The organism is Acinetobacter sp. SwsAc2, from assembly GCF_013391465.1.
GTDB lineage: Bacteria > Pseudomonadota > Gammaproteobacteria > Pseudomonadales > Moraxellaceae > Acinetobacter > Acinetobacter johnsonii.
In genome coordinates this window covers 1-57,671 of record NZ_JACBEZ010000017.1, presented here as the reverse complement: position 1 = coordinate 57,671, position 57,671 = coordinate 1, and the positions used below count along the sequence as shown (strand labels likewise).

Genomic DNA, 57,671 nt, shown 5'->3' with positions numbered 1-57,671 from the left:
AAGCCAGCAAATCATTGCGTAAAGATTCGATATCAATTTCACTTGGTACACCTTCGAGCAAAATATTGATACTTTGTTTCAGTAGCACCCAAGTTCTAGGTAAGACCCAAAAGCCAATCAACACCGCAATAACGGTATCTACCCACATCCAACCTGTGAAATAAATCACCAGTGCGCCAATGATCACACCCACAGAGCCCAAGGCATCACTGAGCACTTCAAGATAAGCCCCTTTCACATTTAAGCTGTCTTGACTGCTCGACACCAAAATCTTCATTGAAATCAGGTTAATGATTAAACCCAGAACCGCAACAACCAACATACCCAAGCTTTGAATTTCAGGTGGCTGACTAAAACGCTGATAGGCTTCATATAAAATGTAAATGGCTACCACAAACAACATCATGGCATTAAACAAAGCTGCCAAGATTTCAAACCGTTGATAGCCAAAAGTACGTTTATCATCGGCAGGTTTTTGCCCAATTTTGATGGCTGCTAAAGCAATCGCTAAAGCAGCGGCATCGGTAAACATATGCGCTGCATCGGACAGTAAGGCCAAGCTTTGCGTGATAAATCCTGCGACCACTTCTACAATTAAGAAGGTAAACGTCAGGGCAAGTGCGATGGTTAATTTCTTGGCATTTTTTGCAGTCACTTCAACATGACTGTGATCATGGTTATGAGAACCACTCATGTAGGACTCCTTATCATTTTATTTAACGGAATGCTTTAGCATTGAAATCGAAGCTTTTTTTAATTTAAAAATTACTCGATTTAGTATACTCGGTTAAAACAATAAAATCATCTTTCATGTGAATACGTCTTTATTTACGGCGTTTTTTCCCTGTCAAAAAGCTCATGGCCTGCGTATAGCCTGTTGGTGTAATACGCTGTACCAGATCGATAATTTTGGCATCTGTTCCAATTAAGACACGGCGCTCATCTTTTTTTACAGCCTTTAAAATGGCCTGTGCTGCCACATCTGGCGGGGTTTTAAGCATTTTATTGAAAGAACGGCTAGCACGCTCTGGGTTCATACCCAGCGCACGAATACTGTCACTCATTCGAGCACTATTGGCAATATTGGTACGTATCCCACCCGGGTGAACACAAGTTGCACTGACACCACAGTTTTCTAGGTCTAGTTCTTGGCGTAGTGCCTCGGTAAAACCACGGACAGCAAACTTTGTCGCATTATAGGCACTCTGAGTAGGTTGAGCAGTGAGCCCAAATAGACTTGAAATATTCACAATATGCCCAGAGCCACTTTGTTTTAAGTAGGGTAAAAAAGCTTTGGTTCCATACACCACACCCCAAAAGTTGATGTTGAAAATCCACTCGGCATCTTCATAGCTCAGACCTTCAACAGTACTCGCTAACGCGACCCCTGCATTATTAAAAACTAAATTGACCTGCCCGAAATCCTGCTCACACTGCTTTGCCCAATCCTCTACTGCTTTACGGTCTGAAACGTTCAGTTTTGTGAGCGTGACTGAAACAGGATAATCTTTGACGTGGTTTAAGGTTTCCGCCAAACCTTGTTCATTGAGATCACTGAGTGCCAAATGTGTACCTTGTTTAGCCAGTTGAATCGCCAACTGCTGCCCAATGCCTGAACCTGCGCCTGTGATCGCTGCCACTTTATTTTCAAAATTTTTCATAATGCTCTCTAAATATCGTTTTAAACTTAAACGCCATGCTGAAGGTTCAAGTACTTTAGTTCTACGCAGACAAGGTCTATTTTAGTTAATGTACAAAAATTACAGTCATGAATGAAATGATCATTTCTAATGATTCAGTATGTATAAAATTCATGAGTGGTATTTTAAATATAAGATCATTTTTAATTTTCTTGTATTTTCAAGTGATAGGACTCTGAAAACAAGTTACTGATATCTACATAGTGTGTCACATAGGCTTTAGACTATAACAGTCCTGAGCAATTCTGCTTCATCTGTTATATTTTTTTAATCTTGTTTTTGTACCTGTTTCATCAGTCGTTTGCTTTACATAATGTGCTCATCACCTCAGTTGAGTGCAGTAACCATGAAAGATCTAGACTCAAAAAAACCAGCAAAATATGCAGATAGTTCAATTTCAGATAAAGCATTTAAAAACATGATTATCTGGTTCGCGATTTACTGTGGGCTTTTTTGTATAGGTGTGATTTTCTTTGTCGGTGCAGATCAAAACTACCTTCTTCAATAAGAATCTGAAGTTTGCTGCACTAATATCAACATCTAAATTCGGGCCTCAAAATTAAACTCCACGAGAAAATACACTTTGGAGATTAAACCTAGACATGGGTTTAATCTCTATTTTTTTGAGTTGAAGACTAGTAAAACGGCAGTTACATTACATTTTGAATGGTTAATGTCATTACAAATGAATGACAGGGGCTGTGTAAAGATCAGACTTCAAGCCCAAATCACTAAAAATGCAGCAACCACCACCAATACAATACCGAGATGTTCAGCACGTGCCAGCTTTTCTTTAAAGAAGTAGGCTGAAATCAACATACTAAAAATAATCTCAACCTGCCCCAAAGTTTTTACAATGGGCACTGACTGCATACTCATGGCACTAAACCAACCCAGTGACGCCAAAAAACTACATAAGCTGACACGAAATGTAAGTCCAATACGCTGCCACATGGCCCATAATGTTGCACGGCGAAATATACCCAAATACATTAAAAGTAAACAGCACTGTGTCCCAATCACCATTAAGAGCACCCAAGCTGCACGGTGAATAAACGGTAAATTATCTAGTTCTAAACTGGCCTCACGTACCAAGAGCGAGGTAATGGCAAAACATAAACCACTACCGATACCTATACACAAGGTTTGCACCGAAAAATCAGAAAAGTCCCGCCCTTTGGACATTAAAAAAACTGCGAAGCCTCCGACAGCAACCCCAAACCAGCCTAAAAGGCTTAAATGATCGGATAAAAAGAGCACGGCAATAATCGCGGCAAGTACTGCTTCACTTTTAGCAAGACCCACTCCAATTGCATAATTTTTTTGCTTAAAAAGCTGAACCATCAATGCTGTTGCTGCAATTTGGCTCAACGCCGCAATAAGCACATAGATAGCAAAACGGAGATTGAAATGGACGGACTCTGTCACAGGTTGGAAATGGTAAAGGCAACTGATGTAAATCAGTGCTAAAGGTAAAGCAAAGATGAACCGCGCTAGAGTCACTCCATAAACATCTACAGTAGTACTGAGTTGCTTTTGAAAAGCGTTGCGCCAAGCCTGCATGAAAGCGGCCATAAGCGTAAAAAGAATCCATGTTATTGTCATCAAGTACTCTATATACAGTTACTTACCTCACATAATGTAACCCGTTGATGGCAGCACATGTGCTTTATTTTCATGACTTATTCTTATGTGACAAATAACTTAAGTTCTGACGAAACTTCGACTATTGCATGACTTTCGCAACATTTCCTCAAAACTGAGTATCGAGCAAAACATAAAAAGCCGAAGGGGTTATCCTTCGGCTTCTATGTGAAATTTCACTTCGATCTATACATATCAAAGTGAAAACGGGTTATCACTTAAAGTATTAGAAGTTATAAATCGCAACCAAGTTCACACGGTTGTCTTCACCTTTTTTACTACCATTTGCCGCAGGTGCAAACGCTTCACGCTCACCGTAGACATACTCTACGCCAAGGCTAACAGGCTGAACTGGGCTATAGAATAAATTACCCCATGCCTGCCATAAGTTTTTATTGATTTTGGTATCATCAGCTACAGCATCAAGGTAGTCCTGATTTTTATCAAAAGTCATATAACCATAAGCCAAAGTACCACGTAATTTGTCATTAAACTTCTGTGTTAAACCGACAGTAATTGAGTAAAACTCACTTTGTTCAATACTTGTGCCTGTTGCAACTACGCCAGGGTTAGTAAAGGATACAAAGCTGCTATCGCCTTTAACATGGTAGTAGTCGGCTTTCACAGAAGTCACAGGGGTGATGTCAAATTTGGCACCAACACCTACGCCATACGCCCACTCTTCTTGATTTTGAATGCGTTTTTCATGCGCCATTGCACGCCCACTGACTGAAAGTGCATCATTAAACTTATGATTCAGTCGTCCTGTAAATGCTGGCATACGTTGGCTCATGCTGGCATCTTTCGGGTCTTCCACTGCCGCGACTAAGTTAGTATTTGGCGTAAATTTATGGGTATAACGCACTTGAGGTGTACGTTTAATTGAAGCACCCACATAAGCCAAAGCATCAATCGTTTCAGGGATGTAGTCTGGAGTCGCAAAGTTTGACCACGTTTGACCAATTAACCAGTTACCATAGTTTAAATACGCATGACGAATACGTAAATTATCAAGGTTTGCGCCGCCTAAAAAGTCGACCTCAATTTTGGCATTTAAGTTCTGATCGGCGACTGGCGCTTTAAAGTCCAAACCTAATCGCGTTGCTGAAAGGGTTGATCTTAAGCGATCGCTATTTTCAGCATTTCCTTCTAAAGGCACGCTATTGATTTGGTTATAGGGCATATCACGAGAGCCACCTTCGGCCTGATACGATGCGTCCGCGCGAACATTACCGTATAAGTTGAACTCTGCCCCACCTTTGGTCAAACCTAAACCCGTTTTTTCAACCGTTTTTGGCGTCGTCAACACTTGACGTTCAACAGCGCTCAATTGAACAGCTTGCTGCTGTTGTTGCTGAGTATTCTGTTGAAGCATTTGTTTTAACGCATTAATTTCATTTCTAAGTTGCTCAATCTCTGTCGTCGTATTGCTTTGTGCATGTAATGCTGCACTGCTTAACATCGATAAAGTGACAACTAAAACGTTCTTCTTAAATTGTTTCATTTAACACGGGTCCTGTGTATTTAAGTCTGTCCTGACTTTTACTCTTTAATATTTAGCTCTATTTTTCATCGCTGTTTTCTAACGCAATGCATTTCTTTTAATACTTTAAAATGAAACTTTTTATTGCATTAAAAATCGCGTTAAAAAACAACTTATAAAAAGCAAATTGATTTTAACAGTTCATACAGTTTTTGAAATGAGCCTACTACTAATGCACTAGACTCATGGGTTCGGTATTCTTTAATTGGCTGTGGATTTAACTGCATCAAACACTTGTTTTGATTTGGTTTTTTCACCATCTACAGATACTTTTAAGTTGACCATAAACACGGCCAAAGCCGCAATCACCCCAGGTATCGCAATCACGAGAAAATTCATTTGATGTGGCAACTCAAAAGTTAACAATGCACCTGTCAGTACAGGTCCAACAATTGCGCCAATGCGTCCTATGCCTGAAGCCCAGCCCATACCTGTAGAGCGCACAGCAGTTGGATAGAACTGTGCGACAAAGGTATACAGTAGAATTTGTGAACCAATGGTTGCTGCGCCTGCAATCGCAATTAAACCGTACAGCACCATTTGTGGACTGTTGAAACCGAGTAGAATCAGCGCAATAGCACCCAAGGTGAACATGGTTGTCAAAACTGGTTTTAAGTGGAAACGGTCTGCGAGCGCACCACCGCCAATCGCTCCAACCATACCGCCAATATTTAAAGCAAATAAGAAAATCATACTTGCACCAAGCGAATAGCCTGCTTGAATCATTAGTTTTGGTAACCAGCTTCCAAGCGCATAGACCATGAGTAAGCACATAAAGAATGCCACCCAAAACATCATGGTGCTAAAGGTACGGCCTTGTTGGAACAATGCCTTTAATGGAGCGTCATCACCAGCAACAGGTTCGTTGAGCTTAAATGTCGTTTCTGGCTGAATCGCTTGCTCCGGTGCAATTTTTTGCACAATTTCACGGACTTTTTCAGTTTCACCCTTTTTAGTCAGGAACATTAAAGACTCAGGTAGAAACTTCCAAAGAATCGGCAAAGCCAGAAATGGAATGATGGCGATATAGAACATGATTTTCCAACCATAGTCTGTTACCAACCATGCACCCAGTAAAGCTGACGTCATGCCGCCAATAGCATAGCCACTGAACATAACCGCAACGAGTGTGCTACGAATACGCTTCGGAGCATATTCAGTCATGAGTGCGACCACGTTTGGCATCACCCCACCAATACCAAGTCCCGCAAGAAAACGTAAAATACCAAACTCAATAGGATTACTTGCAAATGCGCCTAGAAAGGTGAAGCCACTAAAAATAGCCACACAAATCATAATGGTCTTTTTACGGCCCAATTTGTCAGACAACGTACCAAAACTCATCGCACCGAACATCATGCCAAACAAGGCTGTACTCGCAAGTAAACCTGCTTGTACTGCACTGAGTCCCCACTCTTGCATCAGAAGTGGCAATGCCACGCCATAGATGACTAAATCATAACCGTCAAAAATAATAATCAGTAGACACCAAATGAGTACACTCCAATGAAAGGGCGTAAATTTGGCTTCATCGACCACCGTGTTGATGTTAACTGGATTTGTATTCACTTTAAGCCTCCTGCTTGCGAATGTTTGTTGCTGTGCACATTGCAGCAAAAGTAGCTTTCTTGTCCAAAACCGAATAACTCTATATTTATACCTTTAAGGTCGGTTAAGGTTTTTATTGTTTTAAATAAATAGGTTATATAACTAATGTTTTAAGTGGGAGACAGAAAATAAGCAAAACCAAGTGAAAATGACTATAAAAAAAGCCATCCCCTAAGGATGGCTGAAAGGGTTCGTTTTAAAATGTAGACTTTAAAAGTATTGTGAAATTTAAATTCCCAAGTTTAGATAAATGCGCGGTCATATTTGATCGCTTCAAGGTCATAGACCTGATAAATACAATCAAATAACGAACGAATGTCCTCGCTTTCATCCATGGAACGAATGGCGAGAAAAATGGGGCTAGTCGCTGCATCATCTAAGATTGGAATATAGTTCAAATGCGGCAGTTGAATGGTTCGTGCACTTTCTGGAACCACACAAATTCCTTCTCCGGCTGCAACTAACCCTAGTGCCAACTGTATTTCACGGACTTCTTTTAAATGTTTGGGTTCCAGTCCATATTCTGAAAACAGCCCTTGGACTTGGGTAGAAAAGTTTGGCTTGGGATGACTTGGATAAAGAAATAAGTTTTGATCGACCAAGTCCGACAGATACACACCTTGTTTTTGCGCCGTCAAAGGATGACTAGAATGTGCCGCCAACATCAGCGGTTCTTCACGCAGTAAAACCCGACGCACAGCAGGATCTGAAATACGTAAGCGTCCAAAACCAACATCAATCCGCCCTTCTTTTAAGGCCTGAATTTGATCCTTGGTACTCATTTCGATCAATTCGATTTTTAAATGCGGTTGTTGCTGCCGAAATAAATACACAATTTTAGGCAATAAACCATATAACAATGAACCCACAAAGCCCATAGTCACCGTTTTTTCAACCAAGCCTACACGTTGTGTCATGGCTTTGACTTCTTCGGCATTAGACAAAAGTTTAACAGCGTGTTGATAGAAGAATTGTCCTGCTTCCGTGGTTTTGAGTGGACGGCTGCCACGTTCAAATAATTGCACCCCCAATTCAGCCTCCAGGTTTTGTATCTGGCGGCTTAAAGGAGGCTGTGCAATGAATAATTTTTCAGCAGCTTTGGTAAAACTCTGCTCTTCTACAACAGCTACATAGTAGCGGAGGTGTCTCAATTCCATGACTATTTATACCTTTAAGATATATTAAAATGCTAATTTGATCTTCGACAGTTCATATTTATTCTTTTAAGGTATATCAAATCAGGTACACAACGCAAGGCTGCGCAGAGTTAAGATGTATAAATCTATAGAAACCTTACTCGTCGAAATCCCCACTATTCGCCCACACAAAATGGCGGTAGCGACTATGCAAACGCAAACGCTTGTCTTGGTGAAAATCAGCACTGAAGATGGCTTTGTCGGTTGGGGTGAAGCGACAACAATTGGCGGACTGGGCTACGGTGAAGAAAGCCCAGAAAGTATTAAGACCAATATTGAAACTTATTTTGCACCTTTATTGAAGTCCCTTAAAGCTCAAAATATTGCACAAACCATGCGTGCTTTGAAAAAAAATATTAATGGTAACCGTTTTGCCAAATGTGCAATTCAAACGGCTCTACTCGACATCCAAGCGCAACGTTTAGATTTACCCCTTTCTGAAGTATTGGGTGGCCGCTTACGTGACAGCTTACCTGTACTTTGGGTATTGGCATCTGGTGACACTGAAAAAGATATTGCTGAAGGCCGAAAAATGATTGAGGCAAAACGCCACAATATTTTCAAACTTAAAATTGGTTCACGCCGTGTAGAAGAAGATGTCGAACATGTTCTTGCGATTAAACAAGCACTGGGTTCAGACATTTCCATCCGTGTCGATGTGAACCGTGCATGGTCTGAGCTAGATGCGATTAAGGGTATTCAACTCCTACAAAATGGTGGTGTTGACCTGATTGAGCAGCCGTGTGCGATCGACAACATTGATGCGATGCAGCGTTTAACACGACGTTTTGATCTTGCCATCATGGCGGATGAATCGCTCATGGGACCAAGCTCAGCCTACCGTTTAGCCAAAACCAATGCGGCCTCTGTTTTTGCAGTGAAAGTGGCTCAGTCTGGTGGACTAATCGAAGGTCATGAAGTGGCGAAGATTGCCAACTTAGCCGGTATAGATTTGTATGGCGGAACCATGCTTGAAGGTGCAGTCGGCACGATTGCTTCGGCACATTTGTTCTCGACTTTTGAAAATTTAGCTTATGGCACCGAGCTATTCGGCCCACTGCTCTTAACCCAAGATATTTTAAAAACCCCACTTCAATACACTGACTTCGCTTTGCACTTACCTCAAGGCAAAGGACTCGGTATTGAGTTGGATGAAAACAAGATTGATCAGCTGCGCCGCGCTTAAGCGACGTCTTAACCGTTTAGGAGTTACACATGCTTTTTCACGTACGTATGGATGTAAACATTCCACTGGATATGGCTGCTGAAACTGCCAGTAAAATTAAAGCAGTCGAAAAAGCATATTCGCAAGAGCTACAAGCTCAAGGCAAATGGCGACATATTTGGCGCATTACAGGTCAGTACTCAAACATCAGCATTTTTGATGTAGACAGCAATGAAGAGCTACACAACATTTTGCAAGGTTTACCCCTGTACCCGTATATGAACATTGAAGTGATGCCTTTGAACCGACATCCATCGTCTATTCGCGAAGATGATCGTTAATTGAAAAAAGATTTTATGCAATTTAATCACTGGAACCTAATGAATGATCTAGTGAAAGAAATTAACAAGGAACGTGGCAGCTAAGCTTTTCAACCTATTCATAAAGCTAGCCACCACACAGCAAACATACTTAAGGAGCAATAGTATGAATCGTCAACAGATTGATGCATTAGTCAAAACAATGAATGTGGATACAGCAACCGGTTCTGTAGACGCACGTACTCAACAAATTGTGGTTCGCCTATTGGGTGACTTATTCCAAGCGATTGAAGACTTAGATTTGAGCCAAACTGAAGTTTGGAAAGGTCTTGAATACTTTACGGATGCAGGTCAAGCCAATGAACTTGGTTTACTTGCGGCTGGTCTTGGTCTTGAGCATTACCTCGACTTACGTGCAGATGAAGCCGATGCCAAAGCAGGCATTACAGGCGGAACGCCACGTACCATCGAGGGTCCTTTATACGTAGCTGGTGCACCTGAATCGGTTGGTTTTGCACGTATGGATGATGGTTCTGAAGAAGGCAAAATTCCGACTTTAATTATTGAAGGGACAGTGACTGACACTGATGGTCAGATTATTGAAGGTGCAAAAGTTGAAGTTTGGCATGCCAATAGCTTAGGCAACTATTCTTTCTTCGATAAGTCACAATCAGACTTCAATCTACGTCGTTCAATCATGAGTGACCAAGATGGTAAATACGTTGCTCTCACCACGATGCCTGTTGGTTATGGTTGCCCACCAGAAGGGACAACTCAATTTGTATTGAACAAGTTAGGCCGTCACGGTAACCGCCCTTCGCACGTACATTACTTCGTATCTGCGCCAGGCTACCGTAAGTTAACCACCCAATTCAACATTGAGGGTGACCAATACCTGTGGGATGACTTTGCATTTGCAACACGTGAAGGCTTAGTGGCTACCGCTGTTGATATCACCGATGAAGCCGAAATTGCGCGCCGTGGTTTAACTGGTCCATTCAAACACATTCAATTCAATGTTGAACTTGTGAAAGACCAAGCGGCTGCACCATCAACTGAAGTTGAGCGTCGTCGCGCCAGCGCTTAATTACCCTTGGAACCGAAATAGCCACTGCAAAGTCGCATTTCGGGGACTTCCTCACTTTTGGAAAGTCGGAGAACGGACATGCCACGTATCCCAGTTATTAATACTAGCCATCTCGATCGTATCGACGAATTACTTGTCGACAACTTTGAAACAGGCGAATTCAAACTTCATCGTTCAGTGTTTACTGATCAAGCCCTTTTTGACCTAGAAATGAAGTATATCTTCGAGGGTAACTGGGTTTACTTAGCACATGAAAGCCAAATTCCAAATAACAATGACTATTACACGACGTATATTGGCCGTCAGCCTATTCTGATTGCACGTAACCGTAATGGTGAACTCAATGCCATGATCAATGCCTGTTCACACCGTGGTGCACAGCTTTGTCGTAATAAACGTGGCAATAAAGCAACCTATACATGCCCTTTCCACGGTTGGACATTTAACAACTCTGGCAAACTTTTAAAAGTTAAAGATCCAGCAGATGCAGGTTATTCAGACTGTTTTAACCATGAAGGTTCACATGATCTGAAAAAAGTTGCACGTTTTGGCAACTATAAAGGTTTCTTGTTCGGTAGCTTAAATCCGGATGTTCCCTCTTTAGAAGAGTATTTAGGCGAAACCAGTAAAATCATTGACATGATTGTAGATCAGTCTGAGCAAGGTCTTGAAGTTTTACGTGGTGCATCTACCTACACTTATGAAGGCAACTGGAAACTAACTGCTGAAAATGGTGCAGATGGTTATCACGTTTCTGCGGTGCACTGGAACTATGCAGCGACCACCCAACAACGTAAAGAAAAACAAGCGGGTGACAACATCCGTGCCATGAGCGCAGGCGCTTGGGGTAAACAAGGCGGTGGTTCATACGGTTTTGACAATGGTCACATGCTACTTTGGACACAATGGGCGAACCCAGAAGACCGTCCAAACTTCCCGAAAGCCAACGAATACTCTGAAAAATTTGGCGAAGCAATGTCGAAGTGGATGATTGAGCGCTCACGCAACCTTTGTCTTTATCCAAATGTCTATTTGATGGATCAATTCGGTTCTCAAATTCGTGTACTGCGCCCAATTTCAGTCAATAAAACTGAAGTCACGATTTACTGTATTGCCCCTGTAGGCGAAAACGCGGAAGCACGTACACGCCGTATTCGCCAATATGAAGACTTCTTCAATGCCTCAGGTATGGCTACACCAGATGATTTAGAAGAATTCCGTGCATGCCAAGCAGGTTACGCAGGCATTGAACTGGAATGGAATGATATGTGCCGCGGTTCAAAACATTGGATTCATGGCCCAGATGATGCTGCCAATGAAATTGATCTAAAACCAAAACTTTCAGGTGTGAAAACTGAAGATGAAGGCCTCTACCTTGCACAGCACCAACACTGGTTAGACATGATGAAAATTGCAATTGCCAATGAAAAGGCATTGGCTGTTGAAACTGCAAATGAACAAGGAGAAGTGGCATGAATGCTCCTACAACACTCAACACCGTTAGTATCGAACAAGTCAGTCAGTTTCTATATCAAGAAGCGCGTTTTTTAGATGATGAGCAATGGGATGATTGGCTTGCATGTTATGCCCCTTCTGCATCATTTTGGATGCCTGCATGGGATGACGACGATACCCTGACTACAGATCCGCAGTCTGAAATTTCACTGATTTACTACCCAGACCGCCAAGGTTTAGAAGACCGTGTGTTCCGGATTAAAACTGAACGCTCTTCTGCGACCATGCCAGACACACGTACTTGTCACAATGTGAACAATATCGAAGTGATTGAGCGTGATGGCGACAAAGTTACCGTCCGTTTTAACTGGAATACGCTGAGCTTCCGCTACAAAACCAGTTATAGCTACTTTGGTATGTCGCGTTATGAAATCGACTTTTCAGGTGAAAAACCACAAATTTTAAGTAAATACGTGGTACTGAAAAACGATTACATCAACCAAGTGATTGATGTTTATCACCTCTAAGTTTTAGCCACACATCCTTAGTATGCTTTCAGCCAAATGGAGTTTTGGCTGAAAGTTCCAAGTTTCAACGTTTTTAAAGGATATTCAGCCATGTCAAACCACAATGTTGCACTTCAATTTGAAGATGGCGTAACGCGTTTTATTACCGTGACTCAAGGTGAGTCTTTATCAGATGCCGCTTACCGCCAAAAAATTAACATTCCGCTAGACTGCCGTGATGGTGCATGTGGGACTTGCCGTGCATTTTGCGAATCTGGTAGTTATGACATGCCTGAAGAGACGTATATTGAAGATGCGTTAACACCAGAAGAAGCGGAACAAGGCTATATTTTGGCTTGCCAATGCCGTCCAAGCTCGGATGCCGTATTCCAAATTCAAGCTTCATCTGAAGTCTGCAAAACCGAAATTCATCAGTATCAAGGCACTTTAGTCGCTGTTGAAAACTTATCAGAATCGACCATTACTTTTGATATTCAGCTTGATGAAGGTCAACCTGACATTCACTTCCTTGCTGGTCAATATGTCAACGTCGGAATTCCAGAGACAGCAGAAACTCGTTCCTATTCATTTAGCTCGAAACCGGGCAACCGTTTAACTGGCTTTGTGGTACGTAATGTGCCGAATGGCAAAATGAGTAGCTTTTTAAGTAGTGCTGCCAAAACTGGCGACAAAATGACCTTTACAGGTCCATTTGGTAGCTTCTACCTGCGTAATGTGGTTCGTCCTGTTGTCATGCTTGCGGGAGGTACAGGTATTGCCCCTTTTATGTCTATGCTACAGATTTTAGAAGAAAAAGGCGCTGAACACCCTGTTCGTTTGGTGTTTGGTGTCACCAATGACTTCGACTTAGTTGCTTTAGAACAACTGGATGCACTTCAAGCTAAACTCCCATGGTTTGAATACCGTACTGTGGTTGCAAGTCCAGACTCTGCGCATGAGCGTAAAGGTTATGTGACTGGGCACATTGACAATGAATGGCTCAATGGCGGTGATGTTGATGTCTACCTTTGTGGTCCTGTCCCTATGGTTGATGCCGTTCGTGGTTGGTTAGATAGCGAAGGTGTAAAACCTGCAAACTTCCTGTTTGAAAAATTCTCTGCAAACTGATTGGGGCCACTTATCATGTCTGATCGTCAAAGATTTTTAAACAAAGTCGTGATTGTGACTGGTGCCGCTCAAGGCATTGGTCGCGGTGTTGCACTCCAAGTGGCGGATGAAGGTGCGCAAGTTGTCTTAGCCGACTTATCTGACTATGTCGATGAAACATTAGCAGAAATTGAAGCACATCAAGGCGATGCAATAACAGTCAAAACCAACCTTGAAACCTTCGCAGGTGCTCAAAGTGTTGTAGACAAAGCACTTGAAGTCTATGGCCGTGTCGATGTGCTCATCAATAACGTCGGCGGTGCAATTTGGATGAAACCTTTTGAAGAGTTTTCTGAAGAAGAAATCATCAAAGAAGTAAATCGTTCATTATTTCCAACGCTGTGGTGTTGTCGTGCTGTTTTACCTGAAATGATTAAAAATCAGAAAGGTACGATTGTAAATGTGTCTTCTATAGCGACTCGTGGCATTAACCGTGTGCCTTATTCGGCATCCAAAGGTGGGGTTAATGCCCTTACTGCATCACTTGCTTTTGAGCATGCCAAAGATGGGATCCGAGTGAATGCAGTTGCGACAGGTGGAACCGAAGCGCCGCCGCGTAAAGTGCCACGTAATGCAAATCCACTGTCTGAAAATGAAAAGTCGTGGATGCAACAAGTGGTCGATCAAACTATTGATCGTAGTTTTATGAACCGTTATGGCACGATTCAGGAACAAGTGAATGCGATTGTATTCCTTGCTTCAGATGATTCGTCATATATGACAGGTACAGTTGTTCCTGTCGGCGGTGGCGATCAAGGTTAATTGATTGTTACATTATTTTATATACAGGATCATGTCTGCATGGAGGCAAATGAATGGCTACCCTGTTTAAAACTTTGAAAGAAGATTGGTCTATTTCAGCCACTGTCGCAGGATTTTTGGCCGTGCTGATTTCCTATTCAGGACCACTCATTATCTTCTTTCAGGCTGCGCAACAAGCTCAGGTTTCCCCGGCCATGATGATTTCATGGATTTGGGGTATTTCTATTGGAGCAGCCGTGGCAGGAATCTTTCTTTCCATTAAGTTCAAAGTCCCTGTGATTACCGCATGGTCTGCGCCAGGTACGGCTTTATTGGTCACCCTGTTCCCGAATATTAGTCTGAATGAAGCTGTAGCCGCTTATATTACCTCAGCCGTGGTGATTTTTCTGATCGGGATCAGTGGTTACTTCGATAAATTATTGAAATGGATTCCGCAGTCAGTAGCCGCTGGAATGATGGCAGGTATTCTATTTCAGTTTGGTTTAGGTCTATTTAGTGCCACTAACAGCATGCCGATTATTGTGTTTAGCATGCTGTTTGTCTTTTTAGTCGCAAAACGAATTTCACCGCGTTATAGCATGCTTTGGGTACTGCTTTCAGGTGTGGCCTTGAGCTTTGGGCTTGGTGAAATGAATGCGGTGAGTTTAGATTTCCAACTTGCTATTCCTCAGTTCATTAGCCCTGAATGGACTTGGCACTCAACCTTAAACCTTGCCCTGCCTTTGATTTTAGTCAGCCTGACAGGACAGTTTTTACCGGGCATGGCCATCATGAAACTGAGCGGTTATGACATGCCTGCCAAGCCGATTATCACCACCACCAGTATTGCGTCTTTAGCTGTTGCATGTGTCGGCGGTATCACCATTGTTTTAGCGTCAATTACGGCTGCACTGTGTATGGGCAAAGATGCGCATGAGTTAAAAGAAAAGCGTTATATCGCAGGCGTTGCTAACGGCATTTTCTATATTTTAGGTGGTTTGTTTGCAGGCAGTATCGTTCTGCTCTTCAGCTTGCTACCGAAAGAGCTTGTTGCTGCTTTGGCTGGCTTGGCTTTATTAGGTGCAATTTCAACCAATATCGCTGTAGCCATGAAAGATGAATCTCAACGAGATTCCGCACTCATTACCTTTTTAGCTACAGCTTCAGGTATGCACTTTTTAGGTCTAAGTTCCGTTTTTTGGGGCATCGTTATTGGTTTAACTGCGCATCTAATTTTAAGTAAACGTAGTCCTGATATTTCAGCTTTAGCTTCAACTCCAAGCTCAAATCCAAGTTCCAAAAGTTAATAGGTACGCTGTGCCTAGGACAATATTATGATTGATAAAAGTTCAGCTTCTTTAACAGAAGCACTTTCGCAAATAAAGGATGGTTCCACCATCATGATTGGTGGTTTTGGTACCGCAGGACAACCTGCTGAACTGATCGATGGCTTAATTCAACTCGGCATTAAAGACCTCACCATCGTTAGCAACAATGCTGGTAATGGCGACTATGGTTTAGCCAAGCTACTCAAAGCGGGTGCTGTGAAAAAAGTCATCTGTTCGTTTCCGCGTCAGTCCGACTCTTGGGTCTTCGATGAACTCTATCGTGCAGGCAAAATCGAATTGGAACTGGTGCCTCAAGGCAACTTGGCTTGTCGTATTCAAGCCGCAGGTATGGGACTTGGTGCAGTGTTTACCCCCACTGGCTACGGTACCTTATTGGCTGAAGGCAAAGAAACCCGTCACATCGACGGGAAAGATTATGTGTTGGAATATCCAATCAAAGCCGACTTCGCTTTGATTAAAGCACAACAAGGCGACCGTTGGGGTAACTTGGTCTACCGCAAATCGGCACGTAACTTCGGCCCGATTATGGCCATGGCCGCAGGTGTAACCATTGCACAAGTGTCTGAAGTGGTGGACTTGGGTGAATTAGACCCTGAACACATCATCACCGCAGGTATTTTTGTTCAACACGTGGTACAGGTTCAACCTGAACCTGTTGCTGTGTAATCGGGAGAATATCATGAGCTATCAAAAACTCAGCCGTAACCAAATTGCAGAACGTGTCGCACAAGATATTCCAGATGGTGCTTATGTCAATTTAGGCATCGGTTTACCGACCAAGATTGCCAGTTACCTGCCAAGTGACAAAGACGTGTTCTTACATTCTGAAAATGGCTTATTGGCTTTTGGTCCACCACCTGAAAAAGGTCAAGAAGACCCTGAACTGATCAATGCAGGTAAAGAATATGTGACCATGCTGCAAGGTGGTGCCTTTTTCCATCATGGGGATTCTTTTGCCATGATGCGTGGTGGTCACTTAGATATCGCAGTATTAGGTGCCTTCCAAGTGGCAGCCAATGGTGACTTGGCCAATTGGCATACAGGTGCGCCTGATGCGATTCCCGCTGTCGGTGGTGCGATGGACTTAGCCGTTGGTGCCAAGAAAGTGTTTATCACCACCGACCATGTGACCAAACAAGGTGAACCAAAGATTGTGGCTGAACTGAGCTACCCAGCAACAGGTTTGAAATGTGTTGATCGCATCTACACCGACTTGTGTGTGATTGATGTCACCGCAGACGGTTTAAAAGTGATTGAGAAAGTCCACGGCTTAAGCTTTGCAGAATTGCAGGCAATGACCGGTGCAACTTTAGTGGATGCGACACTGTAAATTTCAGAAAAATTTGCTAGAGCTTATAGTCATCAACAACCTGTCGAGCGCTTTAAAAGTATTGTTTTTGCAACAGCAGTGGAAAATTGCTGTGAGTGAACAGGTTTTGTTGATGACAACGTTTTTGGTCACTTTTTTAAAAAAGTGACGAGAACGAGCTACTTCTATTTGACTGAACACGGTAAGACTCCGTCGTGACTAGATACAGTTGATCTGTCAGCAGAGTCCCGTTTTAAAGGACAAGATTAAAAATGAAAAATGCTTATATCATCGATGCCATCCGTACCCCATTCGGCCGTTATGCAGGTGGACTCGCTCCAGTGCGTGCCGATGACTTGGGCGCAGTGCCGATTCAAGCCTTAATACAACGTAATCCAAGCGTAGATTGGAGCCAAGTCGATGACGTGATTTACGGCTGTGCCAACCAAGCGGGTGAAGACAACCGTAATGTCGGACGTATGTCAGCATTGTTGGCAGGTTTACCAGTTGAAGTCCCAGCCACGACCGTAAACCGTTTATGTGGTTCATCCCTAGATGCCATTGCGATGGCAGCCCGTGCAATTAAAGCCGGCGAAGCAGATTTAATCATCGCAGGTGGCGTCGAAAGTATGTCTCGTGCACCTTTTGTCATGGGTAAATCAGAAACCGCTTATGGCCGTAGCCAGAAGATTGAAGACACCACTATGGGCTGGCGTTTTATTAATCCTAAGCTCAAAGCGATGTATGGTGTAGAGACCATGCCGCAAACCGCGGAGAACGTGGCACAACAATTTAATATTGATCGAGCCGATCAAGACCAGTTTGCCTTGGCGAGTCAACAGCGCACCGCAACCGCGCAAGCTCAAGGCTTTTTTACGCATGAGATCATCCCTGTGAATATTCCACAGCGTAAGGGTGATCCGATTGTGGTCGACACGGATGAACATCCACGTGCATCAACCACCTTGGAAGCTTTGGCAAAACTGAAGCCAGTCGTGACAGCAGAAGGCACCGTCACTGCAGGAAACGCATCAGGCATCAATGACGGTGCGGCTGCTGTACTGATTGCTTCAGAACAAGCGATTCAAGTGTACCAGCTTAAACCGCGTGCCAAAATCATTGCTTCAACAGCAGTGGGTGTAGAACCGCGCATCATGGGCTTTGCACCAGCACCTGCCATCAAAAAGTTACTCAAACAAGCCAATCTCACAATCGAGGAGATGGATGTGATTGAACTGAATGAAGCTTTTGCGGCACAAGCACTGGCCGTTACACGTGACCTAGGTCTAGCGGATGACACCACACAAGTGAATCCGAATGGTGGTGCGATTGCGATTGGTCATCCACTCGGTGCTTCAGGGGCACGTTTGGTGACAACTGCATTGAATCAATTGGAACAAACCGGTGGCACTTATGCCCTGTGTTCAATGTGTATTGGTGTTGGTCAAGGCATTGCCATGATTATTCAGCGGGTTTAACCCTTCTTCTGATCTGACGTGGTGTTTTTGCTCATAACACTTTTTGCTGATAACAACAGTGGAAACACTCAAAATTTTTAATGAATTAAGGAAAAGCATATGCCAAGTTTTACTTCAAATAATGCCGAAATTCACTATCAAACTTTTGGTGACCCAAAAAATCCCGCGATCGTTTTTTCAAACTCGCTAGGCACGAACTTCAACATGTGGAAACCACAAATTACTTTTTTCCAGAAAAATTATTTTGTGATTTGCTATGACACTCGCGGGCATGGCCGGTCTTCTGCGCCTCAAGGGCCTTATGATATTGAACAACTTGGTCTAGACCTGATCCATTTACTGGATCATTTAAACATTGAGAAAGCCATTTTTTGCGGTATCTCAATGGGCGGACTTACAGGTCAGTGGTTAGTCATTCATAAACCTGAACGTTTTCACCGTGCCATTGTATGTAATACCTCTGCCAAAATTGGCAATGAACAGGCATGGAATGATCGCGCATCATTAGTACGCACCCAAGGTTTAGAACCCATTGCATCAACGGCTGCGAGCCGTTGGTTTACCGAACCCTTTATCCAAAGCAACGCAGCAACTGTAGCAGCGCTTTCAAACGACTTAGGTGCTGGCAGCCCAGAAGGTTATGCGAGTTGTTGTGAAGCTTTGGCTAAAGCGGATTTACGTGAAAAACTCGAAAGTATTTACGTGCCTTTACTTGTTATTGCAGGGCGTAAAGACCCCGTAACAACAGTCTCAGATGCACAGTACATGGTGAATCACATCCGAAGTAGTGCCCTATTTGAAATCGATGCCTCTCATATTTCAAATATCGAACAGCCCAAAGCCTTCAATCAGGCCATCTTAGACTTTATTGCTTAATGATCTAGGTCTGAACTCAAAACAGCCCTACATGGGCTGTTTTTTTCGTACCTATCTAAAGAAAGCGATAGGAATGCTTAAAACTCATTATTAAAAATATGCTGGCTTTGGTTCATTCTATTTTTCCTCTTAAAATCATCAAAACTCAAAAATTGTATATAAAACAAACTGAAATTATTATGATTTCAAAATCATATCTTCAGAATTTCACTTATTGCCAATCCTAAACTCACTAGATCCCATCATGTATAGCCACATCTACCCAGTTAAAATGAGCAAAATAGCCAATCGTTTTGTTTTATAAATTTTCTCGCACAGCAAAAGCCAATACTCAACAAGAGGATATTTTTTCAGTACATTCCACTACTCAGCAATTTTTCTACAGTTTTTTGCTTATTTAACGGCAAAATTTTTCAGTGAAGAGGATGCTGAAAAACACCGTTAGAAACCTGAATTTTCCTTTTACTGTTTCAAGTTTTTCAGTTTTTTTCTAAAAGATCATGGCATCAGCTAAATAGACCTTAACAACAGACAAAAATGTCTATATACATTTCAACGTAACAAGTTGATGTTTTAATTGATGAAAGTGATATTTTTCAAGTTCAATATTGATCCAATAAAGCTGAGAAGCTGTATTGATCATGGTCGTCCAGCCAGCCAAAAGAGCTGGAATAAATTGATCAGATAATGCACATATACAAACCATATCAGACTTTAGTTTTATTTTGATATACAGTTTAGTCATATAAGAATTGATCTAGATCTGATGTAGCGTGAGCTACCGACTAAGAAGTCTGAGTTGCCCTCTTTTCAAGACTTGAGTTGTACCTGTGGCATAAAACGAAAACAAATCTGCTGCTTTTAGTCAATTTGGCTTACAATGTAAAAAAGAGTAATAATCCGAAAATTTGTAATCTTTTAACATTGCCAATTCCTTGCAAAATTTACATTATATTGCCGAAGTTTGGCACTAAGCATCTACGTCAATTCAAACAAACTATAAAAAAAATGTAGAACTTTATGCCATAATACGCAAACTTTGCAGCCATCTTGCAAAGATATATTGCAACTTATAAATGGAGCAAGCTAAATGAGTTCGACCATTTTGGTTATTCATGGACCGAATCTAAATTTGCTAGGAAAGCGCGAACCAGAAGTATATGGTTCTCTAACGCTGAACGACATCAATCAGCAACTCATTGCACAAGCTGAAAATGCTTCAATTTCTCTCGACACTTTCCAAAGTAATTGGGAAGGTGCCATTGTTGACCGTATTCATCAAGCCCAAGCGGATGGCGTCCAATTTATTATTATTAACCCTGCTGCACTCACGCATACCTCTGTTGCTCTACGTGATGCCCTGCTTGGTGTAGCCATCCCATTTATTGAAGTTCATTTATCAAATGTTCATGCGCGCGAAGCGTTTAGACATCATTCATATTTATCAGATAAAGCCGTTGGCGTTATTTGTGGCTTAGGTGCTCAAGGTTATAGCGCTGCGCTCAATTACGCTCTCACTAAAATTCAACCCTCTACGCAATCATAATTAGGAATACTGTCACATGGATATTCGTAAAATCAAGAAACTCATCGACCTGATGATTGAATCTGACTTACAAGCGATTGAAGTTAAAGAAGGCGATCAATCGATTGCACTGACTCGTCGTAGTCCAGTTGTTGCAGCTGGTGCTCCTGTTGCTATGGCAGCTCCTGTTGCTCAAGCTCCAGCGGCTAAAGCACCACGTGGTGCTGTAGAAACTTCTCCAATGGTTGGTGTGTTCTACGCGGCTCCAAGCCCAGGTGAAGCGCCATTTGTTAAAGTCGGTCAAACCATCACTGCTGGTGAAACACTTGGTATTATCGAAGCAATGAAAATCATGAACCCGATTGAAGCAACGCAAAGCGGCGTGGTTGAAGAAATTTTAGTGAAAAACGGCGAAGTGATCCAATTCGGTCAACCATTATTCCGCTACCGCGCGTAATAGACGGGGACTTATAATGTTGCAAAAAGTTTTAATTGCAAACCGTGGTGAAATTGCCCTGCGCATCACCCGTGCCTGCAAAACTTTAGGGATTAAGACTGTAGGAATCTATTCAGATGCCGACAAAGACTTAATGCACCTACGTTTTGTAGACGAAGCAGTATGTATTGGACCGGGTGCGAGCAGTGAAAGCTACTTGAACATTCCTGCCATTATTACAGCGGCTGAAATTTCAGGTGCAGATGCCATTCACCCAGGTTATGGCTTCTTATCAGAAAATGCTGAATTTGCTGAAATTGTAGAAAACTCAGGTTTTATTTTTATTGGACCACGCCCTGAACACATCCGTTTGATGGGTAACAAAGTTTCTGCGATTACTGCAATGCGTAAAGCAGGTGTTCCAACTGTACCGGGTTCTGCAAATGCGGTTACACCGCAAAATGCACTGGCTGAAGCTAAAGAAATTGGTTTCCCATTGATCGTGAAAGCTGCCTCTGGTGGTGGTGGTCGTGGTATGCGTATTGTAGAACGTGTCGACACCCTGCTTGAATCCGTTCAAGCCGCACAGCGTGATGCTGAAATGTGGTTTGGCGATGACACGGTGTATATGGAACGTTTTCTACAAACACCTCGTCACGTTGAAGTTCAAGTTCTTGCTGACGGTAATGGCCATGCGATTCATCTCTATGACCGCGACTGCTCTTTACAGCGTCGCCATCAAAAAGTGTTAGAAGAAGCGCCTGCGCCAAACTTACCTGAACAAGCACGTGCTGACATTTTAGAAGCTTGCGTAAATGCTTGTAAATTAATGCAGTACCGTGGTGCAGGTACATTCGAGTTTTTGTTTGAAGATGGTGAATTCTTCTTTATTGAGATGAATACACGTGTTCAAGTTGAACACCCTGTAACTGAAATGGTGACAGGTATTGACATTATTGAACAACAGCTCCGCATTGCTGGTGGCTTAGGTCTTGAAATTGAACAAGATCAAGTTGAAGTCAAAGGTCATGCGATTGAATGCCGTATCAATGCTGAAGATCCAACGACCTTCTTACCATCACCAGGTAAAATTGAGAATTTTTATGTGCCAGGTGGTGCAGGTATTCGTCTTGATTCACATATCTATCAAGGCTATAGCATTCCGCCATACTATGACTCGATGATTGCGAAGCTGATCGCACACGGTAAGGATCGTAAAACATCACTTGCTCGCATGCGTCAAGCGCTTGATGAAATGATTCTGACCGGTATTAAAACCAATATTCCATTGCATAAAGATTTGATTCTTCAAGATGAAAAATTCTGTGAACAAGCAATGGATATTCACTACCTTGAAAAGCATTTGTTAAAGCAAATTGAAGGAAATCAAGATAAATAATTGTCTTGATTCTTAAATAAAAAACCGCGATAAATCGCGGTTTTTTATTTATAAAAGAATTAATTAAGGCAGCACACGACGTAGTGTTGCAAAACATTGTTGTGCTTTATCATTGGCACAAAAATTAATGGTCGATGGACTTTGCCATTTCACAAAATACTGAGACATTTCACCAGTCTGATCTTCTTGAGACCCAGAACAATCCACTTGGTTATTGTCAAATTTGACCTGTAAAATCAAAGCAGGCAGTTGTACATTTTTATCGGTAGATGGCTGGTAATCATAAATTCCCGTGGACCATTCTTCCCCACTTTTAATCACAACATCACTATTACTTTTAAAATTATAGTATTCAACGCATTTACGATTATTTGGAATTTCCATTCCCCATAAGCCCACAATTTCAGGGCGAGTCGTTACACGAATATTATTTTGATTTGATGCTTGAGTATCCTCAGCCTGACTTGGTGTATTTGCCATAAGCACTGATGAAGTTAACATGAATAACATGCCGAGTAATGTTTTTTTCATACAAGCCATAATGTTTTTAAGCGTCTCACTAAATTAGCATATTTTGATTCAAAACATCATTTTATAACCATTTCATAACAATCTATTTTTTGTTATGGGTTGCAATCTTAATTTAACAAAACGATTTATTGTCAGTACTAGATAAATTCTCCTTTCAGAATCGAAAAAAGACCGCTTAAGCAGTCTTTTTTGTATTTCTTGATATTTGAGTTTAGGCTACAGGTGCCAGTGTAAACAGCACCTGACCTGTTTTTACCGTTTGCCCTTTTGCAATGGTAATGGCTTCAACCTTCATCCGCTCAGGTGCAATAATGGGAATTTCAATTTTCATGGCTTCAATCACGGCCAAAGTTGCCCCTTCTTCCACAATGTCTCCAGAGGTACATTCAATTTTCCAAATAGAACCCGGCATATGCGACTCTACTGCACAACCACCTTCAGGAATTTGAATTTCACTGTCATCTAAAACAGCATCTAGGCTTTCAGAAACATGTTCAGCCAAACCAGCCTCATGCCAGCGACGGCGTTCCTCTTCAAAGTTCGCTTGCTGTACCGCTTTAAAACTCGAAATGGATGCCGCATTTTCAATGAGGAAGTCATTATATTCTTTTAGGTTTAAAACCCCATCTTCTACGTGAAGCTTTAAGCGCCCCGCTTTAAAGTCTTCCCGCATTTGCATCAGTTCTGTTTCAGACACTTCATAAAATTTAATTTGATCAAAGAAGCGCAGTAGCCATGGTTTTCCTTGTTCAAAGTCTGGATTTTTGCGGTAACGACTCCACATTTGGGTTGTACGCCCAACAAACTGATAACCGCCCGGGCCTTCCATACCATAAACACACATATATGCGCCACCAATACCGACTGCATTTTCAGGCGTCCATGTACGTGCAGGATTATATTTAGTAGTCACTAAACGATGACGTGGGTCCAGCGGCGTTGCCACAGGTGCCCCCAAGTACACATCTCCCAAGCCCATCACCAAATAATTGGTGCTGAATACGATATCCTTCACTGCTTGCTTTGAGTCTAGCCCATTGATACGACGAATAAACTCAACATTGTCAGGACACCACGGCGCATCTGGACGTACTGTTTGCATATAACGTTCAGTCGCCAACTGAGTTTGCGAATCTTCCCAAGCCAAAGGCAAATAGACTGTGCGCGACGGGACTTCCATTGCGGTCACATCAGGCAATTCACTTTCTGCATGCTGTAAAAGGTCCAATAAATGTTTTTGATCTAGCACCAATGAATCAAAATGAATTTGCAGCGAACGAATACCCGGTGTTAAGTCTATAATCCCTTCTATACTTTGATCTTTGACCCATTGCATTAAAGCATGAATACGGAAACGTAAATTGAGGTCTAGAACCAACTCTCCATATTCAACCAGTAAATAACTGTTCCCTGCGGGACGATAAATCACATCAGGTCTAACGTTCTCACCTTTTTGGGCCGCTAAAACTGCATCTGAGAGGGTTTCCATTTCAGCATGAAAGCTTGGAGAAAATTCTACATTTTCAGTCGTATCTGCGGTTAACGCTGCGCTATATTTTTGATTCAATACTTGTGCTTGATCATAAGAAATTGGGATAAATTTAACTTTATCACCCGCTTTGAGCTGACCAATTTTCCATAGTTCTGAGCTGACCACCACCGCAGGACAAACAAAACCGCCTAAGCTTGGACCATCAGGCCCTAAAATAATTGGCATATCTCCAGTGAAATCAATCGCGCCAATGGCATAAGCATTATCATGAATATTCGAAGGATGTAGTCCTGCCTCACCACCATCGGTACGTGCCCATTCAGGTTTTTCACCGACTAAACGAATGCCTGTACGACTTGAGTTAAAGTGAATTTCAAATTCTTGCTCAAAGAAGCGCTCAATATCGCGTTTGGTGAAAAAGTCGGGCGCTCCATGTGGTCCATACATCACTGCAATTTGCCAAGTCTGGCTAAAGCTCGGCACCTGCGCTGCACCAAGTGCAACGGTTTCTACTGAAGTATAAGCCGTAATGGGCAACATATCTCCAATGAGTAAATTCCGTCCTGCATGACCACCAAACTGACCTAAAGTAAAAGTCGCTTGCGAGCCTAAATAGGCAGGTACATTGAATCCGCCTTTAATACCAATATAACTGCGACAACCTGTGGTGATTTTACCTGTTTTAAGAATTTGCCCTTTTTTAACATTAAGGGTCTGCCACATGGCAACGTCGACACCATCCAATGTCGCAAGCATGTCGCCACCCGTAATCACGATTTGGCTGTCACAATGGAATTTTAAAGTTGGGCCTTGTAATGTACATTCGAGCCCTGCGGTATTAAATGGATTTCCCAATAGTTGATTAGCAACATTTAACGATAGTGGATCAATCGCACCTGATGGTGGCACTCCAACATCCCAGTACCCCAAACGACCATTGACGTCTTGTATTGACGTTTGAATACCAGACTGTAATACCTCAACTTTTTGGGTTTTCCACTCAAAAGTATTTAAGAAACGTGTAGTCTGTGTCCCTGCTTTAAACACTTCACAGTCAATAATATTTTGTAAATACTCAAGATTGGTTTCAATTCCTGCCACTGAGGTTTTTGCCAAAGTATCGCTCATGGCCTGAATTGCACTTTCACGGTTTTCGTGAGTCACAATGATTTTGGCAATCATTGGATCATAAAAGGAAGACACGTTTGAACCTGTTTCTACCCATGTTTCATTACGCGCTTGCGGATCAAACTCGACATAAGTCAATAACCCAGCACTGGGTTGAAAATTCTTAATTGGATCTTCAGCATATAAACGGACTTGGATCGAATGGCCTTTAGGTGCAAGTGTATCTGTTGGCGCAGTCCAGTCACCGCTACCTAAAGTAACCATCCATTCCACAAGGTCTACACCAAACACTTGTTCAGTCACGCCATGTTCAACTTGTAGACGTGTATTCACCTCTAAGAAATAGAATTGCTGGGTGTCAGTATCCATCACAAATTCAACCGTACCTGCCGAACGGTAATTTACTGACTGCATCAGTTGAACCGCAATACCCTGAATATAAGTACGTTGTTCAGCATTTAAATGTGGTGCTGGAGTCTCCTCGATTACTTTCTGGTTACGGCGCTGTACTGAACAGTCCCGCTCTCCCAAAGCCAGAACCAAACCTTGGCCATCACCAAAAATTTGGACTTCAATATGACGCGCATTTTCCACAAACTTTTCTAAATACAAACCTGCATCTTTAAAGTTCGCTTGTGCCAAATAAGATACCGTTGCATAAGCATCTTTAAGCTCTGCTTCATTCCACACCAATCGCATACCAATACCGCCACCACCTGCGGTACTTTTCAGCATCAAGGGATAACCGATACGATTCGCCTCTACCAGTGCTTCCGCTTCATCTGCTAAAAGTTGGCTCCCCGGTAACAATGGCACGTTCGCCTGAATGGCTAGTTCACGCGCAGTATGCTTTAAGCCAAAACTCCGCATTTGCGCTGAATTCGGCCCTAGAAACACAATGCCCTGTGACTCACACAAATCACAAAACTTCACATTTTCAGACAAGAAACCATAGCCTGGATGAATGGCTTCAGCACCCGTTTCTTTCGCGACCTGTAAAATTTTTTCAATATTTAGATAACTTTGGCTGGCTGGACTATCACCAATAAATACCGCTTCATCGGCTAACGTTACATGTAAGGAATCACGGTCTGCTTCTGAATACACCGCAACAGACTGAATGCCTAAATTCTTTAATGTACGAATTACTCGGCAGGCAATTGCCCCACGGTTGGCGATGAGAACTTTTTTAAACATGCTGCTTACTCCTTGCCTTCACGTACAATCAGTTGAATTTGGGTCGGGTTATAGGCATTACAGGGGTTGTTCAGCTGTGGGCAGTTAGAAATCAGCACGATGAGATCCATCTCTGCTTGAATTTCAACATATTTACCCGGCGCCGATATTCCATCGTCAAACTTGAGATGCCCATCACTGCTCACGGGAACATTCATAAAGAAGTTAATATTCGGCCCAATATGACGAACATTTAGTCCATGCTTTTTCGCGATTGGGTGCAAAGCTAAAGCTGTCATAAAGTTATTACGGCAACTGTGCATCGGAAATGTGTCGTGTGCATAACGTACGGTGTTACTTTCACATGAACAAGCACCGCCTAAGGTGTCATGGCGACCACAGTTATCATCATGGATCGTGGCGATTTTGTTGCCATAGTTGGTATATAGAGCTGTGCCTTTTTCTAGATAAATCTGCTGATTAATGGCTAGAGTATCGGTTGCGCTGTAACGTTCTTCAGGATTGCTCGCAGAAATCAATAAAGTATCGACTGCTTGGTTGCCTTCGAGGTCAATAATGCGGAAATACTGCCCTTTCTGGACTTCACACATCCATGCCTCACCCGCTGGACAGACTTCATTTAAAACGGTTTGATCAAATGCTTGTAAACTGGTCATATGTATTCTCCTCGGGCTTAAGCAGCATCAAATGCGTAATAACGTGCGTTGTTTTGAAAACCGCGTTGGTTTTGTGGGCATGAATCACGACAAATATCGTGTGTTGCTAAAGCGGAGGCTTTGAATAAGCGCATTTTAATATCGGCAGGCTGATACTTTGCTGCTTGGCTCAAACCATGTGGCGCAGCAGATAAGAACACCAGACAGTCCATCTCAAAACGCAGTTCAATAGTTTGATGGGTATTATCGACATCGATATAAGATAAGTTGCCTGCATCATCAGGGCGAACTTTAGAGAATAGGTTGACCGTAGCTGACAGGTCGGCTTGACCTAATGAGAACTTGGTCATTTCAAGTAACAGGCTGTCGCGTCCACTTCGAAACATCTCATTTCGCGTATCTTGAAAAGTTTGAGTGCCGAATTGTTTTTGGATCTGTTCTGTGCGACTCGGACCACATAAGGCATCATTCCAACCATGATCATCGTGAACAATTGAAGCCATAACCCGACCTAAGTCCGAATACAACACATGCCCTGTACTTAGAAATGCCGTATGTTGTGCCTTTAGGCTATCTGGCATATTAAAACGTTCGAGCTTATTTTCGCTGTTGACACAGAAAAGAGAAACGTTGGCTTGTGCCCCCAAGGCTTTAAACTGTAAGACTGTGCCGCGTTGAATACGTCCAGACCAGTGATGCCCACCCGGTAAAAGTTCAGTCCATAGTGCGTTATCGTCGTGATAAGTTATTGTGCTCATGCGCTTCTGCCTAAATCGTAACTGTTTACCTCCCGGGCTTTTATCCCTCCGTGTAGCTCTTTCGAACCGTGAACTCTCGGTCGCAGACATACATAAAATAGATATGTATCGGAACCCTAGATCACTCTTTCAGATTAGATGATGCAAAGGCTGTGCCAATTTAGTATTACGATTTTTAAACTTCGTAATACTATTTATGAGCAATAAATGGGCACTTTAGATTTCAAGCACGCATATTTTTGCTATGCGCACTAAAAAGCATCAAACTTTAAGAATTACTTCATTAAAATTTCATGGAACATGTGACGCAGCCACTGATGACTGGTTTTGTGATGACAAGACATATGCCAATACTGCTTCACCCCATAACTTGGGAAGGCAATTGGTGCATTAAAGATTTTTAAATTGCCACGTGAAAGCAGCACTTCACTTAAATAATACGGGACTGTCGCAATCGCGTCGGTTTCTTGTACCACCAAGCCTACCCCTAAATAGCTCGGTAAACGCATTAAAATGTCACGTTTTAGTTCTAAATTGAGCAGTTCGTTTTCAATATGGTAATGTCCCATGCCTGCATCAATATCGATATGTGACTCAGCCAAGTACTGCGCTGTGCTGATACAGTCACCTGTCAAACGCGGATGATCTTTGGCGGCAATCACCACATAATACTGCTCAAACAGTTGCTGTTGATAAAAGCCATTTTCCAATTGTGGTAAAAAACCCAGCGCCAAATCAATCTCACCATTTGCCATTTGATAACTGGTTTCAGAGGTGATCGGACGGATATTCAAACGAATATGCGGCGCATGTTTCTTTAAGTATTGCGAAATTTTCGGCAACAACACCAAATGCGAAACATCGGTCATGGCCAAACTAAACTGTTGCTGCGAAGTGGCTTGGTCAAAATCAATCGTAAAGTTATTGATGATTTCAACCTTGTTTAAAGCCTCACTGACCAATGGAAATAATTGTTTCGACAGCTCAGTCGGCACCATTTCATTGCCAATCCGTAAAAATAGCGGATCATTATAATGTTGGCGAATTTTATTCAGAATGTTACTCACCGTCGGTTGACTCATTTCTAAATGATCAGCCGCCAGTGACACACTTTTAAACTTATAAACGTAAAAAAAGATACTGAGTAATTTACAGTCCAGTTCAAACACGAAAAAAATGTTCCTTATATGTATGTGATGGTAGACGATCCATCATCTACCCATTATAGCGATGATCCAATGCTCAAAACTTACTTTTACAGGCATCTAGGTCTAATATCAGACATTTCAGCAATAAAAGCACATTAATTATACCTTTAGCTGTACTGAACAATCGATGCTTTCCCTGAAAAGTTATGACGCATGATCTGCATGTATTTTACAAAATAAAAAAGGCCCGAATCAATCGAACCTTTGATGAAATCAACCATGCCGAATTATAGCTATTTAAATCATTTTCTTCACAGGCATAGCTAAGGATATTACAGCTTTAGTCTAGCAGCTCGACAGCAATAGCAGTCGCCTCACCACCACCGATACATAAAGCAGCTACACCCTTTTTCCCACCAGTACGTTTCAAAGCATGCAGTAAAGTCACGATAATACGTGAACCAGATGAACCCAATGGATGACCAAGTGCACAAGCGCCACCATTCACATTGACTTTAGCAGGGTCTAAATGAAAACTATCAATGGCAAGCATTGTGACCATCGCAAATGCTTCATTGACTTCCCACAGATCTACATCACCCGCAGACCAGCCTGCTTTGGCTAAAACTTTCTCAATGGCACCTACAGGGGCAATGGTGAACTCAGATGGATGCTGGGAATTACTTGCATAAGCCACAACTTTTGCCAATGGCTTAAGACCACGTGCGTCAGCAACTTCGGATGAAGTTACAACCAATGCCGAAGCACCATCCGAAATAGAACTCGAATTTGCCGCGGTAATCGTGCCGTCTTTTTTAAATGCCGGACGTAAAGTTGGAATTTTATCCACTTTGGCATTGAGCGGCTGTTCATCCTGATCAACCACAACATCGCCTTTACGGCTACTTACCGTCACAGGCACGATTTCATCTTTAAAGAAACCACCTTGAATCGCAGCAACCGCTTTATTTAAAGAACCAATGGCATACTGATCTTGCTGCTCACGGGTATAGCCTTTTTTATCTGCCATTTCTTGAGCAAGTACACCCATCGACAAACCTGTTTCAGCATCTTCTAAACCTTCTTGGAACATGTGATCGGTGGTTTTACCATGTCCCATACGGTAACCCGCGCGTGCTTTTTCAAGTAAGTACGGCGCATTTGACATTGACTCCATACCACCGGCCACCACAATTTCAGCTGAACCTGCTTTAATCGCATCAGCCGCTTGCATGACGGCTTTCATCCCAGAACCACAAATTTTATTGATGGTTGTTGCACCCGTTGAGTCAGGTAGACCTGCGATACGCATTGCTTGACGTGCAGGGCCTTGTCTTAAACCTGCTGGAAGTACACAACCAAAGATCACTTCATCCACATCGGTCGGCTGTAAGCCAGAACGGTTTAACACTTCTTTAATTGTCACCGCACCAAGTTCAGGTGCGGTACAGCTCGCCAGTGAACCTTGAAAACCACCCATTGCTGTACGTACACCGTCTACAATAACAATCATTTTCTATTTCATCCTTTTTCGCTGTTTACTTACTTTAAGCCCAATTAAAAGGCTTAAAGACATTCCCTATCTATTTTTTCATATTGCAAAGGGGTTAATCGTTTCAGATCTTATTTTAATGTTTTTCATAGTGCTACCGTCTCAAAGCGAGTCATCTATAAAGACATTAAAATAAACACACGTGAATAAGACATCTTTCCATACGACAGATGATCCATTTATCAACCCGCACTGCATTCGAGGCTTGAGCACTAAAGGTTCTCGTCTCTAAGAACACAGTGGCTATACTGACAATAGTGTAAAAATCACGAAAAAGGAATGCAATGGCCCAAATTTGATCTCTAGAGATCAAATTTATTGACAACGAAATGCGAAAATGTTCCTGAATTTATTTCTATTGTTGAACAAGTGGATATTTTTAAAACGATTGTAGTAATATCCAAGACCTTAGTTGCATTTTCATTTTCAACCAAGTTCAATAGCCTCTCTATAGTTCTCATGGAATACACTGGAATAAGCCAATGACTTCAGTACGCCAACAAAATTTTCTATTACGCAAAGAGAAAATTTTAGCCATGGCTGAGACTTTATTATTAGACAATAATCAAGACATCACCTTAAGCGAATTAGCAACGGAACTCGATATTGCGAAGGGTACGATCTACAAGCATTTCAAAAGTAAAAATCAACTTTATTTAGAGCTGATTATCTTGAATGAAACTCGCCTGCTAGAAATTTCTCAAAAGCATAACAATGATATTAAAACGTATGTTTCCGAATACATGCTTTATAATATGTTGAACTCGAACCGTACGATTTTACTGCACGTTATTGAAGAACGTTTAACCAATAATGAACGTAAACTCAAAGAACTTTTTGAGAAGCTCTACCAAATACGTGAACAACGTATTATCGAAATTAAAGACATGACCTCTGACTATTTAAAGTCTTTAGACAGCGCAATGTCCATTCGTGACTATTTATCTTATGTATGGACAGTGACCTACGGTGCGTCATTGTTACTCAATTCAACGCATTATCAAAAATCAATCGGTTCTCGTGAGCGTCTGATTAAACTGTATGTCAACCAAGCCCTCATGACACCTGATAAAATTTCACACGCAGCCCTTTAAGCTTCTAAACGGTATAAAAAAGCTAAACATTTTATGTTTAGCTTTTTTTTCATATATTTAATTAGTCTGCGGAAATATCTTCAAACAAAACTGAAGATAAATAACGTTCACCACCGTCAGGTAAGATTACTACAATGGTTTTACCTGCATTTTCAGGGCGTGCAGCAAGTTCAGCTGCTGCTGCCATCGCTGCACCACTTGAAATACCCACCAAAATACCTTCTTGACTTGCTGTTTTACGCGCCCAATCAATTGCTGTAGCAGCATCAATGGGCATCACTTCATCAACCAAGTCGAGGTCTAAGTTTTTAGGAATAAAGTTAGCGCCAATGCCCTGAATCTTATGTGGTCCAGGCGTCAAAGTTTCACCACGTTTGGTTTGATCAATAATCGGCGATTCAGCAGGTTCTACCGCAACTGAATACAAGGCTTGTTTTTTTACTTTTTCAAAATAGCTTGAAATCCCTGAAATCGTACCGCCCGTCCCGACACCAGCAACTAAAATATCAACTTTACCACCTGTTGCATCCCAAATTTCTGGGCCAGTGGTTGCTTCATGAATAGCTGGGTTTGCTGGGTTTTCAAACTGTTGTGGCAAAAAATAAGTTTCAGGATTTTCATCCAACAAACGCTGTGCTTCTTCTACCGCACCGCGCATCCCTTTTGCAGGATCGGTGAGAACCAAATTTGCGCCCAAAGCTTTCATCACTTTACGACGTTCGATACTCATGCTTGATGGCATAGTCAGGGTTAACGCATAACCTTTTGCAGCAGCAACAAATGCCAAAGCAATGCCTGTATTGCCACTGGTTGGTTCGACAATGTGCATTCCTGCTTTCAGCACACCGCGTGCTTCCGCATCCGCAATCAGCGCAGCCCCAATACGACATTTTACTGAAAATGCAGGATTACGGCTTTCAACTTTGGCTAAAACGGTGGCTGGACTTTGTATAATTCGGTTAATACGAACCAATGGTGTGTTACCAATCGCTTCTGCATTATTACTATAAACCGCTATCCCTAAATTATTAGGCGTTGGAAAAGCTGAGTCAGTACTCATACCAATGTTTCCTATGTTGTTTTTAATGATCCACTCATTATCATACCCTGATTTTTAAATGCAAACTGACATTTGGTTGGGCTTATGTTTTTATTTGATAAATAAATCACTTAAACAGAAAAAGCATGAGTTTTCCCATGCTTTTCTCCCGCGCGACCAGCTTAAACGAGCCTTACACTATTCCACTTTTCTAACTGTGTAACGGCCGCGCTAAAATCTACTTGTGCAGCCTGTTCTCGATCTGTTTTTAAGAACAGTTCTTGTGTCACTTGAAAAACAGGTGTTTTCATCTGTCCTTCTTCGGCCAGATCCATCGCAATACCAATGTCTTTTTGCAACAGGTTTAAAGCAAAAGTTTTTTGAAAAGTTCGGCTCAAAACTTTTTGCGCCATCACCGTTTCAGACATGATACTTTTACCACTGGAGTGATTAATACAACTCAATGCTCCAGCCAAGTCAACGCCTCGATTCTTCAAAATAGACAAACCTTCAGACAGTGCCCATAAATGCGTTGCCATGAGCGTATTGTTCACCGCCTTAACCGCAAAGCCTGCACCACTTTCCCCAACGTATTCAATCAGCCCTGCAAATGCCTGAATAATAGGTTTTGCCCTTTCAAATCCAGCGATATTACCACCCAACATAACCGTCAAAGTACCGCGTTCAGCACCAATGGTTTGACCCGAAACAGGTGCATCTAAGTAAATTACTCCACGTGCTGCCAAATCAGTGGAAATTCGCTGCGCAGACTCAGGCACGCCACTGGTACAATCCACCCATAAACTGCCAGATTTGGGTGGATATAACGCCATTAAAGCTTCAACATCTGCACTGGTCGGTAAGCATGAAAATATCACATCGGCTTGCATCGCTTGTTGGAGTTCAACCTGCAAAGTACCAAAAGTTTGCGCATGTGAAGCAGCTTTTTCCGCTGTGCGATTCCACACCCAAACAGGATGACCCAGTTTTGGCAAATGGGAGGCCATATGCCAGCCCATTGCCCCAAGTCCTATAAATGCAATATTCAGACTCAAAATGTACTCCTAACTGTGTGCAATAGTGCTATTGATTTGATCTGCTGATTTTTCTACGACTGGCTCTTTTTCACTGCCTCGGTTCAAGAAAAGATTAAGCAGAATGGCTGCTAGTGTTGCGGTGCCAATACCACCTAGGTCAAAACTCCCTATTTGTAAGCTGTAATTGCCTGTTCCCATAATCAAACACACGGCCCCAATTATTAAAGTACTGTTCTTGGTGAAATCAATTTTGTTATCGACCCAAATTTTTGCGCCAGCAACGGTAATCAAACCAAAAACCACAATGGATGCACCACCCAAGAGTGCAACGGGAATTGTACTAATCACTGCGCCAAACTTAGGAGAAAGCCCCAGTAAGATCGCAAATACACCTGCAAAAACAAAGATTGTGGTTGAATAAACTTTAGTGACTGCCATCACCCCAATGTTTTCAGCATAGGTGGTCATCCCTGTGCCCCCAACTGAGGCAGACAGTGTGGTACATACCCCATCTGCAAAGAAACCGCGTCCCATATAAGGAGACAAATTTTTCCCCGTCATCGCCGACACAGCTTTGAAATGTCCTAAGTTTTCAGCCACCAAAATAATCGCAACGGGTGCAATCAACATCATGGCGTTTATATCAAAGGTTGGGCTGTGGAAAGTTGGCAAACCAAACCATGCTGCTTGACCGACTTTTGCAAAGTCAATTGCAGTGCCAAAACCCATGACATTGGCGAGTAAGAAGTAAATAAAATAAGATGCAACTAAACCTAAAAGTAGCAGTAAACGGCGCACCATACCTTTGGTAAATACAGCAATGACACTAATACAAATAATCGTGATTAACGCCATCCAAGAGTCAAACTGATTGGCTGACACACTTTTGATCGCAACTGGTGCGAGGTGTAGGCCAATAATCATTACGATGGCACCTGTCACAATAGGTGGCATCAACTTTTCAATCCATGCCGTACCAGTGCGTATCACAACTAAACCGATTAACGCGTACAGCACTCCACACGCAATGGTTCCACCCAGTGCTAAAGAAAGATTTGGGTTTGCTCCAACACCTGTATAACCCGTAACTGCAACCACTGCTCCAATGAAGGCAAAGCTGGACCCCAAATAGCTTGGCATACGTCCACCGGTCATGAGGAAGAAGAGTATCGTACCAATGCCTGTAATGAAGATCGTTAGATTCGGATCAAAGCCCATCAGCAATGGGGCAAGTACGGTTGCACCGAACATGGCAAAAGCATGTTGCAACCCCAAAATAATGCTTTTTCCTGCGGGTAAATATTCATCTGTTTGCACAGGCATTGTATCTAAATCGCCTTGATAAGGCTTAAATTTTGGGAACCACGATTCTTTTGTTTGCATGGGTTTCCCCTCCTTGTAAAAGTAGGAATTTTTGAATTAGCACATTGGTAATGGCTCACAGTAACCACGGTTAAAATACATCAGCGCATTTAGTCCATAACTTTGCTTCATGGCTTTGACTTGGCAAAACAGCACGTCATGGCTACCTACAGACATAGTCTGTACCACTTCACAATCAAAGCTCACCAAGGCATCCTCCAATACAGGTGCATTGGTCAACAGTGTGGACCATGTGCCTTGAGCAAAACGTTCGGGCATTGGCGTTTTCCCCCCAAACAGATTAGATAAGTGTTGTTGCTGACTCGACAACGTGTTTACACATAACACTTGATTGGTTTTAAAAGTATCAAACACAGATGCTGAGCGGTTTAAACACACTAACAACGTTGGCGGTGTATCGGTCACACTACATACTGCCGATGCCGTAAAGCCTGCCTGACCTGCCCCCCCATCTGTTGTAATCACATTGACCGCAGCCCCCAGATTCGCCATACCTTGACGAAATGTGTGTTGATCCAACATTGCCTCTGGTGCTTTATGATTCAGCATGGTTTCAACTTGATCTTGATTCATCAGTTTTGCATTCATCGTATTCTCCATGCCCTAAAAAATCGTATATCAGGGCATTAAAATTTGATTATTCCACTTAAGCCACATGTGCAACCGAAGCGATTTCAACCAAAGCCTCTGGCTTGACCAGTCCAGTCTGTACGCAATAGCGTGCAGGTTTATCGTTTGGAAAATACTCGGCATATACAGCATTAATCGCGCCATAATCGGCCCAATCTTTCACAAAAATATGATTAAAAGTGACGTCATCCATTGTGCCTCCTGCAGTTGCAAGGACTCGTTTAATGGTTTCTAAAATATGTCGAGTCTGTGCTGCGGCATCACCAACATGAACGACGTTGTTATGTTCATCAAAGGCCAAGGTGCCTGATACATAAACGATATTGTCAGCCTTAGTTGCAGGTACAAATGGTGCAAGTGGTTTCGCTGTGCCTTCAGGCACAATAATTTCTTTAGGCATGAGGTTTCCTCTATCTTTCGTATGTATGACTTATGCTGTTTTTGCCAGTGTTTGACTGCTTGGGGTTTCAAAGGTGTTCACAAAACTTTGTGTATCAGACACCCAACCAAAAAAGGTTTTGATGTTATAGAGACTTGCTTCTTGCGCCTCGATAGGCCCAGCTTGATAGCACGCATCCTTAAGAGCGACCCCAAAATACTCCAAGAAAAAACCATCCCTTAAAGTCGACTCGACACAGACATTGGTCGCAATACCGACAAAAACTAAATTTCGGATTCCTCGCACCCGCAACATACTGTCCAACGCAGTATTAAAGAATCCACTATAGCGAGGCTTTTCTATGACTAAATCTTGTGGTTCAGGCTTGAGTGCATCAATCAACTCAAAATCCCAACCACCTTTTGCCAGTAGTTTTCCCTGCAGCTCTGGATTTTTGCGCATGGTTTTTAAAGCATTCGACTTATGGAAGTTTGGTGAATCACTCCCTCCTGCTTCACGATACTGATCATCCCAACCATTTTTAAAGTAAATCACCTGAATGCCAGCTGCATGTGCAGCAGTAATGGTTTTTTGAATGTTTTCAACCACAGGTTTGGTTTTAGATACATCAAACCCGGCCAAGTCCAAATAGCCACCTACTGAGGTATAGGCATTTTGCATATCAATCACAATCAATGCCGTGTGTTCAGGTGCTAAAGCAATATGTTCAGGTTCTGCTTTTAATGTTTTTGCTTGCAGACTTTGTTTTGTAAATTCTGCACAGACTATAGATTCATTCATGCGCTTTTCTCCAAAACAACGCGTGGTGCATCCGCTTCAACCACGATATGTTCACGGCATTTCATCAAAGGTTGTATACGCTGACCAAAGTCTTCGACCCCTTGAACAAAATCATCAAAGGTAAGCAAAATACCTTCAGTCCCCTGAATTTCACCAATTTCATCCAACATGTGAGCAACATGTTCAAACGAACCGACTAACGTTCCCATATTGATATTCACAGGCGAAACCGAGGATGCCATTTGGCGAATATTGGTATCTGTTCCAGATTTGGTATCTTTACCACCTTGGTTCATCAGCCAATTAATCGCCTCCATATCCGCACCAGCATTATATGTTTGCCATTTCGCATGCGCCTCTTCATCAGTTTCTGCAGCAATCACCATAAACAACACATAGGTTTGTACATCACGACCTGTTTTATCGGTTTGCTGTTTTAAACGCTCATTGATTTCTGCATAGGCTGTCGGTGTATTCAGCCCTTTACCGAAAACAAAGTTGTAATCGGCATATTTAGCAGAAAACTCAAGCCCTGTATCAGACTGACCCGCACAAATAATTTTCATGTCTGCTTGCGGACGTGGACTCACACGGCAGTCCTGCATAGTAAAATGCTCACCTTTAAAATCTGAACGACCTGTCGCCCAGAGTTCACGCAAAATTTCTACATATTCAGAAAGATATTCATAGCGCTGTACAAAGTATTCATCTCCTGGCCACATCCCCATTTGCGTATATTCGGGTGCTTGCCAGCCTGTCACGACATTTAAACCAAAACGACCATTTGAAATGGAATCAATGGTTGACGCCATTCGTGCCACAATTGCAGGCGGCATCACCAACGTCGCAGCTGTTGCATAGATTTGGATTTTACTTGTCACCGCAGCGAGCCCAGCCATCAAGGTAAATGTTTCTAGGTTATGATCCCAAAACTCTGTTTTCCCGCCAAAGCCACGCAGTTTGATCATCGACAAAGCAAAGTCAAAACCATAATGCTCAGCACGTTGAACAATTTTTTTGTTTAGTTCAAATGAAGGCATGTACTGTGGCGCGGTTTCCGAAAGCAGCCAGCCATTATTTCCAATCGGGCAAAATACACCTATTTTCATCTCGTTTATCCTCTACACTTATTTCATTATTCGCAGAACATCAAAGGCTAAATACAGCAAGACTTTTAACCTTTAGTTTGATAAAAATATATTTGCATAAGCTATGCCAACTATTATTTATTATTATTTTTCAATATATTAAATATTTTTAATTAATTTTATTTTTTACCAAAAAGTAAAATTAGTTTTTATTTTATGCACTATCTCTGTGAGGAGTGATCAATGATTGTGCGGTAAGTGATCCAAACTAGAGTTTTTATATTTTTAGCCTAAATAAAAAAGGTGTATAGATTTCAAAACCTATACACCTTCAATTTATAAAGCCAAATTAAACAATCGATAATCTAAACTAAACTTTCCAGCACTGTTAAAAAAGCCAACATTTCCTTATTCATCACGACTGTTTCGGTTACAGTCGCTGCATGAGCGCCCTGCTTTAAAAGAGTCAACTGTGCATGCGGAAACAACCGTTTTAGGTTTTGTGAGCGTTGGTAAGGCACAAGGAAATCATCTTGGTTTGCAATCAAATGCATCGGTATATTCTGCAAAGCGGCTCGTACCTCCTCGCTCAGTTCAAAGTCCATTAAAGCACTTAGCCGTCGCAATACATTTTCATGCGGTGGAAAGTTTTGAATTTGAAACTGTTCTTGTTTTTGAATACTTTCTATATTTGCTGAAATCCAAGCTGGTGGATATAAAAACAAGGCCTGTGCTTTGACATAAGCCTCTGTGCCTGCACATGTTAAAAGATTAATTCGGGTTTCAAAGCATTTATAGGTATGCGCATCTAACGTGTCCCACCCATTTAAAATCGTGATTGACAGCATCTGATACTCGGTCGATTGGCATAAGGATGCCAACTCCGCACCAATAAAACCACCCAGTGCATGGCCGATAAAATGAAACCGTTGAATATGTTGTTGCTTTAAAATCAGCAAAAGCTGCTGGCCCAAATCGCGTATACAATAATCTGGTTTTAATAATGTACTGTTTTCATGGCAACCTTCTTGATCGTAAGTTAGGACATGAAATTTGGTTTGTAGGTCTTGAATTTGTGGCTGCCAAAACTGCGCATGTCCACCTAAACCCGATGATAAGACCACATAATCAGCATCATCTATATGGGATGGAAAAATTTGTACATTCATCTCAAAGTTTACTTTTTGGTCAAAAATATTATCTAGCAATAATTATGCCTTTTAATAAATGTTTGTATTTTTTAAATTTATAATGAATTTTTTAAAAAGCTCTGTAATTATGATTTTAATGCTCTATATGATAAAATATTCAAAGCTTATTATAAATAATCATAAAGAATGAGTTTTTAATTTAAAAAATCGGCTTAAATTATATAAATATCGAGAACTTAAGTAATATTTCGAATAACTAATTTTGATGTAAATATTAAGTATATATAACTTTAGCTAATATTTTATTTCACTAAAAGCCATGCATATTGGACTTGAAAAGACAGCATTATGAACGGCTTGGTTTTATACTAAGCACACAGTTGTTTTGTTTTATGAGTAGGTTTTAAATGAACACAGGACTTGAAATAACGTCTATGCGCGACTCTGCTGAAGTTGTTGTGAGTATTTTAAAATCTCTAGCCAATACTGATCGTTTATTAATTTTGTGTCATTTGTCGCAACAAGAACTGAATGTTTCTCAAATTGAAGAAATTACCGACATCAAACAGCCGACTCTTTCTCAACAATTAATGATGTTACGTAAAAGTGATGTGGTAAATACGCGCCGTGATGGTAAGCAAATTTATTACTCCATTAAAGATGAACGCATGATTGAAGTTTTAAATACTTTGTATAGCTTGTACTGCCCAAAACCACGTCTCTAAACCAAATCACTCTATATTTTCTGTGCTATGAAAACGAATGCTAAGACTTCTTAGCATTTTTTATGCATAATATATCTATATTTATGATTTAGATTGTTTTATGTCTGATTGGAATCGTCGTCTAATCCATTATCTCCCCGCATGGCAATGGCTCAAACACTATGACACGCCTACGTTTAAGTCAGATTTACTTGCATCTTTTATCGTTATTGCCATGTTGGTTCCTCAAGGCATGGCCTATGCCATGTTGGCAGGCTTACCGCCAATCACTGGGTTATATGCCAGCATTATCCCAATGATTATTTATGCCATCATTGGTGGCAGTCCCACACTTTCTATTGGCCCTGTTGCCATCATTTCGATGATGACCTTTGCGACTTTGAACTCGATGTTTGAAGTTGGTTCACCAGTTTATATACAAGCGGCATGTTTATTAGCCCTGATGGTCGGTGTCATTTCCCTGCTGTTGGGTTTATTTCGCTTTGGTTTCCTCATCCAACTGATTAGCCACCCCGTCATCCAAAGTTTCATTATTGCGTCTGCTTTGCTGATTGCGTTGGGTCAGTTGAAGTTTATTGTCGATCTACCTTTAAAAGCCAATAATATCCCCGAGTTTGTGGTAAGTGTTTGGCAATACATCAGTTTAACTCACATAGGTACGCTGTTGTTTGGACTGTGTGCAATCGCATTTTTAATTTATGCACCAAAGTTGCTGAATACTAATGCCTTAAAAGGTTTGTTCGGATCGACCGTATTACTTTCGCGTACTATTCCTTTATTTTTAGTGGTTGCCTCGATTGCCTTGGTCTATTTTTTCCAACTGCAAACGCTTGGAATCAAAACGGTCGGAATCATTCCATCTGGTATGCCTCCACTCGATATGCCGTATTGGAACTGGACTTTAGTTCTGCAACTTTTGCCAGGTGCAACTATGATCGCGATGATCAGTTTTGTTGAATCACTTTCCATTGCTCAAGCCACTGCTTTACAAAACCGAAGCCAACTCAACAGCAACCAAGAACTTATCGCTTTGGGGTTAGCCAATATCAGTGCAGGTTTCAGTTCGGCCTTTCCTGTAGCAGGCAGCCTTTCTCGTACTGTCGTTAATGCAGATGCAGGCGCTCAGACCCCTATGGCTGGTGTGCTCTCTTCGCTGTTGATTATTGTAGTGAGCTTATACTTTACAGGTTTCTTTCAGGACCTTCCTTTAGCTATTTTGGCTGCAACGATTATCGTCTCGATATGGAAACTTGTGGACTTTAAACCCTTCATCGAAGCATGGAAGTATTCCAAAGCAGATGGTATCGCGATGTGGATTACCTTTTTTGGTGTTGTCAGTATCGATATTTCAACCGGCCTGATCATTGGCATGATCTCAACCTTTATTTTGTTGCTTTGGCGGATTAGTCGGCCACATATTGCTGTGATTGGCTTGGTCGAGGGAACGCAACATTTTCGCAATGTTGAACGCCATCAAGTTCAAACCACGGCACAAGTACTGTCAATGCGTATAGATGAAAGCCTAACCTTCTTAAATGCCAATATATTGAAAGGCGAGCTGATCAATGCCGTGAGCCAACAACCTAAGTTAGCCCATGTGGTGATTAATTGCTCCAGTGTGAGTAGTATCGACTTGAGTGCTTTAGAAATGCTGGAAGATATTAATCTAGAATTGGCCAAGCAAAACATTCAGCTGCATTTGTCCGAAGTTAAAGGCCCTGTGATGGATCGACTGCAAAGCTCAAAACTATTGAAACATTTGAGTGGGAATGTCTTTTTAACTCACTATCAAGCCATTCAGACCCTTTCACCTCAGCTGCTTAAAACTTCATAAGAGACCGAATGTCTGCTTGCACTTTTTCAATATAGTGAGAAATATCAAGCAGGCATTTATGATAAAAATCCATTAAATATGTCATTTTTATGAATTAAAATGAATAATAAAAACTGGAATTACAACAACTTAATTTTTATATCTAAATATTTTTCAGTCAGTTAGCAAATTAGGTATAAAATGGCGCACTTAAAATCCGTATTTTGTCCTCGTAATTTCAACAAGGCGCCTCTATGTTTTCTGTTTTAGCGCGAATGAGTCTAGTTACTCGAATTATTATTGCCATTATTTTGGGTATTGGTGTAGCCCTTGTTTTCCCAGGCGTTGCACCTTATTTGAGCCTGCTAGGCGACTTATTTATTAAAGCGTTAAAATCTGTCGCGCCTGTACTTGTATTTGTCTTGGTTCTTGCTTCTATTGCAAATTTTAAAGTAGGTCATAGTGCGAATCTACGTCCTATCATCATCATGTATGCCGTGGGTATGCTACTGGCTGCTTTTTCAGCAGTTGCTGTCAGCATCGCTTTCCCAAGTACTTTGTTCTTAAATTTACCTGCAAATACTGACTTACAACCACCAAGTAGCTTGATTGAAATCTTTAAGAACCTGCTGCTGAGCTTTATTGCTAACCCTGTAACTGCCATTAGTGAAGCAAACTTCATTGGTATTTTAGCGTGGGCTGTGGCCTTGGGTGCTGCATTCCGTCATGCCAAAGACTCAACCAAAGACTTACTCAATGATACTGCACACGCAGTAAATAGCGTGATTCGTTTGGTGATTAACTTTGCGCCTATCGGTATTTTCGGTCTAGTGGCGGTAACCTTTGCAGAAACAGGTTTAAGCACATTAGCAAGCTATGCACACTTATTGGCGGTCTTACTCGGCACAATGGCTTTCGTTGCCTTAGTCATCAACCCGCTTATGGTTGCTGTGGTAACACGTAGCAATCCATATCCTTTGGTATTTCAGTGTTTACGTGAAAGTGGTATCACTGCTTTCTTCACGCGAAGTTCTGCTGCGAACATTCCTGTGAACTTAGATCTTGCAAAACGTTTGGGTGTTGCTGAATCTACAGCGAGTGTAGCCATTCCACTCGGTGCGACCATTAACATGGCCGGCGCCTCAGTGACTATTACCGTGCTTACACTGGCAGCAGTCAATACACTAGGTCTTAATGTTGACTTTACCACCATGATGATTTTATCTGTGCTTGCAACAGTTTCAGCTTGTGGTGCTTCTGGTGTCGCAGGTGGTTCTTTGCTGTTGATCCCTGTTGCGTGTGGACTGTTTGGTATTTCATCTGATATTTCAATGCAAGTGGTTGCAATTGGTATGGTGATTAGCGTACTACAAGACTCTACTGAAACCGCATTGAACTCATCAACTGACGTATTATTTACTGCAGCAGTTGACCGCGCTTCAAAATAATATATTGTAGAATCAGTATATTATTTCTTTTTTGAAGTTATGCCATTTCAACACTTACCACTTTGGATTCAACTGGGGGCATTCTTTCTTGCAGTCAATGCAGGAATGATTAATGTCTTAGGACTGGTGACTGTTTTACACCAGTCTGTTTCCCATATGACTGGTAATGTAAGTGTTTTGGCGATGTCGCTTGTACATTGGCAATCCGAAAGCATTTTATATTTGCTATTAGTAACTGTCTGCTATGTCATCGGTTCATTTTATAGCGGTGTAATTCTGGGAAATAGTCACTTTCGATTGGGACGCCGCTATGGCGTACCACTCACGTTAGTGGCTTTTTTTATTTTTCTGTGTTGGTTCTTTCTGCCTTATTTTCCACGCTATGCTTTACTCTGGGCCTGCGTCGCAATGGGTGTGCAAAATGCCATGGTGAGCCATTATAAAGGCACTATCATTCGCACTACACATTTATCGGGTGTCCTTACCGACCTCGGTTTAGCGCTTGGCTATCGAGTGCGCGGACTCGTGGTTGAGCGTCGGCGCGTAGTTTTACATCTTTTGATTTTAAGTGGCTTTTTGATCGGTGGACTCTGTGCAAGTTGGATGTATCCCTATTTAAAACTCAATTCTTTTTTAGTTCCAACAGCATTAAGCTTGATCCTTAGTGTTGTATATTGGATCATTTACTTTCGTTATCGTCGTTTTTAAACGCAGTTGTGGAATTCGCTATGGTAAAAAATGCATTACAGGCTCAGTTACTCAAAGCCGGTTTAGTTGACAACAAAAAGGCCAAAAAACTTTCTAAACAAGCAGTGCATGAGCAAAGAACAGGTCAAAGCAGTGAAGCTGAGATCAAGGCAAAAATTGCACAAGACAAACAGCAAAAACAGGCCAAAGATCAAGCTATTGAACTTGAAAAGAAAGCGATATTGCAAGAAAAAGAGCTCAAAGCGACGATCATTCAAATGATCACGCAGCATAAAATCCGGGATACCGACGGTGACGTGGCCTATCAGTTTATTGACGATGGCAAAATCAAAAAACAATATATCAATCAACAAATTTATAATGCCTTGGTTGCTGGTAGCCTCGTGATTGCACGTGATCATGAAAGCTATGCCTTCTTACCTAAAGCTTTAGCTGATCGTATTAATGCCAAACTTGAAGGCTTTATTATCGTAAATACCTCAGAGAAAAATGAAGCAGTCACCGATGAGGAAGATCCATACGCTGCATACGTGATCCCTGATGATCTCATGTGGTAATTATTGAGCCATCAGAAGCTTCCATATTGGAAGCTTCTTTTTTCCTAGTTCATTATAAAACTAATTCACCATTCCACTGACCTGACATATCCCAACCATCAACGAGCTATACTTCACGACATCCAAATAATGACTGAAAATCGAATCGAAGAGAGTAAATAAACAAGTCGTTGAAAACATGTATAAACTTAGTGACACAATTTGCTTAATTCGTATAGCTGATTACACTATTTGCAGTGTTTTAATCAAAAGAAGATCGCATTTTGGATAATTTTCATTTTATACAGAGTTTAAAAGACTGGTCGGATCAGTATCCTTGGATCGAAATGCTGACAGGATTCTGCATACTCATTTTAGTGGCTATACTGGCATATATTATTGCCAAGCATGTTGTGGTTCGTGGTATTCGGCATCTCATCACTAAGCTAAAATTTGCCAATCACGACATCATGTCGCAGCATAGCGTGATTCGTCGAATTGCGAACATTGTCCCAGCAATCGTCATTATGAATGGTATCGTCACCGTTCCTCACCTGTCTGCGAAAATGGTCAGCTTTGTCCAAATGGCGGCACAGGCCTTTATTTTCTTAACCATTGCGCTCGCGATTGGTGAATTACTGAATATCTTCAATTTAGTTTATCAACGCAATCCGAAGTCTAGAAATAAACCCATCAAAGGCTATTTACAGCTAATCAAACTGATTATTTTCATCGTTTGTGGCTTGATGATCTTAGGGACTTTCCTGAAAAAAGATGTATTCACCTTGCTGGCGGGTTTCGGTGCTATGGCGGCAGTGCTGATGTTGGTCTTCCAAAACACCATTTTGTCTTTGGTGGCTTCTGTTCAGATTTCATCCTATGACATGGTCCGCATTGGAGATTGGATTGAAATGCCATCCCTGAATGCAGACGGTGATGTCATTGATATGTCATTACATACCATCACCGTACAGAACTTTGATAAAACCTTTACCACAATTCCAACCAACAAATTGGTCACTGATACTTTTAAAAACTGGCGGGGTATGTCACAGGCAGGCGTACGTCGTATCAAACGCTCACTTTATATTGACCAAAGTAGCGTTCACTTTATGTCTGAAGCAGAACAAAGCAAACTTAAAGAGTTTTTATTATTAGACCAATATCTAGATCACAAGAGTACAGAGCTGATTGAGTTTAATCAGAAATTGAGCAATACATCTCCTTGTAATCAGCGACGTTTAACCAATATTGGGACCTTCCGTGCGTATGTTGAGCTGTACCTTAATCAGCATCCGAACATTTCAAAACACCAATCTTTAATCGTACGTCAGTTACAACCGACTGAAAAAGGCTTGCCACTGGAAATTTATGCATTTAGCAATCAAATTGCATGGAAAGATTATGAAGCGATTCAGTCGGATATTTTCGATCATTTAATTGCCATTCTTCCCGAATTTGGTCTCAAAATTTACCAAGCACCATCGGGATATGACATGCAAATCGCAATGTCAAACCCGTAATTTTTTCACTTTGGTATGCTAAAACCACTCTAGTTTTAGCATACTAAGGTCTTAAAAACGAAGAATAGGCATTTTAATATACGTTCTAAATCACCAACTCTAGAATAAAAATTATGAAAATACATAACATTAGTTTTTCAACAACTGTGTTATTTACCTTGTGTATTATGTAAGTTAATTATGTGATTATTTACATGAAATATACCTCAATATCACAATATCAACCTTTTCTCTTCATTAAATTAGCCACTCCTTTTCACTTTGTAAGACTTTCTAAAATGAATACTTTAAATAAATCTTTATGTGCCGCCCTTTTAGCTGTAGCAGCGACATCTTCTTTTGCAGCAGAAACTCAAGTTGTAGAAACCACTCAAGCTGCTGTTGCAACTGAAAATGCAGCACCTGCTTCAGAAGCTGCTGCATCTGATGCGGTTGCGACATCAGAAGCTCAAGCAAACTAATGCTTTAAGCATCTTGGGGGATTCATTTGATTGGATTCCCTTTCATCAACCATCTCTCTCAGACTTTTTATATCTATTCATCTACATTTCTTGCTATCCATACTGCTACAACATCGTTTAGCCTCTCTTAATTTACACAGACCACTGAGGTCTTTTCATGCTAAAATTTTCAAACTCTGCTTATTTATAAAACAAGTCATTACCTTATAAATGACTTATTTTTAGAAGGTTTTATTCATGTTCAAATGGTTTGAAAAACGTGTTGATCCCTATCCAGAAGAAGGTTTAAACCAACCTTTACCGACCACGTTCTTTCCGTTTGTATGGCAGGCCGCTAAAGGTGTACGTGGCTATTTGCTGATTTTGGTTTTATTCACGGCTGGTGCTGCCAGTTTTGAAGCCTTGTTTTATGCCAAAATTGGTGACTTAGTAAACTGGCTCAGTAAAAGCCAGCCAGAAACATTTTTAGCAGAACATGGTTCAAATTTAGTCCTTTTATTCTGTATTTTATTGGCCAATATTTTATTTGCCAGTTTACAGTCGATTATTAAACACCAAATATTATTTAGCACTTTTCCGATGCGTCTGCGCTGGCGCTTTCATAATTTACTGCTGAAGCAAAGCCTCGACTTTTTTCACAATGATTTTGCAGGAAGACTCTCCGCAAAAGTCATGCAAACTGCACTGGCAATACGTGAGTTCTGGGTTATTTTGGGTGACATGTTAGCTTATGTGCTCATTTATTTTGTCACAGTCAATTTGGTACTTGCCGCTATTTCCCCACTCCTAATATTGCCTTTACTGGTCTGGTTGGCGTTGTTTATCTGTGCTGCGTATTACTTCATCCCACGTTTGAGTAAAGTTTCAAATGAACAGGCTGATGCCCGAGCTGTGATGACTGGCCGTGTTACCGATGCTTATACTAATATTCAAACAGTGAAGCTTTTTGCCCATGCAGGACGTGAAAGCTTATATGCCAAATCCTCGATGCAGGAGTTCATGGTCACCGTTTATAAACAAATGCGTTTAGGTGCTAAGTATGAAATCAGTATCCTGTTTTTAAATATAGTACTGTACGCGGGCGTATTGGGCACTGCAGTTTGGTTATGGATGAATGGGCGAGTTGAACTTGGTGTTATTGCTGCTGCAACGGCTATGATTTTAAAACTGAGCAGTATTGCTGAATTTATCATGTGGCAAACCTCAGCACTTTTTGAAAGTGTCGGCACCATTCAAGATGGCATGAAAACCCTCGGTCGTTCGATCACGATTCAAGACAAACCTGATGCCAAAGACCTTGAAGTTAAACAAGGCATGATCGAATTTAAAGACGTAACTTTTGCGTATAACAGTAAAAATGTCATCGACAATTTAAACCTACGCATCCGAGCTGGTGAAAAAATTGGGATCGTGGGTCGCTCTGGTGCAGGAAAATCAACACTGATTCAACTATTGCTACATTTTTATCAATTGAAACAAGGTGAAATTTTAATTGATGGACAGAATATTGAAGATGTCACCCAAGACAGCTTACGTCGTAATATTGCCTTAGTGACTCAAGACACCTCCCTGCTACACCGCAGTGTTGCAGAAAATATTAAATATGGCCGTCCCAATGCCAGTGATGAAGAAATGTATGCTGCTGTACGTAAAGCCAAAGCCGAAGAGTTTATTCCTCAGCTGACTGACTTACGTGGTAAATCAGGTTATGAAGCCTATGTTGGTGAGCGTGGAGTGAAACTTTCAGGTGGCCAACGCCAGCGTATCGCCATTGCTCGTGTGTTCTTGAAAGATGCACCAATCTTAATTTTAGATGAAGCCACCAGTGCCCTAGACTCAGAAGTTGAAGCTGCAATTCAATCTAGCCTTGATGACCTAATGCAAGATAAAACGGTGATTGCGATTGCTCACCGTCTTTCAACCATTGCTCAAATGGATCGTTTGATCGTGCTTGATGAAGGTCGTATTGCAGAACAAGGGACACATGAAGAGCTGATTCAAAAAAATGGTATCTATGCGCACCTTTGGCAGCGTCAAACAGGTGGATTTTTAACGGAACAACATCCAATTAAAAAGAAAGAAGCCTAGTTTTACTTTCCGTCCTCAGCACGCTTAGATCATTATCATCAATGATTTTAGCGTGCTGATTTTGAAAAGATTTTACTTAACTTTTAGCATCATTTGCTGAGCCTTTATTTTTATCGAGAGTCTTATATTTTTGCTCAGAAATTTATGATATTTATAATATCGTTCCACTAAATAAGAAATGAAAAGGATACTGAATTGATATAGGCTTGGAGCATATTGTCCAACAATATGCTCCATGAATTTGAAATATTCATGCCAATATAACTTCAGTCAGAAAAGAAAGAAAAATGCAATGGATCGCGCATGAAAACAGTTTCACTTCGCCAAGATCAAGGAATTCCTGGTGTTTATGGCTTATTGTTGTTAGATGTTGTGTCTCGTTGGGGCTATAATGCAGAGACGCTATTTTCCCCTTTTCAACTCACGAGTGAACAACTCGCAGAGCCTGAGTTCCGCATACCCGTTCATACTGCCAATGAACTTGTGAAGTTGGCCAGCCGTCTCACTGGTGAGCCCACGCTTGGCTACCATCTAGGCACGCAAATGCGTATTTCAATTCATGGCTTCATTGGCTATGCCATTATGACAACTCATGATATTGGCGAAGCCTTGGTACTTGCTAACCGTTTTATTCAACTGCGCATGCCTTTTTTGCAGCTTTTCTTTTCCACCTTTGGCGAAAAAGCGACTTTACAATTACGCTGTGATGTCGATATAGAACCGTTGCGTACCGATATTGCGATCAGTATTATTTTTGGCATTGTTTCTATGAGCAAGGCGCTCACTGGCATTGAAAATCTGGCTGGGGAAATTGATTTCGATTTTCCAGAACCCGAAGGCTTTGATCGCTATCGTGCAAAGCTACCTAACCATAGTGTTCGCTTTGATCAACCACATTTACTTTTGAGTTTTGATAAGCATTATCTAGGCTTTAAAATGGTCAATGCTGACCCACTTGCAAGCCAAATAGCCATTAATCAATGTGAAGCTGAACTCTCAGCCATGGGCGAACGCCGAAGATTATCGATGCGTGTTCGTGACATTTTAACGCGCTCAGAACAACACTATTTAAGCATCGAGCACGTAGCTGACCTCTTACACATGTCTGATCGCACACTGAAACGCCAATTGGCTGCTGAAAGCACGTCTTTTTCTACTATTGTGGATGAAGTTCGTTACCGTCATGCCACGTCACTTTTGTCACGTACAGACTATAGCTTAGAGCAAATTGCGGACGAACTGGGATATAGTGATGTGGCAAATTTCAGCCGAGCCTTTAAGCGTTGGAGTGGACGCAGCCCAAGTAATTGGCGTAAAGATCCGTATTTATAGATCTTTTGTTTTGATAGAAAAGCATGTATAAATCATGCGAAAAATGATTTTTGTATTTTAAGGAGTTATTCATGAATCATCCTTCAGAATTGAAGTATGCGAGTACACATGAATGGGTGCGTATTGAAGGTGATCTTGTTGTAACTGGTATTTCAGACCATGCACAGGATGCCTTAGGCGATTTAGTCTACGTTGAAACACCAGAAGTTGGTCAACAAATCACTGCGGGCGAACAAGCGGGTGTGGTGGAATCTGTAAAAACAGCTTCTGATATTCATGCACCAGTTTCTGGCACCGTGGTAGAAATCAATGCCAATCTGGAAGATGATCCTGACTTCGTCAATGATGACCCCTACGGCAAAGGTTGGATTTATAAAATCAAACCAGACAATATCGCAGATGTAGAACAACTCCTTTCAAGCACAGCCTATGAAGCGGGTCTAAAAGCCTAGTATTCATATTTACGGCTCAAAAAATCAGTCTGCGGACTGATTTTTTAAAAAAATTATCTTATTCTGATAAATCAACTCGATATTTATATATTCACATCAATTAAATACCTAATTTATCACTATAATTATACTTTTCACGTGCATTATCTTATAATCTGGTTGTTTCAATTTCACAGCCGTACCCTAGCTTCTGTATAAAATAATAACAACAGTTTACGTCCTGTAGCCTCATCTTCGAGCCAAGGGTTCTGCATGTCTGCTCTCAATACATCATCACTATGGAATAAGTCTTTTATTCTTTGCTTAGCGAACAATCTGTTTTTGTTCATCTTTTACTTTGCACAGACCTCAATCCTTCCAATCTATATTTTGAATGATTTGGGTGGAAGCCTTGCTCAAGCAGGCTTAGCCATGACTTTGTTCATGGCATCGTCTATCGCAGTTCGCCCTTTTAGCGGACTCATTATTGAAAAATTTGGCAATAAGAAAACGCTTTTTATCGCGAAAGCCCTATTTTGTTTGTTTTCCTTGGCCTATTTGTTTGCTGATAATTTACAACTTTTACTACTGATTCGTTTTCTACATGGCATTTGGTTCAGCATCGTCACCACAGTTGCCGTACCTATCGACAATGAGTTTATTCCAGAAAAACGTAAAGGCGAAGGCATGGGCTATTTTGTCATGTCCATTAATCTGGGGATTGTACTTGGGCCATTCCTCGGTTAAACTCTGATCCAGTCTGTATCCTATCCAATGGTCGCAGGGATTTTAGCGTTTAGTGTCTGTCTCGGTTTCTTGTTTTGCTTCTTTATCCCAATTCAGCAGACCACTCAAAAATTGACACCACCCGTGAAGCGCAAGCTCAATATCCATGACTTTGTTGAAACTAAAGCCTTGAATATTTCAATTATGGGCATGATCGTTTCTTTTTCCTATGCCAGTATCATGTCGTTCATTTCAACTTATGCAGAGTCTAAACATCTGCTGAACTATGCGAGCCTATTTTTTATCGTCTTTGCAATTTCCATGATGAGCCTACGCCCAATTACAGGCAAAATTTATGACCGTCGTGGGGCAAGTTATGTGATTTATCCAGCGATTATATTATTTAGCTTGGGGCTTATGATTCTCAGTCAGATTCAATCTCTGACGGGTTTATTGGTTGCGGCTGTATGCGTTGGCATGGGCTTTGGTTCTGCACAGCCTTGTCTACAAACTTTAGCTATTCAAGGTGCGGAAAAGCATCGGATTGGCCATGCGACCTCCACGTTCTTTACCATGTATGACTTAGGTATTGCTCTTGGCTCTGTATTGTTGGGTCTACTCATTTCTAAGCAAGGTTATAGCTTCACCTATTTATTCTGTGCACTGACAACCGTTTTAAGTTTATTGTTCTATGCCTTTATCGCGAATAGAAAGAAAACCGCTTAAAATATCAGTCCGTATGCGCATAGCAATGAACTTACGGACTCAGAAAATTAGGCGTCGGCCTTCTCTTCTTCAGCGTCTTTGGCTTTTTCAGCAACCGCTTGATCAAAAGACAAAGCACTATTTGAGTTTAACTGCGGGTTGGCACGACTACTCTTTAATTTAATCTGTAGACGTAATTCATTGACCGAGTCTGCATTTCGTAGTGCTTCTTCATAAGCGATTGCACCTTGATTGTATAAATCAAACAAAGCCTGATCAAAAGTCTGCATGCCTAACTCTCGTGATTTCGACATCACTTCTTTGAGTTCGTGGAAATTCCCTTTAAGTATCAAGTCTGACATCAACGGTGTATTGAGCATGATTTCCACTGCTGCTCGGCGGCCACGCCCATCTTCAGTTCGCACCAGACGCTGTGAAATAATCGCCTTCATATTGGAAGATAAGTCCATCAAAAGTTGATTGCGACGTTCGTCTGGGAAAAAGTTAATAATTCGATCTAAAGCCTGATTTGCATTATTGGCATGCAGTGTCCCCAGGCATAAGTGGCCTGTTTCCGCAAAAGCTATGGCATGTTCCATCGTCTCCGTGTCACGAATCTCACCAATTAAAATGACATCGGGCGCTTGGCGCAGAGTATTTTTCAAAGCATTGTGCCAAGAATGACAGTCCACACCCACTTCCCGATGAGTAATCATCGATTTCTTATGCTTGTGTACATACTCCACAGGGTCTTCAACTGTAATAATGTGCCCTGCCGAGTTTTCATTTCGATGATCAATCATGGCTGCTAAAGACGTCGATTTACCCGACCCTGTACCACCGACAACGAGGACCAAACCACGTTTTTCCATAATTACGTCTTTTAAAGACGTTGGAAGTTGTAACTTAGTGAAGTTAGGAATTTCCGCAGTAATCGTACGAATCACCATCCCCACATGCAGTTGCTGCTAAAAAACATTGACACGAAAACGCGAAACATTGGGAACGTTAATTGCAAAATTACACTCAAGCTCGGTTTCGAACTCCAATCGTTGCTTTTCGTTCATTAAACTATAAGCAAAGAGTTTGGTCTGATCAGATGGCAAATTTTGTTGACCCAATGGCTTCATGAGGCCCTGATGCTTAATACTTGGCGGAAAGTCTGCAGATATAAATAAGTCTGAACCACCATACTCAACCACTTTGCTGAGCATGTGAAACATCATCCGACGGGCTTCTTCTAAAAGTTCTGCAGAATACATAGTGTTCTCTAAAAATTAGTGCAAATAGCTGACTTTAAAAAGCATTTCTTTTCTTCAAAATACAATTTTTTATCGTGTTCTTTCAGGCTTCTGATTTTGCATAAGTTTCTGCTCTAGCTCAACCTAATTTATCGTTTGATAAATAATTTTTAGCTTATTTTTCAATTTATTATCTTCATTTATTGAACTACATCACAAAAAAAAGACCTTTCAATGAAAGGTCTTTTTGGCTGCGTTGATTAAGCACTACGTTGAACAGCGTGGCTGCGTAATGTGTCGGCAACCTCTAAAAGTACTTGCTCGGTTTTTTCCCAGCCTAAACAGCCATCCGTAACAGACTGACCATAGACCATGTCATCTGAAATTTTCTGATTACCATCAACCAAATGACTTTCAAGCATGACACCACACACATTGCTTTGCGTACGTTCTGCAACAATGCTACGCAATACATTAGGTTGATTGAGTGGATTTTTACTACTGTTACCATGACTACAGTCAATCACCAAAGCAGGTAATTCATCTTTGACTTTATCTTGCATATGACGAATATCGGCTAAAGCATAGTTAGGCCCCGAGTTTGCACCACGTAAAATCAAGTGTGGCTTCGGATTTCCTTGGGACTGAAGCATACATGCCATGCCTTGCTGCCCAATTCCCATGAACTGGTGAGGGTTTGATGCAGACTGAATCGCATCCAGAGCAATTTGAATTGAACCATCTGTGCCATTTTTGAAACCAATACTAAACGGCATATGACTCGAAATTTCACGATGAATCTGCGACTCGCTGGTACGCGCACCAATAGCTCCCCATGCCAACAGATCGTCGAAATAAGCAGTCGCCATCGGGCTTAAAATTTCTGTAGCAATCGGCAAACCCATTTCAATAATCGCTAAATACAATGCTCGAGACTGCTCTAATCCCAACTGCATATTGGAAGATCCATCAAGTAAAGGATCGTATAAAAAACCTTTCCAGCCCACCGTAGTCCGTGGTTTTTCAATATAGGCACGCATTACGAAGAAAATCTGATCTGAAACTTTGGTTTGTAATTGTTTTAACTTTTCAGCGTATTCTAAAACCGCAATAGGGTCGTGAATGGAACACGGGCCTGTAATGACCATTAAACGATGGTCTTTGCCTTCTAATATATTTTGAATGGTTTGACGCTGTTCAGCAATTTGTAGTTTTAATGGCGTTGAAAGTGGCAACTGCGCTTTGAGTTGCTGCGGCAAACTTAAAAGTGTTTCTTGAACTGTCGTTTGAGTACTTTGTAGTGCAGTATTTAGAGCATTCATTGGTTTGTATCCTTTGGACTGTGGTGTTCAGTCCGATCTTTTATTTGAGCGTTATGGGTCTAATGGATTGCTGGGCTAAAGTCATAAATTGACTAAAGTAAAACCAATAAAAGTTGCTAAAGTATGAATAGTTAGTTGTTTTCATGAAGTACTCCAAAATTTATTAAAACAGCAGATATAAAAAAACCTGACCAGGGTTGCCGATCAGGTATTAACTAGGTGGGCAACCTCTTGATGCCCGAACGCGTTCAGGCAATTATCTAAATTGCCAGAAGTAATAATTTGCGTTAGAGATTACAGGTTGCTTTAACATTTTTATATCTTCAAAAAATATGTTATCTGAAATTTAAAATACGCTGATTTTTTTGCTTTTACAACACTTTTTTATACAAAAAATTCTGTTCTATTCCGTTTAAGCCTTTGCCTTTAACTTAATGGCCTATCATGTTTGAGTTCATGAGAACAGTCGCTATGAAGCCTAGTGTAGTTTTAGCAACTGCATTTCTGCCTGCTGAGCACAAACAGGTGGACTAAACAGATAACCTTGCCCAATATGACAGCCCATATCTCTTAACAGCTGCAATTGTGTTTCGGTTTCAATGCCTTCGGCAACGATATCCATTGATAAAATCGGGCCGAGTTTGGCTAACCCTTCGACAATGGCATAAATCGATTTATCATCACTTAAGCGTTGTACAAAAGAGCAGTCAACTTTAATAATATCAACAGGATAATCGCGCAAATGAGTAAGAGAAGAATGCCCCGTACCAAAATCATCCAGCGCTATTCGGACACCATTTGCTTTAAGTTTTTTAAGGGCGCGAACCACATATTCATAGCCGCGTTCAGCCAAATGATATTCAGTAACCTCAATTTCAACAAATTTCGAGGGTATACGGTAGGCTTTGAGACGTTTTAAAAAGATCTCAGCAAAATTATCACGCATAAATTCAACAGGTGCTGCATTTATCGAAATAGGTACAATCTGTAAGCCTTTTGCCCGCCATTCAGTAATCTGCTTGAAAACCTGATGCTGCATAATCTCACCAATACGGCTGGATAACTCATAATCATTAAAAGCTGCTGCAATTCGTGCAGGGCTTTGAATGTTATTTTGATCATCACGCCAACGTAAGAGCGCTTCATAACCGATAATTCTTTCTGAATCTAAACAGACTTTCGGTTGAAAGAAAGCCTCGATGGCAACATTACGAATAATTTGGTGCGCACAATTAAGTTGTTCAGATTGCTCCCGTACCGCATTAAACATATCCTGATCAAACATGCGCATACCGCCACGGCCTTGTGCTTTAACATCATTAAGTGCTGTGTCGGCACATTTGAGTAACTCACTGAGGTCATTGGCATCATCTGGATAGAGGCCACATCCAATGCTCATACCACCATTGATGTAGTTCCCCGAAAATGTGATGGGAATCTCGAGTTGTTGCAAAATCTGCTGGGCAATTTGATTGAGCTCACCGATATCCTGCACATTCGGAATAATCACACCAAACTCATCCCCACCAAGACGTGCCAAGAAAGCACGTCCTTCTAAAATTTGTTTTAAACGTTTCGATAAAATTCTTAAAAGGTGGTCACCTGCCGTATAACCCAGTGTGTCATTGATGGTTTTAAAGTGATCTAAATCCATCAACATGACGGCTAACTTTTGTTTTTTATCACGTGCACTGCTATACAGTTTTCTGATTTTTTCTTTAAACGCACGTCGGTTATTTAAACCGGTTAACTCATCACGTTCACTGCCTTGTTTTAATTTTTGTTCGGTGAGATATTGCAGCGTGATATCACGTGAAACACATAAAATACTCTGGGTCTTTCCGTCAACATCAAGTACAGGTGTCAGAACATTATCCCAATAATAAACTTTACCATCCGATAAACTCATGCCATTAAAACGGGAAATTTGGCCTTGGCCTGCATCATACAATGCTTTTTTGGCTTTTTTACGCGCCGCAGGAGGCAAAAGTTCGACCCAAGACATACCAAAGTCCTTAACATCTGCACTTCCCAATAACATGACACATGCCGACTTATTCATATGTGTGACCATACCATCTGGCTCAACTACAATAATGCAGTCTACGCTGGCATTTAACATATCCGAATGGGCACGTAACAGCGCCAAAGACTCAATATAAATTTTCATGCCCTGATGAATATCAGTGCAACTCAGTTGAAATCCAGCGGTAGAGCGATCCATTTCACCTTGGACTAAGAACCAATGATACTGGCCCTGACGATTACGAATCCTACAGGTTTTTTCAAATGTGAGCTCGGCAATTATCGGTTGATGCAAAAATTCATCTAATGCTAGTACATCTTCTGGATGAATATATTCGACCAAATTGAAGCTATCTGCGGATAAATCCATTCCTCCGACATACTGACGTAAGGATAAATTTATATATTTGCAGACGTCATTATGAATCCAAAAAAGCTGAGGAATAATATCAATCAGATTGTGGTCTTTTTTTGAAGCAGAACTCTTTCCTGCCCGTTGATCATAAGCAATATTTTTAGATTTATTCTTAGGCTGTGAATGGATTCGAGACATAATAATTATCTGCAACTTAAACTTGCTGGTTTAGTCCATAACCAGACATATTGTTTAAAAAAGAAATCAAGCAAAGTCATGAAAAACAATGAAAAAACAAAAAAGTAAATATAAGTATAATGACACTGCGTGATTACCATCACAATATGCATCATATACAACTTATATAAGCGTATACCAATGAAAAATTGCAACTATTACACAAATTAGACAAATAACTGAGCGCGGCTTTCAATAGCACATGAGCATTCATTTGAGCAACACCGAAAAGCTAAAAAACTTTCAGTGAAAAACTAATATTAACAATAATTTATTTTAAGTAAATACCGACTATTCACATAGGGTCTGTTGACATTTACTGTTCATAATTAACCCTATAAAGGTAGCCATAAAAATATACAGGCTAAAGCAACAGAACTTTGATAATTTCTTTTGAGCTTGTCATATCGAGTAGCTATTCCTCTAA

At 41.3% G+C, this 57,671-nt stretch carries 50 protein-coding genes, 3 pseudogenes and 1 riboswitch (1 of these 54 running past the window's edge); of the genes and pseudogenes, 29 read left to right on the top strand and 24 right to left on the bottom strand.

The annotated features are described in order from the left end of the window. On the bottom strand, window positions 1–694 hold the 5' portion of the coding sequence (locus HYI04_RS09340) for a cation diffusion facilitator family transporter (protein WP_004693172.1). 215 nt of this gene lie to the left of the window's left edge; 694 of the gene's 909 nt are visible here — the first part of the coding sequence; it begins with the start codon at window positions 692–694; the stop codon falls past the left edge of the window. 130 nt (window positions 695–824) lie between these two features. Then, window positions 825–1,661, bottom strand: coding sequence for an SDR family oxidoreductase (locus tag HYI04_RS09335; protein ID WP_010326685.1), 837 nt, complete (start codon window positions 1,659–1,661; stop codon window positions 825–827). Window positions 1,662–2,046: 385 nt separating this feature from the next. On the opposite strand from HYI04_RS09335, the gene HYI04_RS09330 reads away from it, so the two are divergent. Next, window positions 2,047–2,208: a hypothetical protein gene (locus HYI04_RS09330; RefSeq protein WP_004979714.1), complete on the top strand. Its 162-nt coding sequence runs from the start codon at window positions 2,047–2,049 to the stop codon at window positions 2,206–2,208. Window positions 2,209–2,417: 209 nt separating this feature from the next. On the opposite strand, the gene HYI04_RS09325 is transcribed toward HYI04_RS09330, so the two are convergent. The 4 genes from HYI04_RS09325 to HYI04_RS09310 all read right to left on the bottom strand — a co-directional run bounded on the left by HYI04_RS09325 (window position 2,418) and on the right by HYI04_RS09310 (window position 7,652). Next, a complete protein-coding gene (locus HYI04_RS09325) occupies window positions 2,418–3,305 on the bottom strand; it encodes a DMT family transporter (protein WP_058951991.1) in 888 nt (295 codons plus the stop codon). Between the two features lie 265 nt (window positions 3,306–3,570). Continuing rightward, window positions 3,571–4,848 (bottom strand): DcaP family trimeric outer membrane transporter, encoded by a 1,278-nt coding sequence (locus HYI04_RS09320; protein ID WP_029575018.1) that lies wholly within the window; start codon window positions 4,846–4,848, stop codon window positions 3,571–3,573. Between the two features lie 240 nt (window positions 4,849–5,088). Next, window positions 5,089–6,456, bottom strand: a complete 1,368-nt coding sequence (locus HYI04_RS09315) for an MFS transporter (protein ID WP_010326682.1) — start codon at window positions 6,454–6,456, stop codon at window positions 5,089–5,091. 281 nt (window positions 6,457–6,737) lie between these two features. Then, window positions 6,738–7,652 (bottom strand): LysR family transcriptional regulator, encoded by a 915-nt coding sequence (locus HYI04_RS09310; RefSeq protein WP_005399482.1) that lies wholly within the window; start codon window positions 7,650–7,652, stop codon window positions 6,738–6,740. Window positions 7,653–7,767: 115 nt separating this feature from the next. Between HYI04_RS09310 and HYI04_RS09305 the strand changes: the two genes are divergently transcribed. The 15 genes from HYI04_RS09305 (at window position 7,768) to accC (ending at window position 22,504) form a co-directional block, all read left to right on the top strand. Beyond that, a complete protein-coding gene (locus HYI04_RS09305) occupies window positions 7,768–8,877 on the top strand; it encodes a muconate/chloromuconate family cycloisomerase (protein ID WP_010326681.1) in 1,110 nt (369 codons plus the stop codon). A 29-nt stretch (window positions 8,878–8,906) separates the two neighbouring features. Then, window positions 8,907–9,197, top strand: coding sequence for a muconolactone Delta-isomerase (gene catC, locus HYI04_RS09300; RefSeq protein WP_010326680.1), 291 nt, complete (start codon window positions 8,907–8,909; stop codon window positions 9,195–9,197). A gap of 145 nt (window positions 9,198–9,342) precedes the next feature. Continuing rightward, the gene (catA, locus tag HYI04_RS09295) at window positions 9,343–10,263 is read left to right on the top strand and encodes a catechol 1,2-dioxygenase (protein ID WP_004979728.1); all 921 of its coding nucleotides are present in this window, start codon (window positions 9,343–9,345) and stop codon (window positions 10,261–10,263) included. Window positions 10,264–10,341: 78 nt separating this feature from the next. After that, a complete protein-coding gene (gene benA / locus HYI04_RS09290; RefSeq protein ID WP_010326679.1) occupies window positions 10,342–11,739 on the top strand; it encodes a benzoate 1,2-dioxygenase large subunit in 1,398 nt (465 codons plus the stop codon). Continuing rightward, complete coding sequence (gene benB / locus HYI04_RS09285) at window positions 11,736–12,245, top strand: benzoate 1,2-dioxygenase small subunit (protein ID WP_010326678.1); 510 nt, start codon at window positions 11,736–11,738, stop codon at window positions 12,243–12,245. The genes benA and benB overlap by 4 nt, the downstream gene beginning before the upstream one ends. 90 nt (window positions 12,246–12,335) lie before the next feature. Then, window positions 12,336–13,352 (top strand): benzoate 1,2-dioxygenase electron transfer component BenC, encoded by a 1,017-nt coding sequence (gene benC, locus HYI04_RS09280; RefSeq protein ID WP_010326677.1) that lies wholly within the window; start codon window positions 12,336–12,338, stop codon window positions 13,350–13,352. Window positions 13,353–13,367: 15 nt separating this feature from the next. Further along, complete coding sequence (benD, locus tag HYI04_RS09275; RefSeq protein WP_010326676.1) at window positions 13,368–14,153, top strand: benzoate diol dehydrogenase BenD; 786 nt, start codon at window positions 13,368–13,370, stop codon at window positions 14,151–14,153. Between the two features lie 53 nt (window positions 14,154–14,206). Then, window positions 14,207–15,439: a benzoate/H(+) symporter BenE gene (gene benE / locus HYI04_RS09270; RefSeq protein WP_010326675.1), complete on the top strand. Its 1,233-nt coding sequence runs from the start codon at window positions 14,207–14,209 to the stop codon at window positions 15,437–15,439. 27 nt (window positions 15,440–15,466) lie between these two features. Next, entirely contained in the window at window positions 15,467–16,147 is a 681-nt protein-coding gene (locus tag HYI04_RS09265; protein ID WP_010326674.1) for a 3-oxoacid CoA-transferase subunit A, read from the top strand. A 13-nt stretch (window positions 16,148–16,160) separates the two neighbouring features. Beyond that, complete coding sequence (locus HYI04_RS09260; protein ID WP_010326673.1) at window positions 16,161–16,811, top strand: 3-oxoacid CoA-transferase subunit B; 651 nt, start codon at window positions 16,161–16,163, stop codon at window positions 16,809–16,811. Window positions 16,812–17,062: 251 nt separating this feature from the next. Beyond that, complete coding sequence (gene pcaF, locus HYI04_RS09255; RefSeq protein WP_010326672.1) at window positions 17,063–18,268, top strand: 3-oxoadipyl-CoA thiolase; 1,206 nt, start codon at window positions 17,063–17,065, stop codon at window positions 18,266–18,268. 99 nt (window positions 18,269–18,367) lie between these two features. Continuing rightward, window positions 18,368–19,144, top strand: coding sequence for a 3-oxoadipate enol-lactonase (gene pcaD / locus HYI04_RS09250; RefSeq protein ID WP_010326671.1), 777 nt, complete (start codon window positions 18,368–18,370; stop codon window positions 19,142–19,144). 1,090 nt (window positions 19,145–20,234) lie between these two features. Beyond that, on the top strand, window positions 20,235–20,690 hold the full coding sequence (gene aroQ, locus HYI04_RS09245; protein WP_010326669.1) for a type II 3-dehydroquinate dehydratase: 456 nt from the start codon (window positions 20,235–20,237) through the stop codon (window positions 20,688–20,690). A 16-nt stretch (window positions 20,691–20,706) separates the two neighbouring features. Then, window positions 20,707–21,126 (top strand): acetyl-CoA carboxylase biotin carboxyl carrier protein, encoded by a 420-nt coding sequence (gene accB / locus HYI04_RS09240; protein ID WP_010326668.1) that lies wholly within the window; start codon window positions 20,707–20,709, stop codon window positions 21,124–21,126. 16 nt (window positions 21,127–21,142) lie between these two features. Further along, window positions 21,143–22,504 (top strand): acetyl-CoA carboxylase biotin carboxylase subunit, encoded by a 1,362-nt coding sequence (gene accC / locus HYI04_RS09235; RefSeq protein WP_005399493.1) that lies wholly within the window; start codon window positions 21,143–21,145, stop codon window positions 22,502–22,504. Between the two features lie 63 nt (window positions 22,505–22,567). On the opposite strand, the gene HYI04_RS09230 is transcribed toward accC, so the two are convergent. The 6 genes from HYI04_RS09230 to HYI04_RS09205 form a co-directional block, all read right to left on the bottom strand. Continuing rightward, window positions 22,568–23,035: a hypothetical protein gene (locus HYI04_RS09230; RefSeq protein WP_010326667.1), complete on the bottom strand. Its 468-nt coding sequence runs from the start codon at window positions 23,033–23,035 to the stop codon at window positions 22,568–22,570. Between the two features lie 211 nt (window positions 23,036–23,246). Then, on the bottom strand, window positions 23,247–26,852 hold the full coding sequence (gene uca, locus HYI04_RS09225) for an urea carboxylase (protein ID WP_010326666.1): 3,606 nt from the start codon (window positions 26,850–26,852) through the stop codon (window positions 23,247–23,249). Between the two features lie 5 nt (window positions 26,853–26,857). After that, window positions 26,858–27,508 (bottom strand): urea amidolyase associated protein UAAP2, encoded by a 651-nt coding sequence (locus tag HYI04_RS09220; RefSeq protein WP_010326665.1) that lies wholly within the window; start codon window positions 27,506–27,508, stop codon window positions 26,858–26,860. Between the two features lie 17 nt (window positions 27,509–27,525). Then, window positions 27,526–28,266 (bottom strand): urea amidolyase associated protein UAAP1, encoded by a 741-nt coding sequence (locus tag HYI04_RS09215; protein ID WP_010326664.1) that lies wholly within the window; start codon window positions 28,264–28,266, stop codon window positions 27,526–27,528. A 27-nt stretch (window positions 28,267–28,293) separates the two neighbouring features. Further along, window positions 28,294–28,397: riboswitch (guanidine-I (ykkC/yxkD leader) on the bottom strand. A gap of 144 nt (window positions 28,398–28,541) precedes the next feature. Continuing rightward, a complete protein-coding gene (locus HYI04_RS09210) occupies window positions 28,542–29,435 on the bottom strand; it encodes a LysR substrate-binding domain-containing protein (RefSeq protein ID WP_010326663.1) in 894 nt (297 codons plus the stop codon). Between the two features lie 319 nt (window positions 29,436–29,754). Continuing rightward, window positions 29,755–30,927: a thiolase family protein gene (locus tag HYI04_RS09205; RefSeq protein WP_010326662.1), complete on the bottom strand. Its 1,173-nt coding sequence runs from the start codon at window positions 30,925–30,927 to the stop codon at window positions 29,755–29,757. A 521-nt stretch (window positions 30,928–31,448) separates the two neighbouring features. Here HYI04_RS09205 and HYI04_RS09200 point away from each other — a divergent pair. Further along, window positions 31,449–32,060 carry a TetR/AcrR family transcriptional regulator gene (locus HYI04_RS09200; RefSeq protein WP_004693224.1) on the top strand — a complete coding sequence of 204 codons (612 nt, stop codon included), beginning with the start codon at window positions 31,449–31,451 and terminating at the stop codon, window positions 32,058–32,060. A gap of 61 nt (window positions 32,061–32,121) precedes the next feature. Here the strand turns inward: HYI04_RS09200 and cysK are convergent, their stop codons facing one another. From cysK to rutD, 8 genes are all read right to left on the bottom strand, one after another. Further along, on the bottom strand, window positions 32,122–33,120 hold the full coding sequence (gene cysK, locus HYI04_RS09195) for a cysteine synthase A (RefSeq protein WP_010326661.1): 999 nt from the start codon (window positions 33,118–33,120) through the stop codon (window positions 32,122–32,124). Window positions 33,121–33,281: 161 nt separating this feature from the next. Next, window positions 33,282–34,118 carry an NAD(P)-dependent oxidoreductase gene (locus HYI04_RS09190; RefSeq protein ID WP_010326660.1) on the bottom strand — a complete coding sequence of 279 codons (837 nt, stop codon included), beginning with the start codon at window positions 34,116–34,118 and terminating at the stop codon, window positions 33,282–33,284. 45 nt (window positions 34,119–34,163) lie between these two features. Further along, window positions 34,164–35,519, bottom strand: coding sequence for a pyrimidine utilization transport protein G (gene rutG / locus HYI04_RS09185; protein WP_178896088.1), 1,356 nt, complete (start codon window positions 35,517–35,519; stop codon window positions 34,164–34,166). Window positions 35,520–35,555: 36 nt separating this feature from the next. Beyond that, entirely contained in the window at window positions 35,556–36,092 is a 537-nt protein-coding gene (gene rutF / locus HYI04_RS09180) for an NADH-dependent FMN reductase RutF (protein ID WP_228127605.1), read from the bottom strand. Between the two features lie 73 nt (window positions 36,093–36,165). Then, on the bottom strand, window positions 36,166–36,549 hold the full coding sequence (gene rutC, locus HYI04_RS09175) for a pyrimidine utilization protein C (RefSeq protein ID WP_010326657.1): 384 nt from the start codon (window positions 36,547–36,549) through the stop codon (window positions 36,166–36,168). Window positions 36,550–36,579: 30 nt separating this feature from the next. Next, window positions 36,580–37,329, bottom strand: a complete 750-nt coding sequence (gene rutB, locus HYI04_RS09170) for a pyrimidine utilization protein B (protein ID WP_010326656.1) — start codon at window positions 37,327–37,329, stop codon at window positions 36,580–36,582. After that, the gene (rutA, locus tag HYI04_RS09165) at window positions 37,326–38,438 is read right to left on the bottom strand and encodes a pyrimidine utilization protein A (protein ID WP_010326655.1); all 1,113 of its coding nucleotides are present in this window, start codon (window positions 38,436–38,438) and stop codon (window positions 37,326–37,328) included. Before rutA ends, rutB begins: the two co-directional genes overlap by 4 nt. 344 nt (window positions 38,439–38,782) lie before the next feature. Next, complete coding sequence (gene rutD, locus HYI04_RS09160) at window positions 38,783–39,586, bottom strand: pyrimidine utilization protein D (protein ID WP_029575017.1); 804 nt, start codon at window positions 39,584–39,586, stop codon at window positions 38,783–38,785. 389 nt (window positions 39,587–39,975) lie between these two features. On the opposite strand from rutD, the gene HYI04_RS09155 reads away from it, so the two are divergent. From HYI04_RS09155 to HYI04_RS09105, 11 genes and pseudogenes are all read left to right on the top strand, one after another. Then, entirely contained in the window at window positions 39,976–40,293 is a 318-nt protein-coding gene (locus HYI04_RS09155) for a helix-turn-helix transcriptional regulator (RefSeq protein WP_004693230.1), read from the top strand. Window positions 40,294–40,393: 100 nt separating this feature from the next. Next, on the top strand, window positions 40,394–42,127 hold the full coding sequence (locus HYI04_RS09150) for a SulP family inorganic anion transporter (protein WP_010326652.1): 1,734 nt from the start codon (window positions 40,394–40,396) through the stop codon (window positions 42,125–42,127). 233 nt (window positions 42,128–42,360) lie between these two features. Beyond that, complete coding sequence (gene sstT, locus HYI04_RS09145) at window positions 42,361–43,554, top strand: serine/threonine transporter SstT (RefSeq protein WP_004979798.1); 1,194 nt, start codon at window positions 42,361–42,363, stop codon at window positions 43,552–43,554. Window positions 43,555–43,593: 39 nt separating this feature from the next. Next, a complete protein-coding gene (locus HYI04_RS09140) occupies window positions 43,594–44,262 on the top strand; it encodes a YoaK family protein (RefSeq protein WP_010326651.1) in 669 nt (222 codons plus the stop codon). 20 nt (window positions 44,263–44,282) lie between these two features. Further along, complete coding sequence (locus HYI04_RS09135; protein ID WP_005399509.1) at window positions 44,283–44,819, top strand: DUF2058 domain-containing protein; 537 nt, start codon at window positions 44,283–44,285, stop codon at window positions 44,817–44,819. A 263-nt stretch (window positions 44,820–45,082) separates the two neighbouring features. Continuing rightward, window positions 45,083–46,321 carry a mechanosensitive ion channel family protein gene (locus HYI04_RS09130; RefSeq protein ID WP_010326650.1) on the top strand — a complete coding sequence of 413 codons (1,239 nt, stop codon included), beginning with the start codon at window positions 45,083–45,085 and terminating at the stop codon, window positions 46,319–46,321. A 278-nt stretch (window positions 46,322–46,599) separates the two neighbouring features. Continuing rightward, window positions 46,600–46,782: a hypothetical protein gene (locus HYI04_RS09125; RefSeq protein ID WP_010326649.1), complete on the top strand. Its 183-nt coding sequence runs from the start codon at window positions 46,600–46,602 to the stop codon at window positions 46,780–46,782. A 237-nt stretch (window positions 46,783–47,019) separates the two neighbouring features. Continuing rightward, entirely contained in the window at window positions 47,020–48,870 is a 1,851-nt protein-coding gene (locus HYI04_RS09120) for an ABC transporter ATP-binding protein (RefSeq protein WP_010326648.1), read from the top strand. Between the two features lie 303 nt (window positions 48,871–49,173). Next, window positions 49,174–50,202 carry an AraC family transcriptional regulator gene (locus HYI04_RS09115; RefSeq protein ID WP_004693238.1) on the top strand — a complete coding sequence of 343 codons (1,029 nt, stop codon included), beginning with the start codon at window positions 49,174–49,176 and terminating at the stop codon, window positions 50,200–50,202. Between the two features lie 71 nt (window positions 50,203–50,273). Further along, window positions 50,274–50,654, top strand: a complete 381-nt coding sequence (gene gcvH, locus HYI04_RS09110; RefSeq protein WP_058951997.1) for a glycine cleavage system protein GcvH — start codon at window positions 50,274–50,276, stop codon at window positions 50,652–50,654. A 252-nt stretch (window positions 50,655–50,906) separates the two neighbouring features. Beyond that, window positions 50,907–52,085 (top strand): annotated as a pseudogene (locus HYI04_RS09105) (MFS transporter). Between the two features lie 47 nt (window positions 52,086–52,132). On the opposite strand, the pseudogene HYI04_RS09100 reads toward HYI04_RS09105, so the two are convergent. Both HYI04_RS09100 and HYI04_RS09095 read right to left on the bottom strand, forming a co-directional pair. Continuing rightward, window positions 52,133–53,326 (bottom strand): annotated as a pseudogene (locus HYI04_RS09100) (PilT/PilU family type 4a pilus ATPase). Between the two features lie 239 nt (window positions 53,327–53,565). Then, window positions 53,566–54,627, bottom strand: coding sequence for a 3-deoxy-7-phosphoheptulonate synthase (locus HYI04_RS09095; RefSeq protein WP_010326643.1), 1,062 nt, complete (start codon window positions 54,625–54,627; stop codon window positions 53,566–53,568). On the opposite strand from HYI04_RS09095, the gene HYI04_RS17055 reads away from it, so the two are divergent. Beyond that, a complete protein-coding gene (locus HYI04_RS17055) occupies window positions 54,573–54,719 on the top strand; it encodes a hypothetical protein (protein ID WP_171254088.1) in 147 nt (48 codons plus the stop codon). The genes HYI04_RS09095 and HYI04_RS17055 overlap by 55 nt on opposite strands. 386 nt (window positions 54,720–55,105) lie before the next feature. On the opposite strand, the gene HYI04_RS09085 is transcribed toward HYI04_RS17055, so the two are convergent. Both HYI04_RS09085 and HYI04_RS09080 read right to left on the bottom strand, forming a co-directional pair. Beyond that, on the bottom strand, window positions 55,106–57,205 hold the full coding sequence (locus HYI04_RS09085) for an EAL domain-containing protein (RefSeq protein ID WP_178896087.1): 2,100 nt from the start codon (window positions 57,203–57,205) through the stop codon (window positions 55,106–55,108). Between the two features lie 374 nt (window positions 57,206–57,579). Next, window positions 57,580–57,671 (bottom strand): annotated as a pseudogene (locus HYI04_RS09080) (IS5/IS1182 family transposase); the annotation flags it as partial.

What these genes read in the sequence shown, in the direction of transcription:
- HYI04_RS09335 (WP_010326685.1), bottom strand. Translation starts at nt 1,661, where the DNA reads ATGAAAAATTTTGAAAATAAAGTGGCAGCGATCACAGGCGCAGGTTCA.
- HYI04_RS09330 (WP_004979714.1), top strand. Translation starts at nt 2,047, where the DNA reads ATGAAAGATCTAGACTCAAAAAAACCAGCAAAATATGCAGATAGTTCA.
- HYI04_RS09325 (WP_058951991.1), bottom strand. Translation starts at nt 3,305, where the DNA reads ATGACAATAACATGGATTCTTTTTACGCTTATGGCCGCTTTCATGCAG.
- HYI04_RS09320 (WP_029575018.1), bottom strand. Translation starts at nt 4,848, where the DNA reads ATGAAACAATTTAAGAAGAACGTTTTAGTTGTCACTTTATCGATGTTA.
- HYI04_RS09310 (WP_005399482.1), bottom strand. Translation starts at nt 7,652, where the DNA reads ATGGAATTGAGACACCTCCGCTACTATGTAGCTGTTGTAGAAGAGCAG.
- HYI04_RS09305 (WP_010326681.1), top strand. Translation starts at nt 7,768, where the DNA reads ATGTATAAATCTATAGAAACCTTACTCGTCGAAATCCCCACTATTCGC.
- catC (WP_010326680.1), top strand. Translation starts at nt 8,907, where the DNA reads ATGCTTTTTCACGTACGTATGGATGTAAACATTCCACTGGATATGGCT.
- catA (WP_004979728.1), top strand. Translation starts at nt 9,343, where the DNA reads ATGAATCGTCAACAGATTGATGCATTAGTCAAAACAATGAATGTGGAT.
- benA (WP_010326679.1), top strand. Translation starts at nt 10,342, where the DNA reads ATGCCACGTATCCCAGTTATTAATACTAGCCATCTCGATCGTATCGAC.
- benB (WP_010326678.1), top strand. Translation starts at nt 11,736, where the DNA reads ATGAATGCTCCTACAACACTCAACACCGTTAGTATCGAACAAGTCAGT.
- benC (WP_010326677.1), top strand. Translation starts at nt 12,336, where the DNA reads ATGTCAAACCACAATGTTGCACTTCAATTTGAAGATGGCGTAACGCGT.
- benD (WP_010326676.1), top strand. Translation starts at nt 13,368, where the DNA reads ATGTCTGATCGTCAAAGATTTTTAAACAAAGTCGTGATTGTGACTGGT.
- benE (WP_010326675.1), top strand. Translation starts at nt 14,207, where the DNA reads ATGGCTACCCTGTTTAAAACTTTGAAAGAAGATTGGTCTATTTCAGCC.
- HYI04_RS09265 (WP_010326674.1), top strand. Translation starts at nt 15,467, where the DNA reads ATGATTGATAAAAGTTCAGCTTCTTTAACAGAAGCACTTTCGCAAATA.
- HYI04_RS09260 (WP_010326673.1), top strand. Translation starts at nt 16,161, where the DNA reads ATGAGCTATCAAAAACTCAGCCGTAACCAAATTGCAGAACGTGTCGCA.
- pcaF (WP_010326672.1), top strand. Translation starts at nt 17,063, where the DNA reads ATGAAAAATGCTTATATCATCGATGCCATCCGTACCCCATTCGGCCGT.
- pcaD (WP_010326671.1), top strand. Translation starts at nt 18,368, where the DNA reads ATGCCAAGTTTTACTTCAAATAATGCCGAAATTCACTATCAAACTTTT.
- aroQ (WP_010326669.1), top strand. Translation starts at nt 20,235, where the DNA reads ATGAGTTCGACCATTTTGGTTATTCATGGACCGAATCTAAATTTGCTA.
- accB (WP_010326668.1), top strand. Translation starts at nt 20,707, where the DNA reads ATGGATATTCGTAAAATCAAGAAACTCATCGACCTGATGATTGAATCT.
- accC (WP_005399493.1), top strand. Translation starts at nt 21,143, where the DNA reads ATGTTGCAAAAAGTTTTAATTGCAAACCGTGGTGAAATTGCCCTGCGC.
- HYI04_RS09230 (WP_010326667.1), bottom strand. Translation starts at nt 23,035, where the DNA reads ATGAAAAAAACATTACTCGGCATGTTATTCATGTTAACTTCATCAGTG.
- uca (WP_010326666.1), bottom strand. Translation starts at nt 26,852, where the DNA reads ATGTTTAAAAAAGTTCTCATCGCCAACCGTGGGGCAATTGCCTGCCGA.
- HYI04_RS09220 (WP_010326665.1), bottom strand. Translation starts at nt 27,508, where the DNA reads ATGACCAGTTTACAAGCATTTGATCAAACCGTTTTAAATGAAGTCTGT.
- HYI04_RS09215 (WP_010326664.1), bottom strand. Translation starts at nt 28,266, where the DNA reads ATGAGCACAATAACTTATCACGACGATAACGCACTATGGACTGAACTT.
- HYI04_RS09205 (WP_010326662.1), bottom strand. Translation starts at nt 30,927, where the DNA reads ATGATTGTTATTGTAGACGGTGTACGTACAGCAATGGGTGGTTTTCAA.
- HYI04_RS09200 (WP_004693224.1), top strand. Translation starts at nt 31,449, where the DNA reads ATGACTTCAGTACGCCAACAAAATTTTCTATTACGCAAAGAGAAAATT.
- cysK (WP_010326661.1), bottom strand. Translation starts at nt 33,120, where the DNA reads ATGAGTACTGACTCAGCTTTTCCAACGCCTAATAATTTAGGGATAGCG.
- HYI04_RS09190 (WP_010326660.1), bottom strand. Translation starts at nt 34,118, where the DNA reads ATGGGCTGGCATATGGCCTCCCATTTGCCAAAACTGGGTCATCCTGTT.
- rutG (WP_178896088.1), bottom strand. Translation starts at nt 35,519, where the DNA reads ATGCAAACAAAAGAATCGTGGTTCCCAAAATTTAAGCCTTATCAAGGC.
- rutF (WP_228127605.1), bottom strand. Translation starts at nt 36,092, where the DNA reads ATGAATCAAGATCAAGTTGAAACCATGCTGAATCATAAAGCACCAGAG.
- rutC (WP_010326657.1), bottom strand. Translation starts at nt 36,549, where the DNA reads ATGCCTAAAGAAATTATTGTGCCTGAAGGCACAGCGAAACCACTTGCA.
- rutB (WP_010326656.1), bottom strand. Translation starts at nt 37,329, where the DNA reads ATGAATGAATCTATAGTCTGTGCAGAATTTACAAAACAAAGTCTGCAA.
- rutA (WP_010326655.1), bottom strand. Translation starts at nt 38,438, where the DNA reads ATGAAAATAGGTGTATTTTGCCCGATTGGAAATAATGGCTGGCTGCTT.
- rutD (WP_029575017.1), bottom strand. Translation starts at nt 39,586, where the DNA reads ATGAATGTACAAATTTTTCCATCCCATATAGATGATGCTGATTATGTG.
- HYI04_RS09155 (WP_004693230.1), top strand. Translation starts at nt 39,976, where the DNA reads ATGAACACAGGACTTGAAATAACGTCTATGCGCGACTCTGCTGAAGTT.
- HYI04_RS09150 (WP_010326652.1), top strand. Translation starts at nt 40,394, where the DNA reads ATGTCTGATTGGAATCGTCGTCTAATCCATTATCTCCCCGCATGGCAA.
- sstT (WP_004979798.1), top strand. Translation starts at nt 42,361, where the DNA reads ATGTTTTCTGTTTTAGCGCGAATGAGTCTAGTTACTCGAATTATTATT.
- HYI04_RS09140 (WP_010326651.1), top strand. Translation starts at nt 43,594, where the DNA reads ATGCCATTTCAACACTTACCACTTTGGATTCAACTGGGGGCATTCTTT.
- HYI04_RS09135 (WP_005399509.1), top strand. Translation starts at nt 44,283, where the DNA reads ATGGTAAAAAATGCATTACAGGCTCAGTTACTCAAAGCCGGTTTAGTT.
- HYI04_RS09125 (WP_010326649.1), top strand. Translation starts at nt 46,600, where the DNA reads ATGAATACTTTAAATAAATCTTTATGTGCCGCCCTTTTAGCTGTAGCA.
- HYI04_RS09120 (WP_010326648.1), top strand. Translation starts at nt 47,020, where the DNA reads ATGTTCAAATGGTTTGAAAAACGTGTTGATCCCTATCCAGAAGAAGGT.
- HYI04_RS09115 (WP_004693238.1), top strand. Translation starts at nt 49,174, where the DNA reads ATGAAAACAGTTTCACTTCGCCAAGATCAAGGAATTCCTGGTGTTTAT.
- gcvH (WP_058951997.1), top strand. Translation starts at nt 50,274, where the DNA reads ATGAATCATCCTTCAGAATTGAAGTATGCGAGTACACATGAATGGGTG.
- HYI04_RS09095 (WP_010326643.1), bottom strand. Translation starts at nt 54,627, where the DNA reads ATGAATGCTCTAAATACTGCACTACAAAGTACTCAAACGACAGTTCAA.
- HYI04_RS09085 (WP_178896087.1), bottom strand. Translation starts at nt 57,205, where the DNA reads ATGTCTCGAATCCATTCACAGCCTAAGAATAAATCTAAAAATATTGCT.